Below are 57671 nucleotides of genomic sequence, written 5' to 3' on the forward strand. Positions count from 1 at the left end.
ATCCGGCCATCCCGACAAACAAAAAGTCTTCACGGAAGTGAGGGCTTTTCTTATTTATGCGTGAGCCAAATTTATTTGAGCTCACGCATAAATAAGAAAAGATAGGCACGTTAGTGCCGTAGACTTTTTGTTTGTCACTCCCCACACCGGATCACCGAGCGGAGCGAGGTAATCCGGCTACCCCAACCCCGCTAAACTCTCTTCCAAAATTTGAATCTTCGCTTCTGCATCAGCCTTCTTGTTTTGTTCATTCTGCACGATCTCCGGTTTGGCATTTTGGACGAAACGCTCGTTGGAAAGCTTCTTCTCGACAGATACCAGAAAGCCTTTTAGGTAAGCAATTTCCTTGCTGATACGTTCACGCTCGGCCTCTACGTCAATATTCTCCGCTTCCAGCTTGACATAGCATTCGCTTTTGCCTGCTAAAAAGCTCAAGGCGCCCGTTACTTTCTCCTGAACGAATGAAAATTCGGAGATGTTACCTAATTTAACGATACTATCCTGGTATTTGCTCAAGTCAATATCGATCGTATTGATTGCTAAGGGTAATGCTACTTTAGGGGATATACCTTTTACATTACGCACATTGCGGACTTCCGAGATAATCTGTTGGACAATCTCAAATTCTTTGATAACGTCCTCATCGAAAGCGCTTTTTTCCGGATAACGAGCGACAATGATACAATCCTCTGCTTCGCGCGATCCAAACATCGCATCATGCCAAAGCTCTTCGGTCAGGAACGGCATGAAGGGATGGGCCAATTTTAGTACCTTTTGGAAGAAACCTTTGACTGTTTCGAGTGTTTCCGATTCGATAGGCGTCTGATAAGCGGGCTTGACCAATTCGAGATACCAGGCACAGAAATCATCCCAGATCAACTTATACGTAGTCATTAACGCATCCGACAAACGGTAATGCGCGAAGTGCTCATCAATCTCTGCTACGGCCTGGTTGAAACGGTTTTCGAACCAGCTCGCAGTATTTTTTTGTGCTTCTGTAGCCGGTTTATCCACGGTCTCCCATCCTTTGACCAGACGGAAAGCATTCCATATTTTGTTGGCAAAGTTACGTCCCTGCTCACAGTAGGATACATCAAACATCAAGTCATTGCCGGCAGGCGAGGAGAGAAGCATACCTACGCGTACACCATCGGTACCGTACTGCTCCATCAGCTCGATCGGATCGGGCGAGTTGCCCAAGGACTTCGACATCTTACGTCCCAGCTTATCACGGACAATGCCGGTAAGATAGACATTTTTGAAGGGTGGCTTTTGCGTGTAATCGTGCCCCATGATAATCATGCGGGCTACCCAGAAGAACAGAATCTCCGGTGCTGTCACCAGATCGCTGGTCGGATAGTAATACTTGAAATCGGCATTGTCCGGATGGCGGACACCATCAAATACAGACATGGGCCACAGCGCCGAGGAGAACCAGGTATCTAAAACGTCATCTTCCTGGCGAATGCCGGAAGCGGTTTTTCCATCGTCTTCAAATGCTTGGATGGCCTCTTCTTCCGTCTTCGCAACAACCCACTCGTTTTTTTCATTATACCAAGCGGGTATACGTTGTCCCCACCAAAGCTGACGCGAGATACACCAGTCTTTGACATTTTCCATCCAATGTTTGTAAGATGCGAAGAATTTGTCGGGAATCAGCTTGATGCTTCCGTTTTCTACATATTCCAATGCCGGTTTTGCCAATTCATCCATCTTACAGAACCACTGCATAGACAGCTTGGGTTCGATAGCGGCATCCGTACGTTCTGAAAAGCCTACCTGAGATTTGTAATCTTCGATCTTCTCGATCTGACCAACCTCCTCCAATAATTTAGCGACTTTCTTCCGGGCAATGAAGCGATCTTCACCGATCAATATTTCAGCCTTCTCGTTGAGTGTGCCGTCGTCATTCAGGATATCAATAACAGGCAAGTTGTGCTTTTGTCCTAATTCATAGTCATTCAGATCATGCGCCGGTGTGACTTTCAGACAGCCGGTACCAAATTCCATTTCAACATATTCATCCTGAATGATCGGGATCTCCCGGTTGATAAGGGGCACCAAGACCGTTTTACCTTTTAGGTGCTGATAGCGTTCGTCCTGAGGATTGATACAGATCGCTGTGTCCGCCATGATGGTTTCGGGGCGGGTGGTAGCGATGATGATGTAATCGTTGCTATCTTTAATCGTATAGCGTATATAATACAGTTTTTGATTGACCTCTTTGCGGATGACTTCCTCATCCGATAGCGCGGTTTTACCTTGAGGATCCCAGTTAACCATCCGCACACCCCGGTAGATATAGCCTTCTCTATAGAATTTAATAAACGTATCGATGACCGCTTCGGATAGATCGGCATCCATGGTAAACTTCGTGCGTTGCCAATCGCAGGAAGCACCCAGCTTTTCCAGTTGTTTGAGGATAATGCCACCGTATTTTTCTTTCCACTCCCAAGCGTGTTTTAAAAAATCTTCCCGTGTCAGCGACTTTTTGTCAATTCCTTGTTCTTTGAGCATAGCGACTACCTTGGCTTCGGTGGCGATAGACGCATGATCGGTTCCCGGCACCCAGCAGGCATTCTTGCCTTGCATACGTGCACGACGGATCAACACATCCTGTATCGTATTGTTCAACATATGACCCATATGCAAGACGCCCGTGACATTGGGCGGAGGCATTACAATGGTGTAAGGCTCCCTATCATCCGGTGTAGAATGGAAAAAACCTTTTTCCAACCAGTATGCATACCATTTATCTTCGGCTTCCTTTGGATTATATGTTTTCGCTATATTCATTATTGACTTGATAAAAATAAGAATGCAAATTTAAGGAAATAAAGCCAATTTTATCTAAGTTTGTCGATAAAGAAAAATTCAGATATGTATCCTGAACCCATGACATTTAGGCAGTTGTTTTGGAATTTCCGGTTTGTGCTATTGGCGTTGTTGCTCGTCGAACTTGTTTGCGGCTATATCAGCATTCAATATACACAAGTCGAGCAGTTCCGTATGGTGAATGCGGTATATCACGCGTGGGCTGACGAGTTTTTTCGCTATTACACCAATATTGGTGACGGTCTATTCATTATTATTGTCGGATTATTATTGGTATTTGCGCGCTATAAGTATGCGATACTGACGATAACCAGTTTTTTACTATCCGGATTGGTAGCGCAGATTATTAAGCGTTCCATGAAAATGCCCCGACCGGGATCTGTCTTTAAAGACGATCCATCGTGGTATACTCTGCCGGATTATCATATTCACGGTAATTATAGTTTTCCGTCAGGACATACCACCAGTATATTTGCCTTGATGATGGTGTTGTACTATGTCTTTCCCAGTCAGCGGAAGAATCCACTTTTCTTTATCTTGGCCTGTTTAGCGGGCTATTCGCGGGTTTATTTGTCCCAGCATTGGCCGGGCGATGTATATATAGGCGCATTGGTTGGGACTGTCACGACATTAGTGGTCATCTACGCGTTCGAACAGATGAAGTGGTACCATAGCGGCTGGGCTAATAAACGCCTGTCCGCGCGGAAGGCCAATCAAAAGGAGGTGTTGTAGCGGTATGTATATCATCCTTTATTTTATATTTTGGGTTTTTATCGCATGGGTAGATCGCTTGTTTTTTCTCCTGTTTGCTTCGCCTGAATCGGTTTCATTGGATTTGGGAGATACGGCAAGGATATTTTGGAACGGCCTTCAAATGGACTTATCCGCCGCTTCCTATATCTGTGCTCTTCCCTTTCTGGGTTATTTTATCTGGTCTTTTATTCCGAAGATGCGGCTATCCAGATGGTGGATAGATACCTACAGTTATGTTGTGCTGTTTGTACTGACACTGTTGTCCGGTATCAACGTTAATCTATACCCCGAGTGGACCGATAAAGTTTCTAAGCGGGCGATAGATACGTTCTTTGAATCGCCGAAAGAAGTGCTGTACTCTGCGGGTGCGACCTCGTTATTGAAGCCTTTGGTCGTGTTTATAGGTTTGGGTGTCGGCGGCCTATTCCTCTATCGTTTTGTATTCCGTGGTGCATTTGTAAAGATCCGTATTCCTTTTATCTGGAAGTTTTTAAGCTTTTTTCTCGGTCTATTCTTTTTATTCTCTTGTATACGAGGTGGATACGGGACCTCCCCCTTAAATGAAAGCCACGCTTATTTCTCTACCGTTCAATTTTACAATCACGCCGCCGTCAATACCTATTGGTCACTTATTAACGATTATGTCAATAGTGGGAGCAACCGTAATCCTTATCTTTATTTTGATGATAATAACACGTGCGATGCCTACTTGGAGCCGGTGTTTAAGGAAATACCCGATTCAGCCTATCGTGTTTTGACAACAACAAGGCCCAACATCGTGTTGATCCTGTTGGAAAGTTTTACGGCCGATCTCGTAGAAGGTTTGGGAGGAGAAAAGGGGGTAACGCCGAATCTGGACCGCATAGCGCGCGAAGGTATAACATTTATCAACTTCTATGCGGCTGCCGACCGTTCAGACAAGGGGATAATTGGCCTCTTCTCCGCTTTTCCGGCGCAGGGCGAGGAAAGTATCATTAAATCCGTAAAGAAGCATGAGAAATTGCATAGCATGGGTCAAGATATCAAGTCAGCCGGCTACCATACTTCTTTTTACTATGGTGGGCAAAGTGAGTTTTATAACTTTAAGTCCTATATGATGTCGCATGGCATCGACCGTGTCATCGATATGCATGATTTCCAGGCTTCGGACAATGAATCATCTTGGGGTGTATTTGATGAAAAGGTTTTTAATCGGATGCTGAACGACCTCCGAGCTGAGAAGATACCTTTTTTCTCGACATTATTTACGATTACCAATCACGAACCGTATGACCTGCAAGGAGCCTATAAATTTGGCAAGGCAAGTACAGCGGATATGTTCAAAAGTACAGCTTACTACACCGATTCGGTAATTAACGATTTTTTGGAGAAGGCCAAGAAAACGCCGTGGTATGCGAATACCTTGTTTGTCATCACGGCCGATCATGGCCATCGGCTACCTTTCGAGCGTGAGGTTACAGACCCGGGGCGGTTTCGTATTCCCTTAATTTTATATGGAAATGTCGTTCAGGAGAAATACAGAGGTGCTCAAATAAAACGAACCGGAGGACAGGTCGATATTGCGGCCACCTTATTGAATCAGCTTCAACTTCCGGCTTCACATTATAGCTGGAGCCGCGACCTCTTCAACAGCACAGCGCCGGAATATGCATTTTTCAATACCAAATATTCTTTTGGTGTGGTGACACCGCAGGATACCCTTGTTATGGATACACAGTTGGGCACCGCTATCCGGGAGGCGAGTACGAGTGATAACCTCATGGATGTCTTGAAAGCGTATAATCAAAAAGTGTTTGACGAATATTTACAGTATTAGATGAAGGTTAAAGGATATTTAGGCGTTTTCCTCATGTTGGCACTGCAGTTTGTCGGCCTACTGTTCTTGTATTTCTTACTGCGGCTTGGGTTTTACGCATTGAACAAAGACCTGTTTGCCGAAGTCGATATGCCGCGTTTACTGCCCATGTTGGCTGGTGGAGTGCGCTTTGATATCGTGGCCTTACTTTATCTGAACATCCTCTATATCCTTTGGTGGGTTGTTCCACTTCCTTTCAAATTCAAACCCGGATGCCAACGCTTTGCGAAATACCTGTTTGTTGTCACCAACGCCATCGGTGTCGCGTTGAATTTGATCGATATGGCGTATTATCCCTTCACCTTAAAACGGACAACAGCCACGGTTGTCGAGCAGTTTAAGCATGAGACAAACTATGGGCAATTGTTAGGTGATTTTTTAATCGAATACTGGTTTTTGCTGATCGTGTTTGTGGGGTTGATCTATGCGCTGCTCCGGTTGGTCACGTTCTTTAAAGTCGTGAAGCCGGCACTGGGCTGGAAGTTTTATGCCGCCCATACCGTAGGCATGTTGGCGGTCACCTTCTTGTTCATAGGCGGTGTGCGGGGCGGTTGGGCGCACAGTACCCGCCCGATTACATTAAGTAATGCCGGGGATTATGTGCAATCGCCCGAGGAAATGAGTATTGTGCTGAATACCCCTTTTGCGATAATGAAAACATTGGAGGCGGTATATTTAAGAGAGGTTCATTATTATACACCCCAAGAGCTCCATAGCCGATATCCGGTCATCCATGTACCGCAGGACAGTATCCCTTTTCGGAAGCTAAATGTGGTCTTCCTCATTATGGAGAGTTTTGGGAAGGAGAATATCGGCTTTTACAATAAAGATATTAACGGAGGTACGTATAAGGGGTACACGCCGTTTCTGGATTCGTTGATCGCCGAGGCATATACATTTCGTCGCTCCTACGCCAACGGACGCAAGTCCATTGATGCCCTACCGTCTGTCATCTCGAGTATTCCTTCTATTGGTGAACCTTTTGTCCTGTCGGTATATTCGGGCAATAAAACCACCAGTATTGCTAAATTATTAGGGGATGCGGGGTATGAGACGGCCTTTTTTCACGGCGCGCCGAACGGCAGCATGGGTTTTTCGGCCTATACCCAATTGGCGGGCATACAGCATTATTTTGGAAAGGATGAATACGGGAATGACGATCATTTTGATGGCATATGGGGTATATGGGACGAGCCTTTTATGCAGTTCATGGCCCGTAAGTTAGATACGTTTCAGGAGCCTTTCTTTGCGAGTTTCTTTTCCTTGTCGTCTCACCATCCCTTCAAAGTACCTGAAAAATATAAAGGCAAATTTCCGAAAGGACCATTGCCCTTGCATGAGCCGACGGGCTATTCCGACTACGCTTTGCGACAATTTTTTGACAAGGCTGCAAACAGTCCCTGGTATAAGAATACACTTTTTGTGATCTGTGCGGATCATTCGAGTCAGAGTTACCTGCCGGAATACCAGACCTTACCCAATCAATTTGCTATCCCGATTATCTTTTATTATCCCGGGGGAAATCTTCATGGTTTATCCGACAAGTTGATACAGCAGATTGACATTATGCCAACAGTATTGAATTATCTGGGCTATGATAAGCCTTACTTTTCTTTTGGTTTCGATGCTTTTAATACGGCACAGGAGAATTTTTTGGTCAATAATATCGGTGGTTCGTTCAACTTCTATAGGGGGGATTATTTCATGACCTACGATGGTGAAAAACCGACTTCCTTATTTAACCTTCGGAAGGATAAGGGTGTGAAGGAAAACCTCTTGGATCAGGATAAAGCGATGCAGGATACGTTGGTCAGCTATATGAGGGCTTTTATACAGCAATACAATTACCGAATGATTCACAACGAACTCGTTGCCGAGTAAAGTTGTATTATTTCCCAGTTTTCCCGATGGTATAACGAAGAATGAACTGCTGCTGGTTGTCCATTACCCCTTCAGAGAAATGAAAGCCTGCAGTAAAGCGTCCTTCCAGGTTTTTGCCACGTAGCGGTATCCATCCGATATCCAAACGATTGTACTGTTTGGAGGTGTAGAACACATCCCCATAGGGAACGGAAAGAGATTGTCCCGAATAAAACGTATTCCGTAAGAAAAAGTTAGAATGCTCGGCGTAAAGCTCACCGATAAAACCTTTCGGGAATCGCCAATCGTAAACATTCCGTAGCCTGTCGTAGTTGATAATTCCCCCGACTTTGACCTGCAGGTCATCCAAAATATCGTATTTCTTTAAATCTGCGCCTATATGCAACGAGGCGGCTCCATTGTCCCGGATATGGTCGGTCGGATCCGGCTCATCGACCATAGGTCCCGCATTATGCCATAACGTGGCGTAGTGCGATACAAAGAAATCCGTGTTTAAGTTTACCTTGCCCGATAGTCCGACCATAAACTGCTCACGGTCTACCTGAGTCTGCCTGCTGTTCCAATCAATCCACAGCTGTTGCTGGAAACGTTCATTTTGATATTTAACGAGCATACCTTCGATATTCGGTTGATAATACCCTATGGTATCACTCAGTATGGCTTTCGGATAGTCATCGAGGTACTCATGCCGTGGAAACATACCGATCTTGAAATCAAAGCCCATTTGGGTATAATTGTAGTAGGCTACAGGTCGCACCGGTTTCGTGATATGCTTGGTGCCGAATTCGTGCAGATAGGAGACACCGACACGGATGCGGTGTGTGCTATCCACCAACAATCCGATTTCCGGCGTAATACGGGCGCCAAAAATAGTCTGTGGATAGCGGTCGGATGCACCGTATTCCCGGTTGTCTGCAAAGCCGTGAAAACCCACCACACCTTCCAGTTTTTGCGCCCACAGCTGTTGTGAAAAAACGCTTAGGAAAATACAGACAATGAGTTGTCGTCCAAGACCAAAATTAGAGCCCATAACCTTATTTAGAAGTAACATACACCGGATATTTTTTACTATTTCTTGAGCCACCGAAAGGATCCGTACGTAAGGAAAATTGGAGAAACCTGTCGCCGGTTTCTTCGGGTGCCCTGATATTCAGTTTGATTTGAATGCGTTGCTTGGACGGGATTTTCAGCGCACGATAATCCTCTTGGAACGCGAAGAACGTCCCGGGATCCCAAATATACTGCGTATAGCCATATTCGAAGAATAAAGGCCACTTCTGTCCATCATTCGTAAAAGTAACCGGCTCATCATAAGGGTTGTAGATATTCAGGACAACAGGATATTGTCGTCCAACAACCAAAGTGTCCGGAAGATCATCACAGGTGATCTCCACCTTTTGATACAACCGGATGCTATCTACGGGTATGGCGTACCAATCCCCTTGCAGTTGCGTATGAATGGTGTCCTGAGCGGCAGTGTCGAACGAAGCCGGACGTACCCACAATACGTCTTTATGGCGTATACTGTCTTCTATAGGCCAGTAGTCATATTGTGTTTTTCGGTAAGAGCGCGAGTTATAGGAAAAGGCGGAGGTAGTCCGGGTATAAAAATTATACGAAGAAGCATCCTGAAAGCCATTGTCGAAGACCACGGGCTTCCCCTGACTATAGTTATGCAGTTGGTGAGCCAGATCCTGATGTCCCCAAAACGCTTGTACGCCCGGTAATTGCTGTATGGCCGGAATGGGAACAATCAACAAGAGACGGGCGATAAGAATCAGACCCGCTGTGGTATAGAGTAGGGTATAGAACCAACGCGGAACAGTTTGCCGAGCAAGTGCGATATAGCCAATAATGAATAAGGGAAGGAAAGCCAGCAATACCCATTGGGCCTGCACATAACTTTTTAAAGAAGTCAGCAAGAAAAAGAGGATGAACCCCCAAAAGATAAATTGAAGAATGCGGATAAACCGATCGCCGCCGCGCTTATAGCTGAAAAACCGATAATAGACATACCAACCGGTCAGGGGACCGATGACCAACAGGAGACTGCTGATATAATCGGTAGTGAATGAAACCTGATACGCACGGCTATTGCGCTCGAAGAGGTGGTATTGGAGCGAGGGGTATCCCTGCTGTACCTGCCAAAGGATGTGGGGAAGATACAATACTACACAAGCCAGCACAATGCCCCAAAAGGAGCGACGGGTCAATAGACGCCATTCAGCCAATAGGGTAAAGAAGAGCAATAAAATACCATGGTATTTACTATACAGAAGACCGGTAATCGCAATGGATAACCATACGACAGTCGATATCTGTGTCCGTTCTTCCTGAATATATTTTTTTAAAAAATAGAGATATAACACCGCAAAGAACAGCAACGGACTGTCGGGCGAATTGATGAACCCGAATACATGGAAGATAGCAAAACTAAAGAATAACGTGCTAAAAAGCCATATATTGTCGGCATAGGGTTTTACGATTTTCCAGAGAAAATAAACGGCGCCCACATTGGCGAGGATAGTAACGATACGTACACCGATTTCCGCCTGTGATAACCAACTGCCGATTTTAATCCATACCGCCACCATGGGTGGGTGATCGTAATAACCCCAATCCAGAAAGCGACTATACATCCAATAGTAGGCCTCGTCCACGTGAAGCTCCATGAAAATCCCCTGAATGCAGTTGATCACAAACCAGAAGACCAGGAAATGTTGAATTTGGATCTTGGATATCAACTTTTTCATGAAGGATTAGGAATTGGTAAAGGTATAGAGATAATTAAAAGAGAAATTCCACACCGACACAATACCTATGGCCACCAGTTTGGATACGTAAAAATTCCACTTCAGTTTTTCGTGGAAAAAGTATAGTATGGCGTTGTTGATAGCCAGGCCAATCAAGGCGATAAAGAAAAACTTCGAAAACTCATTGAATTTGGCTTCGGCATCTTGTGTGTAGAATGTCCAATAGCGATTGAGTAGGTAGTTGGTGATGGTTGCCGTAATAAAACCCAAGGAGTTGGCAACGTATTTATGTATTTTTAATCTCTCTTTAAAAAACCAGGTAACACTAAAGTCGACAACAACGCCCGATGCCCCGACGACGGAGAACATCAAAAACTTTGTTATTAGTTGCGGATCTAAGTGCATAGTGAAATTTTTCGTCATTTCGACTGAAAGGAGAAATCTATGGTTAGGCATAAAAATTAATCTTATTTATCCATAGATTTCTCCTCGTTCCTCGTCGAAATGACGTATATCCTTACACTTCCAACAACAGGCGTGCAGGATCTTCCAATAGTTGTTTTACACGTACCAGGAAGCTAACAGACTCCCGGCCGTCTACGATACGGTGATCGTAAGAAAGTGCAATATACATCATCGGACGTATAACGACCTGCCCGTTTTCCGCTACAGGGCGCTGAACAATATTGTGCATGCCCAGAATAGCTGATTGTGGCGCGTTAATGATAGGAGTAGATAGCATCGAGCCGAATACCCCGCCATTCGTAATGGTAAATGTACCGCCGGTCATTTCCTCGATAGTCAACTTGTTGTCACGTGCTTTCCCGGCCAGCTCTACAATCGATTTTTCGATCTGGTGGAGCGACATGGAGTCTGCATTACGGATAACCGGGACTACCAATCCTTTGGGTGCCGATACCGCGATAGACACGTCGGCGAAGTCGGAGTACACGATTTCGTTTTCCTCGATACGGGCGTTTACTGCAGGCCATTCTTTGAGGGCCGTGGTAACCGCCTTTGTGAAGAATGACATGAATCCCAGACCGACACCGTGTTTTTCTTTGAAAGTGTCTTTGTATTTCGCCCGTAGATCCATGATTGGCTGCATATTCACCTCGTTGAATGTAGTGAGCATAGCCGTTTCGTTCTTTACCGTCACCAGACGCTTCGCGATGGTTTTGCGGAGTGAGCTCATTTTCTCTCGACGCTCATTGCGTGCTCCCGCGACGCTAACCGTGCTGGCAGCTGGCGTAGCCGGTGCAGCAGCCTTTGCTTCTGCTTGGGGCGCAGCAGGTTTAGCCTGTGCCTTCTCGGCATCTTCCTTTGTAATGCGGCCGTCTTTGCCTGTTCCTTTTATGGTAGAAGGATCTATTCCTTTTTCTCTTAATATTTTTGCAGCAGCAGGGGAGGCTGTTCCGGCAGCATACGACTCAGGTGCTTCGCTTGCTTCTTCCTTCGCCGAGGGTGCTGGAGCTGCTTCTTCCTTCACCGTTTCTTTTGCGGCTGAACTTCCTGCGTCTGCAGGAGCTTCACCGTCTTCGATCGTACATACAACTGCACCTATTTCCAGCGTATCACCTTCTTGGGCGATAATGCGGAGAATACCCGCTTTTTCTGCTGGCAATTCAAAAGTAGCTTTATCGGATTCCAGTTCGGCGATGTTCTCGTCCATTTCGACATAATCACCATCTTCTTTTAGCCATTGGGCAAGAGTGACCTCTGTGATTGATTCGCCGACGGTAGGGACTTTGATTTCTAAGCTCATAATTTTGATGTTTTTTTATTTGATGGAGAATGTCTAAGACATTCCGCTCTTTTTTATAATTCAAACGCTTTATTGACAATTTCCTCTTGTTGAAGAACATGTTTCTTCATGTAACCTGTTGCTGGACTTCCACTTCCCGCACGTGCTACTACATCGGTAAACTCAATGTTTGTTTTCCGAAGTTTACGACAATAATACGGCCAAGCTCCCATGTTCTCATTCTCTTCCTGCACCCAGATGAAATCTGTAGCCTTTTTGTATTTCTTGCGCAAGGCCTCCAATTGAAGAACAGGTGTGGGGTACAATTGTTCGATACGAACAATCGCCACATCTGTACGTTTTTCTGTCTGTTGTTTCTCCAAGAGGTCGTAATAGACTTTACCAGAGCAGAATAAGACCCGTATTACCGAAGCTGCTTTTACATAGGTATCATCTATCATTTCCTGAAAATTAACTTTCGTAAAGTCAGCCATTGTCGAAACCACTTTCGGATGACGGAGTAAGCTCTTTGGTGTAAATACAACCAAAGGTTTACGGAAGTCCCGGTGTAATTGACGACGTAACAGGTGGAAAAAGTTTGCCGGTGTCGTACAGTTGGCAATGATCATATTCCCATTCGCACACAATTCCAAAAAGCGTTCGATACGGCCTGACGAATGTTCTGGCCCTTGGCCTTCCATCCCATGCGGAAGTAACATCACGAGACCATTAGAGCGTTTCCACTTGGTCTCCGCACTGCTGAGATATTGATCCACAATGATCTGGGCGCCATTATAGAAGTCCCCGAACTGTGCTTCCCATACAGTCAATGATTGGGGGTTGGCCAAAGCATAGCCATATTCAAAGCCTAAAACGCCGTACTCCGATAATAAAGAGTTATAAATATTAAATCGTTCCCCTCCGTTTACCTGATTTAGCGGAACATATTTTTCTTCCGAATCTTCTAAAGTCAACACCGCATGTCGATGGGAGAATGTTCCCCGCTGTACATCCTGACCAGATATACGGACCCGCTTTCCTTCATTCAATAAAGTTGCGTACGCCATCAGCTCACCCATCGCCCAATCATACGAATCTTTTGTAATCATCGCAGCCCGGTCTTCAAAAAGCTTGGAAATCTTACGGAAGAATTTCTTGTCCTTCGGCAAGGTGGTGATTTGTGTTGCCAGATCCTTGAATATACTTGCTGTAACCTTGGTCTCTACCGGACAGAACGTATCTCCTTTCCGCGCTGGATGCAGGCCTGCCCAAGCTCCACCGAACATCGGAATCTCATCTTCGATACTTTCCGTCTCTTTGGATGCGTCAAGCTGTGTTTGCAGATAGTCCTTAAACTCCTTTTCTACCTCTTTTGCATAGGAGGCATCGATAGAGCCTTCGTCAACCAGCTTCTTGGCATATACAATTTTTGGATTAGGGTGCTTTTCGATCGTTTTATAAAGCAAAGGCTGTGTAAACTTCGGTTCGTCTGCCTCGTTATGTCCAAAACGACGGTAACACAGCAGATCGATAAATACATCGGTTTTATATTTTTGGCGATATTCTACGGCCAAGTTAATGGCATACACCACCGCTTCAGCATCGTCTCCGTTGACGTGGAAGACCGGTGAAGAGGTTATTTTGGCCACATCTGTACAGTAGGTGCCTGAACGGGCATCTTTATAGTTTGTGGTAAAGCCGACCTGGTTGTTGATGACGATGTGGATCGTACCGCCAGTCTTATACCCGTCGAGCTTAGACATCTGTGTCACTTCATAGACCACGCCCTGTCCGGCTATCGCAGCATCCCCGTGGATAAGGATAGGCGCAATCTTGGACGAGTCGCCATCGTATTTCATATCAATCTTCGAACGCACTATTCCCTCGACAATCGGGTCTACTGTTTCCAGATGGGAAGGGTTAGGTGCCAAAGAAAGGTGAATGTTTTGACCCGAGTCGGTTGTAATATCCGAAGAATACCCCAAGTGATATTTGACGTCACCTCCGAACTGTAATTCAGGATCTTCTTCCTTGTACATTTTCCCTTCAAACTCCGATAAGATCGTTTTGTAGGGTTTGCCCATGACGTTCGCCAGTACATTGAGTCGTCCACGGTGGGCCATGCCGATCATGAATTCCTGTAAACCAAGTTCAGCTCCTTTTTCCATGATGGAATCCAAGGCTGGTATTAAACTTTCAGCACCTTCCAATGAAAAGCGCTTCTGTCCCAAAAACTTGGTGCCCAAAAAGCTTTCAAAAACAACCGCTCGGTTGATCTTTTGTAAAATGCGTTTCTTTTGTTCAAGCGAATAACTGGGTTTGTTGCGGTCGGCCTCCATACGATCCTGCAACCACTTAATTTTTTCAGGATTACGGATGTATTTGAATTCCGCACCGATAGAACGACAATAAGTGTCTTCGATCAATTGCCGGATATCGCGCAATTTTGCGGGGCCTAAACCGACTTCTATTCCTGCATTGAAGACGGTATCCATATCGGCTTCCGAAAGGCCAAAGGTCTCCAGCTCTTTGCCGGGGTAATATTTGCGGCGCTCGCGAACAGGGTTAGTGTGTGTAAACAAATGACCACGGTCTCTATAGCCGTGGATCATATTTAAAACATTGATTTCTTTAAAAGCGTGGTCAGGAACGTTATCGGTGTCGATGGTTGTTCCGGCACCCTGCCCAAAATCGAAACCTTCAAAGAATTTTTGCCATCCAAAATCTACGGAATTGGGATCGGCTTTGTACGATTGATATAAGCCTTCGATATAACCCGAATCGGCATTACTCAAATATGTCAAGTTGTCCATTTACTAGTATTGTATCCTACAAGAATTTGTCAAAGTTATGAATAAAAATAATCACAAGAATACTTTTCTGGTTTTTTCCCAGTCTTTATACGATTTATTGTTTTTCAAGCTAGTGCCCTGCCCGGCGAGGTGTGCCCAAAAACCGTAATTAGTCGAAGGGGCATAGTCGACCAGTTGTTGCTCAAACCAAGCTGCTCCATATAGCCAATTCTGTTGGTATTCATATATCCAATACAAGGCAAGAATCTCCCTGTCGGAATAGGGAAGGTTTCCCGTCTGATCGAGTGTACGCATAAGGTCGTTTATGGTCTCGTCTTCCGTCTGGCTGTTCGTCCATTTCGTCAACAGTTCCTGGTTTAATGTTACTGCCTGCGGATTGCTGAAAAAGAGATTTGGATGCTTTTTAAGCATAAAACGATAATAATCCCGACGCAACAAACCGTCCAAAATCTGTGCGGCGTTCTTTTTATACTGCGGTGAAGTTTCGGTTGATAAAATATGGTAAGTCAGTATCGGAGAAAGCGCGCCAATAGCCAGGAACGGCGAAAGTCGAACATACAGATCCTGTGCGGTATCCGCGGTCGTTAAGACGGAATGCAGTTCTTCCAAAGCAGCCGCCTCACCAAAGGAATAGGAGGAGCTCATTTCCATAAGTTCGGGAAGCGAGGTCTCCTCCAGATGGGGAGGAATACGGAGCGATGTGATATCGGGCAACGGGTCTCTGACGCGGCTTTCCTTCTCGATTTTCTTGCGAAAAATGTGAAAATCTTCCGGAATATCTTTTATGGGAAAAGGTAAGTCTTCTTTATGATAAAGCGTATGGCCTATAAAATGCTTTAAATTTATTTTTATTTTCCATAAGGCCTCTTCCACAAGCTCTGAGATGTCCGTTTCACGTTTGGCGACCTCCCGGTGATGATAGACCTCGTCGACTTCATATTTCTGTACAAGATGTGGAATAATCTCTTCCGGCAAGCCTTCGTACGTGAGCAGATCTCCGCCCAGAGTTTGTAGTTTTTTCTTTAAAGCCTGTACCGTATGATAGGTATAGTGTTGACGAAGATGTCCTGTATTTAAAAAGCCTCTTTTGTTTTTTTGATAGTACCTGGGGTCGAAAACATAGACAGGTATAATGAAGTCTGCCTTTTCCACAGCACTATACAAGACCTCATTGTCATGTGTTCGAAGATCGTTTCTAAACCATGCCAAAATAACCTTTTTGCTCATTTACCAGCCTTTACCTTAATTTTTTTGATGAATTAAAACTTAGATAAATTCATTTATCGCTCTCTCCTCTGCCTTTGAAGATATATTTTGATAGAGGAAATATGACAAATATACGATAATCACAATGGATTTGGGGCCCAGAGCCTAATATTGACACTATTTAAACAAACGTGTTGCAAACAAAAAGTTAAACATTGCGGTTTAGTTAAATAAGTATTTAAGGCATATAGCAATGGAAGTTTTAGTCTGTGGTCTGAATTCGTATTTGGGGAGAGCCAGCGTAAGTTGCCTTCAGGAAGACGGTTATAATGTTCATGGACTCGTACGGGATGTCCGTCTTTTGTCTCAACATACCTTTCCGGCTACAGCTGATATAGTTGCGGTGGATCTGATCAAGAAAGGTGCAGCCTATACGCACTTTAGTCTAACACAATTGGACTTGAGCTTCTATTTTACGCAAATTCCGGATCTGGACGATAAGATTGCCGTGCAATATGAACTGCTTTCTTTACGCCATTTTATATTGCTTTCCCAACGTAATGGATGCAATAGGGTGATCTATGTCGGGCGCACGTATGATAAAAACTGCCTCACGGAAATTAAGGCACTCTTTTTGGAACTGGGTGTAGCCTATACCATTGTACTGAAAGACATTGCATTGGGTGTCGGGACATCCTTCGATCGATTTATGACACGTATACTTGCACACAAATATGTCTTTCTTTTTAATCCTACAGGTAAAATTAGATTCAGCCCTTTTGTTTTGAAAGATATTTTTCGATGGATAAAGAAAGTTCCATGGCATGAAAACTTTATCCGTGAGGAGATTGAATTCGGAGGAGCAGAGGTGCTGGATCTTAAAGATTTGCTGCGGGAACATGTCAGAAAGCAAGGGCTTCGGGAGATGTGCAAGATCATTTCGCTTCAAAACAAGCGGTTAACACAGTTGCTGAACCGCTCGATGTACGGTATCCGACGAGATACGTACAGCGAGTACATACTGAATGTTACCCGGGGTAGTTTTGCCGATAATTCAAAATGGCAATCTTTATTTTCCTTTGATTTTACACCTATTTATAGCTAATTTGCGGCATGGTGATATAGGGTGTTTTTGAGAATTTTCACCGATTAAATAAGGGCTTTCACCGAATAAAGCGTGTATTACATCTAAATAGCTATGAAGAGCCGGCATATTCGTGTTTATATTTGTGCAATTGACAATCTTACGATAACAACCTTTATATGAAAGGAATTCTTACTTTAGTTATTTTCTTTATTTCTGCTTACGCAGGGATAGCCCAACAAAAAATTTTCGGATCTGTAATTGATGAAGCGGATAAAACAAAATTAGCGCAAGCGACAGTCATGTTGTTGCAGGCAAAAGATTCGATTTTGATCGCTTATGGCCGCGCAGATGAGAAAGGCGTTTTTTCGCTTGAAAGGCCGGCGACGGGGAGCTTTCTGCTGATTGTCTCTTATCCCAAATACAGTGATTTTTATACACCTGTAGAAGGCGGAGATGGACCTGTAAATCTAAAGGAAGTCAGCCTGACAAGTATACAGCACATTTTGGAGGAAGTGCTGGTTACGGGGCGTATCCCCATTGTCATGAAAGGTGATACGACGGAATACGACGCGGCAAGTTTTAAAGTGGAGGAGAATGCTAAGGTGGAAGACCTCTTGAAGGTATTGCCCGGTATTACGGTAGATGCTTCAGGAAGTATTACCGCGCAAGGTAAGGTGGTAAAGAAAGTTCTGGTTGATGGCGAAGAATTTTTCGGTGATGATCCTACGCTGGTGACCCGTAATATCCGCTCGGATATGGTAGACAAGGTGCAGGTCTATGAAAAGATGTCCGATGAAGCGGAACGTACGGGTGTGGATGATGGGCAGCGGGAACAGACTATCAACGTGAAGCTTAGAGAAGATAGCAAAAACGGGATGTTCGGTAAGCTATTAGGAGGGGGAGGCACCGATGAATATTATATGGGACAGATTATGCTGAATAAGTTCAAAGGAAGCCAAAAAATCGCAGCTTATGGCCTATTTGGTAATAATGGTACGACCAGTATGAATTGGGAGGACGCGCAGAAATTTGGCGGCGACTCCGGCGTAAGCTATGGTGATGATGGAAGCATATCTGTAAATGGTGGCTTCTCCGATGATTTTTCGGGACGGGGAGCTGTCGGTATTCCAAAAGCGATCAATTCGGGGATTAATTTCTCGGACAAATGGGACGGTGACCGACATGGTGTAAACATCAATTATAAGTATGGGCAGATACAGAGCGACGGGGAAGAACGTACATTTCGTAGCGGTACGCTCAATGACAATACGACAAAGGGGGTGGAGACGGAAAATGACCAGCACCGGGTCAATCTCCGCTATGACCTTAAGCTGGACTCGCTAAATAGCTTGACCGTTAAGAGTAATCTGTCGCAACGGAATACGTGGCGTTACGAAAGTGTCAAGACCGAAAGTATGGATTTTCAAACCACGAATGAAAGCAAAGAAACGACGGACAATAAGATAAATACCGTGAATGTCGAAGCACTTTACACCCATAAATTTCCCAAGAAAGGTCGGTCATTGACGTTGACCGGCGGATTATCATCGGATCGGACTTCCGGAAATGGCCATCTCTATGCGGTATTAACACAGAAAGATGGAGAGGCAGACGAGACGGATCAACGTAAAGATAGGATGCAGGAATTGAACAGATATCGGGGTTCTATTGTCTATACAGAGCCACTGATGAAGGATTTGAATCTTTCTGTGGGCTATAGTATCACCAACAACCAAAATACGTCGGTGCTCGAATCGTTCAATAAGGCGCCGGATGGTTCCTATACTGAGCTTGATCGAACATATAGTAATAACTACGATTTCCAAAGTCTCGGACAGGCTTATCAGTTGACAATTGGGTTCAAAGAAGAAAAGCTACGGTTTAATCTGACCAATAGCCTGAATGAAGACCGGTTAAATCAGGTCAATAATTATGATAACCGGAGGTTGACACGTACGTTTGTGACCTATAATCCGAGGCTGAATGGGGGCTATAATTTTTCAAAAAATAAAAACCTGTGGTTTAATTATAGTGGTCGAAATCAGCTGCCTTCGCTAAACCAGATCCAACCTTTGTTGAATAATTCAGATCCCCAGAATATCTTTGTAGGAAATGAAGATCTCCGACCAGCATTCCGGCATAGTGCGAATATGGGATATAGCACGTTCAGCATACTTTCGGGAAATTACAAATACATCGGTGGAAATATCGTATTGACGAAAGACCCTATTTCACAGAATATTACGCGAGATATCGATGAAGGTGTGAATTATTTCACATGGGACAATATAGCGGGCAGGACAAACTCGTCTTACAACCTTTGGTCGGGCTATTATTTTAAATTATTTAAAGCGTTGAATGTGGCTAACTCTCCGCAATTGAATGCCTCTTGGAGTAACAGCTACAATTTCTTTGAGGGGGAGGAAAATAAGATACGGACGACAAATTATAATGTACGGTATAACCTACAGCGGCAGACGAATACGGGTTTTAATTTTGATGTCAATTTTATGCCGCAGTACCGGCAGATGACATCCAGTTTACAACCGGATCAGGATAATAATGGCTTTGTTTTCGGAGCACAGGGCAATCTGTCTTATTACCTGACCAAAACATTTAAAATATATACCAATTATAATTACACGTACGAGGCGCCTACGGATGCATTTGCTTCGAGCTTTAATCAATTTTTGATCCATCCGGGTGTCAGTAAAAAGTTTCTGAAGAATGAGTCGCTGATGGTGGATTTTACGGTGAACGATGTGCTGGATCAAAATCGAGGGTTTAGCCGGAATGTAAGCAATTCCGTTTTTGTCCAACGTAGTTTTGAGACCATCAGACGGTATTATATGTTAAAAGTATCCTGGGACTTTAGCAAAATGTTTGTTAAATAATTTAAACTCAATTCATAATAAAAATGAACTCATTATATACGCTTTGTGTTGCTTTGGTTCTTTCCACGCAGGTCAGTTACGGACAGTTTGCTCTATTTGGTAAGAGCGGAGTCGTGCAATACGACAAGACCATGTATATGAAAAACATTGTCTCTAAACAGTTTATCGCCAAAGCAGATGGAAATACAAAAACCTATTTTGAACGGATGTTGTCTACGGTTCCCGAAAACGTGGTGCTCAAGAAAGAATTAAAATTTAACGGGAGCCGGACGCTATTTGCGCCCGTAGAGCAAGACCTTGATGAAAAGACGAAAAGGTTAATCATGATGTTTGCGCTGGATATGGAGGCTGTCACGTTATCGGATCTGAAGACGAGGGATTATAAGCGGTTTAATGATCTGATGGGGGAGAAGGTCGTTATTCAGGATACGGTAAAACGGATGAAATGGAAGATTACGGATGAGTATCGGGAGATAGCCGGGTACAATTGTAGACGGGCAAACGGGCTGACACCCGATTCGGTGTATGTCATCGGCTATTTTGCCAATGAGATCCCGCTTGATGGCGGACCAGAATCGATCAATGGCCTGCCGGGTATGATATTGGGGTTAGTCGTGCCCAGCCAGCATGTCTCATATTTCGCCACCAAAGTAGAGTTTAGGGACGATGTGTCTTTGGAAGCCAAGGTCTTCAATGGCAAGAAAAATAAAGTCATGTCCCGTGAAGAGCTGGAAGCAATGTTTTCGCAATCATTGTCTAACTTTTTGAATAATGAGACAGCGGCTTATATTATGAAATTGACGTTGTTGTAGTAATTGTTTCAACTCTCACGGTGTTCCGCGATAATAGGGTATTTATAAAAAAATCAATACCTTTATCAGGAAACAATACTATGGCAAATTTAAAAACAATCGTTAAGGAACATCCACTGAAGGATATCGTTCTTGAGTTCGATCAGGATATCACACCGCCTTCTTATGAGCAGGAAGCGCTGCAACATTATTATAATGCCCATGACAAGACTTGGGCCATGAAAGAGCGTGCGGAGGCCATGATGAAAAGGCTTGAGGAAGCAAAAAATACGGTGGAAGATCTGAATCTAAGGCGGCTGGGCATGGAGCAGGAGCTCGAGATACTGGAAGATTGGCTCGGTGTTGCGCAGATGGAGGATATCCCCTATTTTGATGAAAGTATTACGATTGATATCAATGGCTTTTTTGAAGTTTCCCTAAAACATAATGATGAGCTTCAGGCGTTGTACGAGGTTGTTAATGACCTAACAACGGCCTATAATAAGGATATCGACAATTTGTATGAAGATGATTACCTGATCGATCCGATGTATTTTGATGTGCTGGATGACGTTTATAAGCACTATGAAGAAGTTTCGGTCCATATTGTATCCTTGGATGATGACCATCAGGCTTTTTTGGGCGAATATGGTACGGTGAGCAAATCGTTTTTTCAGTATCTGGATTTAGGCGAGGAAGTTTTTGAGCGTTATAGGGTGCTGGTTGAAGTAACGCAACGCGTGTATGATAGGGTCGGGATAGTTGACCAAACTTTTCGCAATAAATTAAAAGGGCTGGAATAATGGGGTATGCAAGTTTAGCGGAGTGTATCGATGATTTAGAAAAGCACGGGCACCTCATCCGCATCAAGGAAGAAGTGGATCCCTACCTGGAGATGGCAGCTATCCATATGCGGGTATATGATGCAGAAGGTCCGGCACTACTTTTCGAACGTATCAAGGGTACGGAATTTCCAGCAGTATCCAACCTGTTTGGTACATTGGAACGCTCCAAATTTATGTTTAGAGATACCCTGGATCACGTCAAGAGATTGGTTGATGTCAAGATGGATCCTACATCGGTGTTGAAGCATCCTTTACGTTATCTCGGATCTTCGGCTGTTGCACTTGGTGCCTTGCCGTGGAAGAAGAGAAGCGGTGCGCCTATATTATATGGTAAAACCCAAATCAGTAAGTTGCCGCAGATCGTCAACTGGCCGATGGACGGTGGGCCTTTTGTGACGATGCCACAGGTCTATACAGAAGATATCACGAGTCCGGGCATTATGAAGGCCAATCTGGGGATGTACCGTATTCAGTTGTCGGGGAATGAATATATTTTAGATCAAGAAATAGGCTTGCATTATCAATTGCACCGCGGCATTGGTGTACATCAGATGAAAGCGAATCAGCTGGGCCAACCGCTGAAGGTCAGTATATTTGTCGGCGGACCACCATCACACCCCTTATCGGCTGTCATGCCATTACCCGAAGGATTATCGGAGACGATCTTTGCCGGGGCATTAGGCAACCGGCGTTTTCGTTACTTCTACGATTCGGAAGGTTTCTGTATCTCGGCAGATGCCGATTTTGTCATTACCGGTACAGTCTATCCGAATGAGAATAAACCGGAAGGTCCGTTTGGTGACCATATCGGTTATTATAGTCTTGTGCACCCCTTTCCTTTAATGAAAGTGCATAACGTGTATCATAAGAAAGATCCCATCTGGTCCTTTACCGTCGTGGGGAGACCACCGCAGGAGGATACCAGCTTCGGTGCGCTTATTCATGAGATTACAGGAAGCGCGATTCCAAAGGAGATTAATGGCTTGAAAGCCGTGCATGCCGTAGACCCTGCCGGTGTACATCCGTTGCTGTTTGCGATAGGACGCGAGAGCTATACGCCTTATGAAAAGGTAGACAGGCCCCAGGAACTGTTGACGATTGCCAACCAGATATTGGGTAAGAACCAGTTGAGTCTTGCCAAATATCTTTTTATTGCTTCCGCAGGTGATAACCCGACGTTGGATATACATGATATAACAAGCTTCTTAACGCATATGTTGGAACGTATCGACTGGGCGAGAGATGTGCATTTCCAAACAAATACGACTATAGATACATTGGACTATTCGGGCGATGGCCTAAATGCCGGATCGAAAGTGGTGTTTGCTGCTGTGGGTGATAAGAAGAGGGATCTGGCTCGTGAACTGCCGCACGGGGTAGAACTGGCACGGCCATTTAACCACGCTAAATTAGCCCTTCCAGGTGTTTTGGTTGTTGATGGAGAAGCTTTTACGACATATACGGAAGAAGAAGGTCGGATAAATACATGGTGCCATGCATTAGCGGAGAAAGATCTTCACGGTGTGGCCTTGATTGTCATCGCCGATGACGCCGAATTTGCCGCCGCTCATATCAATAATTTTGTATGGGTGACATTTACGAAATCAAATCCGGCCTACGATATCTATGGTGTCAAATCCTTTACGCAGTATAAGCACTGGGGCTGTGAAGGACCGCTGATCATTGATGCGCGACGTAAACCGCACCATGCCCCGGATTTGATTAAAGACGAGACAGTGGAAAGGAGAGTAGACCGCCTGGGAGCAAAAGGCGGAAGTTTGTATGGGGTAATATAGAAAGAGTTTTCTTTTTACAGGCTATTGTAGTACATAATAACAAAAAAATATGCTATTTTTGAAGAATTAATAAATTATGGCTGTAGACGATTTAACTAAAGACCTTGCTCCAATCACATCAAATACGATGGCAGATATTGTTGAGGTCAGATTAAGAGAATATCTGAAAAGGAAGTCTTTCCTTCCTGGTGATGCACTCCCTAAAGAAATGGAACTGGCTGAAGCCTTGGGTGTAAGCAGAAATGTATTGCGAGAAGCATTGAGTAGATTGCGTATGCTCGGTATGATAGAAACCAAGAAAAAGCGAGGAATGGTATTGGCTAGACCAGATATACTGGGGACTTTTGAGCGGGTACTAGATCCTCTTATTATTGACAAAGAAACTCTTCAGGATATTTTTGAGCTTAGATTGGTATTGGAAATGGGGCTTGCTGATCTGATTTATATTAGGAAAACTGATAAAGATATTATTGAGCTGGAAAATATAGCGAAGAAAGAAGTTAACCACGATAATTCTTTCAGAATTAAAAATGAAATCGCATTTCATGGTAAGCTTTATGAAATGTCGGGGAATGATACTTTAAAAAGGTTTCAGATTATGCTGCTGCCAATCTTTGATTACGTAATTACGGTAGAAAAGACTCCGACGATAGGAAAAGTGAATCATATGGACCTGGTTCAAATATTAAAAACGGGAACAATGGAAGAGTTTAAAAGTGGGATGCAGGCTCATCTGCAACCACATTTAGACAGGCTAAAGAAAATATAATGGCGTGTTGTTTCCATTCCTAAAGCTTGCAGTCTGCAGGCTTTTTTTGTATAGTAGCGCTCCGATCGGGGGGTTAAAAGATCTTGCCCATTAAGATCGTATTTGTAGATACTCTTCTGGTGTCTGCATGTTACAATTTCAATAGTTAAAAAATCATGAAGTGAATAAAAATTTGTATTTCTCATTTATATGATCTACATTTGATATGTAGAACATATATATTTATTATAAACCAATTAAGTATGAAAAGGAGATTAGCTATTTCGCATACTTATCCATTTAATTAATTTTTCAATTATGAGATTTTACAAATTTTTAATTTTAATGTTCATCGGGCTCAGTCTTAGTGCGGTGTCATGTAAAAAGGAAGCGAATCCCGGAGCGGATGATGGGAAGGAAAAAGTAGAGCAATTTGTGGTATTAAATAAGAGTTCTGCGACACTTGTCGTAGGCGAGGAGTTGACTTTAACGCCGAAGTTTGGCATGCTGGCTACACCGCAATTGGTTTATGAATGGGAGACCGATAATCCCGATGTAGTTTCTATTTCTTCTAATGATGACTACTCTGCAAAGATTACTGCTATAGCCGAAGGTACTGCGACAGTAACCATTTCTTCAACGACTGGATCGCTTGCCGTATCTTGTACGATTACTGTTGAAGGAGAGGAAGAGGAGCCCGTGGATGATGGCGTCGTCAGAATATTGGCGATCGGCAACAGTTTTTCTAAGGACGCGGTCGACGATTATTTTTATGAGCTCGCAACTGAAAACGGGACACATGTTGTTGTGGGGAATATGACGATCGGGAGTGCATCATTGGATCTTCATTGGCAAAATGCCAGTGGGGACAAAGCAGATTACGATTATCGTAAGGTTTCTGAGAACGGTACGGTGTCCAATGCTTCAAATAGAAAATTATCAACTGTTTTGACCGAGGAACCATGGGATTACATTAGCTTACAGCAAGTTAGTTCCAATTCTGGTCAATACAACACTTTTGAAACCCCACTTCCTTTATTGTACGACTACGTGAAGAGTAAGGCGACCAATCCAAGTGTAAAAATTATTCTTCACCAAACATGGGCCTATGCTCAAAATTCGACACATGCCGGATTTGCTAATTATGGAAGTGATCAGATGACAATGTACCATGCCATTGTCGATGCGGTTGGACGTGCGGGAAATTTAATTAATGCTGATCTTATTATCCCTGTCGGTACAGCTATTCAGAATGGAAGAACCAGTGTCATTGGTGATAATTTTAACAGAGACGGATATCACCTCGATATGAATATCGGGCGGTATACTGCGGCCTGCACTTGGTTTGAAGCTATTTTTGGTATCAACGTGGTCGGCCACTCATTCAAGCCTAGCGGCCTTTCCGATTATGATGCAGAGATTGCCCAACATGCAGCACATTTCGCTATACAAAACCCAAATGAGGTGACAGAAATGGTGGATTATCAGTACGTTGGAGGCCCAGACATTTTACAGGATCCTATACTGATAGGTTTCGGATATACTACGGCAACACCTGGTTGGGACGGTTTTATCGGAAGAGAAGGCAGCGTAACTGGAAGCACAATTGCAAATTTAAGGGATAGTAAAGATAATCTTACGGGTATTTCTCTGGTCGTAACCGAGGGCTTTCATGGTAATAATGTCAGTGGAGAGAAAGGAACTACGACTGATCTTAATATTCCGGACAATATTTCTTCCTATTCTTATTTTGGTAATTCCACATCTGCCTTTCAAGGAAAGCTCGTTGAAAAGAGTGTTATAACGCTCTCGGGGCTGAATAAGGATGGGAGGTATAATCTCTGTTTTTTTGGTTCCAGAAAAGATGTCGCTGAAGGTGATAACAGAGAAACAAAATACACCGCGAAAGGAAAAAATGAGGTGACTGCCTATATAAATACGTCAAACAATACATCAGAAATAGCTTGTACAAATAATATACAGCCGGATGATGCTGGAGAGGTGACGATTACGATCACTGCTGGAGAAAACAATAATAGTGCAAACGGATTTTACTATTTAAGTGTGTTGCGTATTTCAGCGGCGGAGTAAAAACTAAAGTTATAGACGTATAGATATTTCCGAATAGCATTGAATTTCACGTGCTATTTGGAAATATCTGTTGTGTAATTTAAAAAAGCTGCTCCGTTGATACGACGCTGCTGGGACGCGGTATGAAATAACAAGATAAAAATTATGAAACATTTTTTTGGATTTCTGAATATTAACTTATACATTTGACATGTAGTACATAACTACTTAACTGAGATATAAACCATTTCGTTATTAAATCTATGAACATAAAGCGTCTTATTAAATCAGGGATTCCTCGAGTTGGGCCCATGTATAATATCTTAGGATTAGCTGCAACGGTTTTAACGCAAGTGCATATGTTTGAGGAGAATATTTAATAAATTATAATAAGCCTGTAATGAAACAACCTACAAAATATTTCATATTGTCATATATCGTTGTGATAATGTTGGGTATGTCGTGTTCGAAGAAGTTTGACGAACATTACAACCCCGTCGCTAGAGTCGATAAAAACATTGTAGAAACGTTAGAAGAAGACCCCGAATTGGTAGATTTTGTCAAAGTTATAGACAAACTAGGACTTAGACAAACGCTGGGAGAGGCTGCAATATATACATGTTTGGCACCAACGAATGAACATGTGCAAACCTTTGCCGAATCGAAGGGCTTTCAGACCATAGATGAGGTGCCAGAATCCATACTTCGTCAATACGTGAATGCTCATTTCATCAACGGAATGTATTACAAATATGATATTGAAAAACGGTATAGGAATGCTCCCGAAGGAAGTCTAGCCGCTACGAAAGCAACCTATTATACGACTCGGGCTGAAGGCGTTTTGGTTAAACCTAAATCAATTCGGCTTTTTACACAGCCTTTTTTTGATATGCAGGCCGATGATTATAACATTATCTACCATATGGATGGAAGTGGGTTTATGGTGGAATCTGTAAGAGTCCATGAAACAAAATATGATATCAGTGCAGCTAACGGCGTAATTCATGTCCTTACATCACCATTACCAGAATTACCCATAACCGATGCCGCAGTAGCATCAGTCGATGATATGTCGATATTTAGCAAGTGGTTGGAAGGACACGTTAGTTATATTCTAGGTCCCAAAGATCAGTTTGGTTGGGTGGACACGACGTTAATTAGAGCATATACAAGCATTAGAAATGTCGCTGACGAATCGGTGCTTTCGACGGTATTTGCCCCTACAGATGAGGCGCTTCTTGCGTATTTTACGCCCTATGCAGCGCATTTTGGTGGTACACCGGGGACGCTTGATTCCGTTCCTGAATTTGTACGGACACAGGTGGTCAGAACGACTCTTCTAGCCGAGCCGTGGTTTAAAAGTGATATTGTAAGAGATAATCCAAAGATCAGAATTGGTGGGTTTCCTCAAGAAGTGAGTAAAATTGCGCCTACAATAGTGGGTTCTGTTTTATCAAGTAATAGCGTGATATATAAAGTGAACAAGGTGGTGGAGTCTCCCATTCTACACAGTGTCGAAGGCGGAATTTATATGCGGGAGAAATTTTATACGCAATGGGTAGAAATGCTTAAGAGAACTAATCTGGAAGACGGCTTGACCGACGGATTATATTATCAACATGCGGATAAAACTATCTTGGTCCAATCCGATGAATTTTGGACAGGGCCTGCTGCGGAGGATTTGGCTGCTGAAGACCGCGAAATAAGAAGGAGAGAATGCAGAACAGGTATTTTTAACATTGATGTCAGAAAGGATGGAGGATTTAGAAAGCGATATTATCCAACAGAATTTGGATGGATCTTATTCGATAATAACGAATTCATTGACTATACAGGCAATTCTGTTTCGCTCTTATCTCCAGAACCCGTATGGGAGAAGGGGAACGGGGCGATTTTTGAGGTCGATGGTTTTCTTACACCGATGGATCCAGCAGATTTGGATCGGACCGTTTTTGTGCTGATCACCGGAGATCCTGACTACACACAGTTTGCGAGTGCTATTCAGAAAGCAGGACTTGAGTCGGAGCTGAATTTAACCGGTTTCTTTACGTATACGGTGTTTGCGCCAACCAATACAGCGATGCAAGCTGCAGGAATTGATGTCGTTAATTCGACGCCAGAGCAAATGCGGGCATTTGTAGGGAAGTATATCATTCCTAACCGTTATGTATTTACGGATGGTGTCACCCAAGGGGGACTTATTCCGAATAAGAATGGTGAAATGATGTCTTTTTCTGGTTCGTGGGATACTTTCAGTGTCACCTATGCGCAAAAAACGATAAAACCTACACCGCTTACAGCTGCTAATGTACAAGGAAGCAATGGTGTTGTACATAAAGTTAACGAGACTTTTTAACGCTGAAATATTTAGGAAATGAACAAAATAATACGAGATATTTGCATTCTTGTTGGAGTATTTTTCTACTTCAATCAAAATGTTTTTGCACAAACAAATGTCATAACGGGTGTCGTTTATGACGAAACTACAGGTGTTGTTTTCCCGGGAGCAACGGTCATGCAGGTTAATCGGAATAACTTGGTATTAAATGCTGTGAGAACCGACGCATCTGGAAAGTTCCAGATAAAAAAAGACGCGAATGCCGTAAAAATTAAATTCACTTTCATTGGATATCAACCTCAGGAGTTTACACTAGGAAGCCGAGATAGATTCGAAGTAATTCTCTTAGCATCAAGTAGTGAATTGGAGGAGGTGATTATTACGGGGGTACAGGATGAAGGAGCAGATATGGGTATGCTGTCAATAAATAGAAAAGAACTCAGCAGTGCTATTGCGAGTATCGATCTGACGGATTTGCGAAATGCCCCGGTAACCAATATAGAGCAACTTATTCAGGGGAATGCAGCTGGATTACAAATTACTGCAGCAAGTGGTGATCCCGGAGCTGCGGGAACCGTGCGTATTCGGGGAGTTTCGAGTATCTCGGGTATAAATGATCCGCTATGGGTTGTCGATGGTAGAGAAGTTATTGGCAATGACTTCAATGTCTCGAGTATAGTAGACTTTGGTTTTAGTCCTATAGGTGATATTGATCCATCTGATATCGAACACATCGATATATTGAAAGACGCATCGGCTACGGCTCTATATGGGTCACGGGGATCAAACGGGGTCATTGTAATTAAAACCAAACGAGGAAAGCAAGGTAAGCCGGTTTTTAGTCTTTCATCAAAATTTACAACCACACAAGTGCCGAAAACAATCCCTATGATGTCTGGCGACGACCAGCGTATTTTTTCACTGGAAAGTTATAGATCGGGTGTCGATGATGGGAGTTTTTTGTTGGAATTGCGTGGCGATCTCACTAGGGATGACGCTTGGAAATTTAATAATAATACGGATTGGATGGATGTGATTACCCGTACAGGCTTTAATCAGCAGTACAATGCTAACTTAAGTGGTGGCGGTGAACGGGTGAGATATTATTGGGGATTGGGGTACACCAATCAATATGGTACAACTAAAGGGACAGGGTACGATCGGTTTAATAATGTTTTTAATATTGATTATCGAGTTTCCAATAAACTTAAAATTTCGGCAGATTTATCATACACCAATTCCTTAACGGATAAGCGGGGCCAACGACACCCTATCAATGAGAGCGGAATCATAGAGGCAGGGAACAGCACAAATATCAACGCTGAGATTTCACCGATTACATATGCCCGGGAGATGGCTGCCTATTTCCCCGTTTACTCCCGTAATGGATTGGATTATTTTGTCGAGAGATCTGTGGGTGCGACCTATACATCGCGGTATAATCCACTTGCTATAATTGATTATTCCACCAACCTAACGAAAGCGAACCGTTTTCAAGCGTCTACTTCGATCGACTATAATATTGTTAAAAACCTCGATTTTCGCTCTCAGGTGTCGGTGGATTTTCGTGAGTCTTCTGACGAATATTTTTTGCCAGGATATGCTACCGCTGCATTGCCCGGAGAGGTTTTATATAATGCTGGTCTGCATGGTGAAGGAGGACAGCTTTTGTTAAATAATACCAACAGACTGTCGTGGGCAGCACTAAATAAGACCAATCATCGTTTGATGATGACGGGTATTTTTAAAGTACGGGCAGAAACTTTTAATTCGACGTTATTAAGCTATAATAATGGATCATCCCCCCATTTGCGGTCTTCAGATGCTTCCGCATTAATTACATCGGCAGAAGGCGATTTCGGTGATGAAAGAGAGATCGGATTTATCTTGCATGGCCACTATGGATGGCGTGATAGAGTTTTTCTAACGACGTCGGCTAACCTTGAGGCGAACTCTAGACAGGGTAAGGATAATCCTTACATCATTTATCCAACCTTAGGCTTAGCTTGGGACATGGCTAAGGAAGACTTCCTTTCGCTTCCGACATGGGTTAATCATTTAAAGCCTCGCTTTTCTTTCGGTATTTCGGGTAATTTACCTAGAAGGCTCATCAATTTGACGGATGTCGCTTATTCTACCGGAACAGGTTATCTTGGTGATCCTTATACTTATCCATCCAAAATGGCCTACGATAAGATTAAGCCGGAAACTAGCAAAGAATTTAACTATGGTCTGGACTTTCACTTATTCAAGAATAGAATCGAAGCTTCAGTGGATTATTATAATAAGACTACAGATGATTTGTTGTTGGAAGAAATACTCTCTTCAACACTGGGATATAGCAAACAATGGATAAACTTTGGTTCCGTACGGAATTCTGGAGTGGAATTTGGTATGACTGCTATTATTAAAAAGCGAACAGAAACTGGTCTTGGTTGGCGTACCCAATTCAATATCGCGACTAACCGAAATAGAATTTTGAGCCTTCCTGATAATATAGATGCGGCGTCTTGGCAAAGTACGCGAGATGGCTTTGTCTCGAAGCTGCAAGCCGGTGATGTTATCGGAGCATTTTATGGTTACCGGGCATTAGGTGTCTACCCAAGAGATGAGGACGCTATTTTACGGGATAGCGAGGGAAATGTCATTTATCAGGCAGATGGTATTACACCCAAGCAGATGCGTTTTGGCTCGAACTCTGGACATCAATTTAGAGGAGGAGATATGAAATACGAGGATATTAATAGTGATGGAATTATTAACGAGCTCGATAAAGTTCAAATTGGGAACAGCAGCCCTCTCTTTTTCGGAGGTTGGAATAATACCTTTGATTATCGCAACTTCCAACTATTGGTGCAATTTGAGTACAAGTATGGTCATGATGTGATTAACCTAAGTCGTAAAAACGTAGAGAAGATGCATGATTCCAGAAATCAGGCGCAATCTATTACGGCTCGGTGGAGAACCCAAGGGGACATAAGTCATATGCCTCGTGCGGAAAGGTTGGCCGAGTGGAATCAGGACGCCTCTACAAGATGGGTGGAGGATGCCTCTTATCTCCGCTTAAAATCTGTTTCTCTCTCGTATAACTTTGATAGAAATGCGATTTTAAGGTTTGGTTTGAAAAATGCCAGTGTATTTTTTACAAGCTATAACCTCTATACATGGACAAAATACCTAGGTGTCGACCCAGAAGTTCCTATGAACGGAAATATTACAATGCCTGGAGTAGACAATAATACTACAGCACCACCAAGGCAATTCACATTCGGATTTAGAGCAACACTTTAATTTTAAAATGAAGACAATGAAAACATCGAATAAGTTTAAATACGGGTTGTTAGGGCTGATTCTCTTTCTGTCCGGTTGCGAAAAGTTTTTAGAGGTAGGCCAACCGGATAACTTAATTAAGGACGAATTTTGGCAAAACAGGGATCAGGTTCAATCGTCGTTAAACGGACTGTATACTTCATTAAACAGCTGCTTGAATTTGTTTCAGGCATGGGGAGATATCCGATCCAGTTTATATGCCCCCGGTAGCCAAGCATCATCGACTCATACGCAATTCATCTCGCATGATATATATACGCAAAACTCATTGCTTAACTGGAGTAATATTTATAGGTCAATTGGTTGGATAAATGCGTTTATTAAAAATGCCCCTACTGCACTCCAAAATGATCCCACTTTTAAAGAAGAGGAATTGAATGGTATGTTGGGGGAAGCACATGCATTGCGTGCGCTGTATTACTTCTATCTCGTGCGTGCCTTTAAGGAAGTTCCTATCATAAAGGATCCGTATGAGTCAGATACGCAAAATCTTAGTGTCGCCGCATCATCTGAAAATGAAGTCCTCGATTTCATTGAAGAGGATCTGCGTATTGCTCGAGATGCAGTACCCGAAACTTTTCTGAATAATTTTCACCGATTTGGACGCATTACGAGAAGCGCCGTAGCAGCCATAATGGCGGACGTTAAACTTTGGCGAAATGAATACGATGCTTGTATTGACCTTTGCGAGCTTTTGGATGCGACATACGAATCTAAGCTCGTAGAACCGTCTGCCTGGTACACGATTTTTAGTCCTGGAAACTCTCCTGAATCGATTTTTGAGTTTCAATACACGGAGAGAGGCCCCTCCTCTCCACTGTACAATTGGTTTGTATACCACGACGGCAATTCCAGGGATATTTATTTAGCTAATAAGGCAAATATCGATATTAATGCAGGGGAAATTCTTTACCCTCCTACTGGGGTGCTGGAGCATTTTTCCGCCGATACGATTCGGTTGAAAAATTATAGTGCATTTACGTTTAGCGGTGCTGCGAATGGGTTTAAGCAAGCTTATGAAGTATACAAATTTTTGGGGCAGGCACCTTATCAAAGATCCTATAGAAATCAGAGTGACCGTGTTGCCCATTATATCTTTTACCGCTATCGTGAGATTATGTTTATGAAAGCAGAAGCCTATGCGATGAAGGAAGAATACGAACAGGCAGAAGCTATTATAAATATAATCCGTCAACACTGCGACCTGCCCGACCTCGCACCGGGAGAGGCTGGACAAGGAGTTGATTTTTTTACATGGCTTTTAATGGAAAGGGAGTTTGAATTGGGATTTGAAGGGAAGGAATGGTTTGCAGCAGTACGTATATCCCGGAGACCCGGATATGAGAATGTTCTTATTGAAAAGGCTGCAACAAACCACTCCATGGGGCGAAGCTATCAGGTCATTCGTGCTAGGTTATTGGATAAAGAAAGTTGGTTCTTACCATATTACAGAACGGAAGTAGAACGAAATCCATTGCTTCAGCAAAAGGATTTCTATAAAAATAAATAATTATAGGTTGTATTAGAACGCAATAAGATGAAACAGTATTTGCATTACTTTTTAAGTGGAAAAATAATAGCCGGCTGCATAGTGCCGCTCGCTTTTATTGTTTTATTCGTGATCACGGGTTGTGAAAGGAAATTCTCAGATGCGAGGTATGACGATACCGACGAACTTCAGATAATGGATTTTATTGACCAGGAAGCACAACTCAGCACTTTCAAGGAGCTGATCGATTATGTAAATAGGAGGAGTCTTTTAAAAACCGCCGGAGCTTACACACTATTTGCACCAACAAATGAGGCCTTTGAAAGGTTGTTTGCGAGACTTTCTACCAACGGTGATCAGGTCACCTCTATTACAGATAGATCTCCTGAATTTTGGTTGAACTATTTTTCGTATCACTTATTGGACCGAAAGATAAATACAAATGTATTTATTCCCGGCCCGCTTCCTGCACCCACCGTGTTGAATGATAAATATCTGATTGCTGATATCAGAGGTTCGTATAGTTCTATTAAATTAAACAATTTAGTAACCATTGTCCAATCTAATATTGAACTGACGAATGGTTATGTAAATATAACGGATGAAGTGCTTTCGCCACCTATAGAGAGTATTTATGATGTTCTGCATAAGACGGGAATGTATACGATTATGTTGGATATTTTTGAAGAGACCGGTCTGACTAGCTATCTAAAAGATAGTACGATTACGCTGATTATTGAGCGGGATGAAGTTTTGTTGAAAAATAATTTTGACAAAAACTCCATTCCAAACTTGGAGGATTGGGCGGGGTATCACGTTATTCCAGATTCCGGATATTTCTTAAATCAATTAGCCAATGATGGACGATTCTATCCATTGTATAAAAGAGAATCGTTGAGTTTTAGCGTGGATGATAGGGACAACTATTTCATGAACGAAATATTCCAGTTTGACCAGTCGTTAGAGCATGGTATTGATCGGGTTTGTTTTAACGGTATTTTTCACTCAATAGATACGGTTGTAGATATTGTAGAGGCGTTACCGTCGTTTATTCGGTATAATCTTTACCCTCCTGGGAGTCCTTACGGTGAACAGAATGTATTTACAGAGTCGCCGGCACGAATAGTGATGAATGATGGAACAAAAAGTTATCATCAAAATCAAGAAGGGAGGATCGTCGCGTTTGACGCTCAGCAGGTAGGCGATTCTTTCCACCTCACTATTCCTGAAGTACCGGCGGGGATGTATGACATCCGACTCGTACATCGTAATGGAACTCGTGGAAAGTTTATCACAATTTATGATGGGGAAATAATCAAAGCTGATATCGATCTGGCGGTGAGAGACGGTGTTTGGGAAGTATGGGATTATTATATAGTTAACAATTGCGGACGGATTGATGTTCAAGACCGGTCTGATGTGACGATAACCTTTGCGTTTACCGGGTTTGCTACAGGAAAGCTAGGTAATTATTGTTGCGATATTTTAATGGATGCAATTGAATTAATACCAGTAGTAAACTAAAAGGGTATATGAAAAAAAGATATAGAATCAAAGGTTTGTTCCTTGTTTTGAATAGTATTTGTATGTCGGTATTTGCGCAACAGAGTGAGTACTCTGCTGTAGATTCCGTTGTGAACGTGAATGTTAAAACTGCTGCCACGACGTTTAGCGAGCTCCTCGTTACAGAACCAGCAGTCCAGGTCATACAGTCGGGGACTGTGGGTAATACGTCGCAGTTAATGATTCGTGGTCTGAATACTATTAATATGAACGCATCTCCGTTTGTGTACGTAGATGGTATCCCTGTGAGATATAGCCGTTCGCTACCTTCCTTTTTATCTGTTTTTCAGCCATCGCGCTTTAATTTTATAAACCCTTATGACATCCGGGAAGTAAAAGTGATTAAAGGAGGAAAGGAACTTTCAGAAATTGGTGGAAGAGGGGCGAATGGGGCGATTTATATCGAAACTGATAGGGGTGAACTAGGGGGGACTAAAATTGATTTTTCCGCAAAGTTCGGTGTGGCAAACGGAAATTATGATATCGCACGAATGAACGCTAACCAATTTAAGAATTATATCGCTAGTTATATGCTGGAGACAGGGAGTACACAGGAGGAGGTTTACCATAACCCAATTTTCGATGCAAACTCCCCATTGTATAATCACGAGACAGACTGGTTGGATTTAATTACAAGGAATGCAAGGATATCTGATTATCATTTGAAACTGAAAGGTGGAGATGGTGAAACGCGTTATATGTTTAGTGTAGGTTATAGTGATCGAGAGGGGACTGTCAAAGGATCGGATATGAATCAAGCAAATCTACGTTTCAATATAGATTATAAAGTCTCTCCAACAGTTGAAATAACCAATCATCTTGCCTATACGTATGCAAAGGTAAATTATTTTGAACAAGGGTTTAATTACAGTATACATCCGTTGTTCAATGCTGTTGCCAAAGGTCCATTTATGAGCCCATTTTTATTCTCCGAATCGGGGGAGATATCTAATCGATTGGCCGATGTAGATGTTTTAGGGAAAAGTAACCCGATTTCATTGGTAGACAATATGTATAACAACAATGAGCATAATCGGGTGGATGGAAGTATCGTCGCAAGTTGGTTAATGCAGCCACAAACCTATTTGCGGTCATCGTTTGTGTTTAATTACATGAATCTCACGGAAAAGCAGTATCGTCCGGCATATGGAATAGTTCAGGACTTAAACAGAATTCGGCAAAATAGAAAGCGAAACTCCAGTGAGTCTACCATTTTGTGGAATACGTGGTTGGAGACAAATGGTGCGCTAGGGAAAATAAATCGGTATTCTGGAAAAGTGGGGTTATCTGTTGAATCATACGAAGAGAAAGCTGTGTTTGCGCGCAAGATTAATGCGGGTACGGACGATTATGAGACGTTGGAGCAAGGAACATTGGATTCAGCTTCTAACTCGAGGTATAGATCCCGATTGGCTACATTCTATATGCGTGGAAATCTGGATCTCCTAAATAAAATAAACATTGGTGCGAATCTGAATATCGAAGGTGCGTCGGGCTTTGGTGGGAAAGGAACGTGGGAGATTTACCCAGGAATAAACACTGAAATAGACTTATTCGATCGGAGCAGAGATAATCAATTGGCGCTTTATGCCGACTGGGGTAGGACGGGGAATAATGATCTACGTGGATATTATCACTACAATCTTTATTCTGCCGCTAACTACTACGGCTATGGTGGTGCGTATTTACAAAACATTGCAAATGAATCGATCAGACCTGAGATTACAGATGTTTATGATGCAGGTCTTACACTGGGCTTGTTGGAGAGAAGGCTTGAACTTGGTGCAGGCTATTACTATAAACTAACATCTAATCTTATCACGCAACGGACCTTGCCTATAGAATTGGGGCTCGACCCACAGTTTGAAAATAATGGAAAAGTGTTGTCACAAGGGATTGAGATGAATTTAAATGCGAAGCTGATTAATCGGGAAGCCTTATCTTGGTCGCTTTACGGTAGTTTTTCTACGTTGAAAAATAAAATAACCTCGCTTAGAAATGGTGACATTGTTAGATCCCTAGGGGGAGTAACCACGTTATCTCGCGTGGATGAGCCAGTAGGTGCCTTTTATGGCTATAGGGTGCTTGGTGTATTTGCTTCTGAGGCAGAGGTAAACCTCCAAAAGTCGGATGGGAGTAACTTCAAGGCGGGAGACTATATTATTGAAGATGTAAACAAGGATTCTAAGATTAATGATCTCGATCGTCAGGTACTTGGTTCGCCTCTCCCGGATATGTTTGGAAACTTTGGAACCTTCCTGACCTACAAGAATATATCGTTGAATGCGGCATTTACGTATTCGGTAGGAAACGATATATATAATCGTTTCGATCAGCGTATGCATTTAATGGCTGATTATTCTAACCAATCTCCTGACGTTGCGGGTCGTTATATTTCGGAGGCAAACCCAGGAACTGGCTTAAGTCGAGCGGCATTAGATGATCCTTCATCAAATGGAACAACATCCGACTTATGGATTGAAGATGGCAGCTATCTGCGGCTCAAGAATATATCGGTCAGTTACGATATTCCTCTTCCTTCTAAAATGGCTTTCTTCAGGGGGCTTAATATATATGTAACGGCAGAAAATCTGATGACTTTTACGAAGTATAGTGGTTTAGACCCCGAGGTTGTAACAACACCGAATCCCATGTTTCGTGGAATTGATTTTGGAGCCTCACCACTTTCTCGATCATATATAGTTGGATTGAAGATGTCGTTGTAGTTAAATTTTGAAAAAAATGAAGATGAAATCAGTAAAATTAATAATCGCCACCGTATTGCTGAGCACTTGTATCATGTCGTGCTCGGATTTTTTCGAGATTATTCCAGACAGTTCAATTCAGGAGGATGATTTTTATAAGACGGAGGCAGATTTAAATGCATCGGCAATCGGGATGTACGAATCTCTTGCAAAAGAAGTTCATAAGTTTTTATTGTGGGGGGATGCCCGAGCGGATTTGGTGACAGCGGGCCAGGCCGAACCTGATCCTTATATCAACGAATTTGTCGTTAATAATGTCAGTACCAATAACCCTTATACGAGCTATGCCGGTATATACAGCACTATTGCACGGTGTAACCGTCAGATGGAGAAGGTATATGACGTTCATAAATTGGATAAGAATCTGACGGATAGGGACGCAGGAGCATTTTACGCTGAAGCCTTATTGTTGCGTGCTATTTGCTATTATCAATTGGTGCGGACTTTTGATGAGTTTCCCCTCATTACTTCAGACTATGCGGAGAATATACGTTATGTCAGTGCAGCAGGTGATACAATTTCTAAACCTACATTAAGCTTAACTCCGCAGCAAATTGAAAGTATATTCAGGATGCCGGCAAATAAGCAGGAAGTATGGACGCTTATATTCAAGGATGCGCAGACTGCATTGGGTTTGCTTCCGATCAATTACCGATGGAATGGCGGTTCTTCGCTCAGTGCGAAAGAAAGATATGGAAGAGTGTCTCAAGTCCTCGCTGCTTTGTTTGCTGCAGAAGTTGCTTTATGGTTGGGGGATTACCAAAGCGCATCGTCCTTTTGTGACCTTCCCATAAGAAATACAGGTTACTCGCTGGGGGTGTCCGGTACCTGGATAAATCAATTTACGAGTTCCAGTGCTTCGGATCACTCGATGTTTTTGTTGGGGTACGAGTATGATAGAGGATTTGAAACAAACAGGTTGCAGGAATTTACCTCGTCGGTGCGAGGCGACGGCGGTAAATATTATTTAAAACCGGTCGCACAAATAGTAGATGACTTATATAAAGATGATTATTCGGATGCTGATGCTGATATAAGGGAACAGTTCAGCTATAAAGTACTGGATGGTGATACAGTCATTTGGAAATACATCGGACTGGATAATGTTTCCTCTAGGCGGCCGCCTTATCAAAGCGATGCGAGTTGGCATATCCTGCGCAGTGCAGATGCTTATTTGATAAAAGCGCTGGCAGATTTGAGATTAAATAATTACTCGTCAGCTTTTAACTTTCTTAATCGGGTAAGGGAGGCCCGGGGCTTGGTAGAGTTGGATAATTTAACGTTTCCTTATACTGATAAAGAATTGATGGAGGACATGATTTTTGCAGAACGTGCGCGCGAGTTTGCATTCGAAGGAAGACGTTGGTATGATTTGATGCTGCGATCACAAATGAATGGAAGAAATATGCTTGCAGATGTGGTTGCAAAAAAATACCCCTTGTCGGAAAGAGCGGCTATAAAAGCGCGGTTAGAAAATCAGGACAATTGGTACGTTCCGATTGATCCAAAGTTGTGGCGATAACTTCGACATTGTTTAGAATATACTTATTTAATATTAATATGAAAACGAATAACAATAAACACTGCATCCTTTTTATCGGAATACTGACTTTCCTATTCACGGGTTGTTATCGGGAAGAGCACTTTGACTTTCCGGGGCCTTTTCCGGAAGAGCAGCGCGTTCCTGAAACACTTCCGTTTCCATTTGATGTAAATAAACAAGCGGGTGAATGGCTAATCAAGGACGGGGTGCCTGATGACAGTAAGGTGTTAATTAAGGGATATACCGACTATGTACCCAAAGGTGATACGCTTTCTTGGATGAGGAAGCCCGGTGTATTGGAAGAAATCCCCCATTATAATTTTTATCCTTTATCGAATGCAGACCATTTCAACGGCGATAACACAGCCTATCAGAAGAGCCGGATATTTTCAAAATATTTTATGCCGATGGGGCCGGGTAAAACCTTTTACCTATATACCAAGATCACGTTGGGTACATTAAATGCAACTGCTGCGGGTATTCCTTTAGGCCTACATACGGAAACTGGAAACGAGCTCATTTGGGGGCTTGACGGTGGGAACGCGGGACAACCTACATTTTTTGTCAATTATTACGGTACGGTTGTGAATGTGAACCCCAATGATGGCTGGCCTACAATAAATGAGGTACTGAGTCCCGGAGTTCCGGCCGAATTAGAAGTTGTGATTGCGGAAGGGATATTTTATTTGAAAGTTAATAATATATTGGTATTCCGATTTAACCTTCTGCCAGGCGAACTATATTATTATACACCGCACATTCGCCCCCACCGTAATTTTATTAAAGTATACGATTTATACATCGAAAGCAACGATATGTATAAGCTAAATTATGCCATGCATGAGTATGAACAGGGGTATGCGAAGATTCAGGCGCCTGCGTTGGCAAAAGCTCAAAACGGAGACTTGTTGCTTTTTGCTGAAGGACGAAAAGATCCTATATCTGCATACGAGCGAGTTGCTCAAAACCTTCAACCTGTTGGCAATACCGATATCGTTATGAAGCGCTCATCGGATGGAGGCACTACCTGGAGTGACCAGCTACTCGTATTGGCGGGAGATAATAGTAGTTCAACCTATTGCTTTCCTCAGGTGGTAAGTCTAAGAAGCGGCAAGATTATATTGCATTACACTAAAATTGATGGTGCATTTGACGCTACAAACACCTATGTTTATAATGGAGAATCCCAACAGGTGTTTCAGATCGAGTCAACAGACAACGGCCAAACCTGGAGTGCTCCTGTAGATATCTCTACCCAGCTGAAAACGGCTGGTACATATATACAAGATGGCTCGGGTTCGGGAATAGAGTTAAAGTCGACAACGTATAATAACCGACTAATCATGCCACTTTCATATGCCAACAATACAATGAAGGTAGCTTATTCCGATGACGGCGGCCAAACTTGGAATCTTAGCAGCCAAGTGGGGACCACAAACCTGAGGTATCCTACTGTTGTTGAGCTGACAGACGGGCGGTTAATGCTGATCGCAGGTCACTTAAATGCTACTCCTAGAAATAGAAGAGCTTATTACAGTACTACCGGCGGCCAAACTTGGGGTGGTATAACCAATCTTACTACCACAGCTCAATCAGGACAATTTGGACATCAATATGCTGGAATTGCAGTGAACGGTAACGATGGAGAAATCTTGTTGGTAACGCCAACAGACAGAGAGACAGATCCTGATACGAAGAATACTGTTCCTTATCCAACTAATCCGGTTATTTACAAAAGCACGGATAATGGTGCTACTTTCACTTCCTTAGGACTATTGCATACTAAAACGACTTACTTTGGTTATCAATTGCCGTACGGCTTTATGGATGCGGTGGTATTAGACGATGGTACTGTAGTTATTGCGGGAGAAGGGGGCGCAGAAAGTCCAACGGAAGGAATAGTGATTTATAAGAAATAAAAGAGCATTCGTTAAAATAATATGATAAATAAGATTGTAGTGCTCTTAATGCTTTTGGCGAGTATTGGCTTGGCTTTTACGAGTGATTCACATCCAGAACGAATCTCCGAAAGCTGGTTCGAGGAGATGTTTCATGTCAACAGCAGGACAGATAGTGTGAGTTGGGTGAGATCTAAGCGTGCAGAGGCATGGTATGCACTGCGTGATCGTTATAATGATGCCGAATCTTTAATGGAAATGAGCTGGGAAGAGCGGGATAAGATATGGCATATAGCATTGCGGGAAACTTCGGACAAATACAGTGTTTTAGCGAGGAGATACTGGCAGGCATACTTAGTTTCTTGCAATGAACGGGGAATTAAGCCACTAAAGTTTGATACAGTTTTAACTAGCCTAAAAGAAGTGCAGGAAGTAAGACAGATTTATTTGGCCTCTCGGAGAGCTGAATATGTCATCCTGACCCCTAAACCGCCGAAAGAGCCTGAAATAAATAGTGTGGGTGTATACGGGGTGCGGCCTGGAAGTGAAATCATATACAGAGTTGCCGCTACAGGAGAGCGGCCTATGAAATATATTGTGTCGGATCTGCCGGACGGTTGTACATTTGATGCGAAGCTGGGGGTGATAAGAGGTGCTATCGATAAGGAAGGGGAGTATGACCTCGTTTTAACTGCCCAGAACAAATACGGAAGATCTGAGAAGCGCGTAACCATAAGGGTGGGGCCGGATATTGCGCTTACACCACCAATGGGTTGGAACAGCTGGAATTCTTTCGCTTGTAATGTGACGGCTGCCGATATAAAAAATACTGCAGATCAATTTATAAAAACAGGACTTGCGGACTACGGCTGGACTTACATTAATATAGACGATTGTTGGATGAAGGTGCCAGACGTGGAGAATATGGGGCCACAGGAGAGGACTTTATTAGAACCGTATTATAAAGCAAATATAGATTTCCGGATTCGAACGAAGAAAGTTCGATTTAATGAACATGAACTTATCGGAGAAACCCGGGACGTCGATGGAAGTATTTTGTCAAATAAGGATTTCCCGGATATGAAATCGCTAACGGACTACCTGCATAAATATGGATTCAAGGCTGGATTATATACTTCTCCTGGTCCGCTGACTTGCCAGCGTTACCAAGGTAGCTATAAGCACGAGATTGCAGACGCAAAACAATTTGCAAAATGGGGTTTCGACTATCTGAAGTATGACTGGTGTGGATATCGTTCAATTGTTTCTAAGCCTAATCTAGAAGAAGTGCAATATCCATACCGATTAATGGGGCAGGCATTAAACGATATTGGTAGGGACATTGTTTATAGTCTTTGTCAATATGGAATGAAGGACGTGTGGAAATGGGGAGCTTCCGTTGGAGGGAACGTATGGCGTACTACGGGCGATATCCGTGACAATTGGGAGAATATGTCACGAATAGGCTTTAACCAAGCCGGTTTAGAATCTTATGCGGGACCTGGACGTTGGAATGATCCGGATATGTTGGTAGTGGGTTATGTGGGATGGAGTAAAAATTTGCGGCCTACGTATCTTTCACCCAACGAACAATATACACATATCTCCTTATGGAGTTTGTTGGCAGCTCCCTTATTAATAGGCTGCGATCTGACGCGGTTGGACGATTTTACATACGGATTGCTTTCTAATCCTGAAGTTATTGCAGTAAATCAAGATATTCTTGGTAAACAAGCTTCGAGAATAATTAATAAAAAAAATATTCAGGTATGGGCTAAACCGTTATCAGACGGTTCTATAGCGGTTGGTGTGTTCAATCTGGGAGAAAACCCTATGGACTATGAGCTGTCACTATCTTCATTACAACTGTCGGGAAAACACACATTGCGTGACCTCTGGAAGCAAGAAGATGTGGGAAATATCGAGACATCGTTTTCTGTAAGGATAAACAGGCATGGGGTGAAATTATTCAAAATAAAATAATACAATATGTTAATACTAAAAAAATATCTGCTTTTATTACTTGTAAATCTGATTATCTCTAATGCATTCGCTAAGATATCACTGCCGTCCATATTCAGTGACAATATGGTGTTGCAACAGAATTCAACTGTTTCAATATGGGGTAAAGCGAAAGTGAATGTTAAGGTTACTGTACGCACTTCCTGGAATAACCAGAACTATACAACAATGTCTGATTCTAATGGATCATGGAAGTTATCTGTCGTATCGACAAAGGCTGGAGGGCCTTATCAAGTTAAAATTAGTGATGGAGAAGAAATTACGTTGAATAATGTGCTGTTAGGCGAGGTATGGGTATGTTCCGGGCAGTCTAATATGGAGATGCCGGTTAAAGGATTTCGTAACCAACCAACACTTAACGCTGCGGACATTTTGTTAGATGCGGATAATTCTCACATACGTCTCATAAAATATGACAAAGAACTTTCAAGAACCCTACGATATGATGGAAAGTCAACTTCATGGCAAGTTTCTGACGCGCAAAGCGCAAGAGAATTCAGTGCTGTAGGTTACCAGTTTGCACAAGAACTTCAGCGTAAGTTAAAAGTTCCAATAGGAATGATTATGTCGACTTGGGGTGGTACAAAAGTTGAAGCATGGATGCCGGAAAATGCGCTTAGATCGTTCTCTGGAGTTAAAGTCTCGAACCCTGCCGACACAGCAAAAATTACTAAAAATGATCCATCTGTCCTATACAATGCTATGATAAATCCATTTCTTGGTTATGGAATTCAGGGAGTTCTCTGGTATCAGGGAGAGGCAAATCGTTCCAATTATGAACAGTATGACGAGTTGATGGAGACGATGGTTAAAAGTTGGCGGAAAGCGTGGAACATCGGGGAATGGCCTTTTTATTATGTTCAAATTGCTCCATTTAAATACGATGGCACCCATGAATCAGCATTTCTAAGAGAAGCCCAATCAAATGCAAGTACCCAAATTTCGAATGCAGGGATGGTCGTGAGTATGGATGTTGGCGCCAAGAATTATATTCATCCGCCCGATAAGACCGTGATAAGTAAGCGGCTGCTGTATTGGGCGTTGGCGAATGTATATGGGATGAAAGGCTTGGCGTTTGCAAGTCCGGCATACAAATCTCATAAAATAGACAACGATCGTGTAACCATTTTTTTCTCTCATGCTGAGAACGGACTCACCTCTTTCGGAAAGAGCCTGAAAGCATTTGAAATTGCAGGAGAGGACAAAGTATTCCACCCGGCGGAAGCCAAAATCACCGCGAAAGGGGTTGTTGTCCATAGCAAAGATGTGAAAAATCCCATCGCGGTACGCTATGCATTCAAAGACTGGGTTGTAGGAGATTTGTTTAATACTGAGGGATTACCTGCTTCTTCATTTAGGACAGACCATTGGTCGTTTAAGGGACGGGATTAGATATTGGAAATGAAGATATCAAGAAGAAATTTTGTCAGAATAGGAGCCTTAACTCCCTTGGTATACAGTCTTCCGATTTCAACAAAGAGACTGAATGCCGCTGAAAATTCAATATCTGTTCTATATAGAAAATTTCAGAATCCGCCTGCCGAAGCAAGACCTTTTGTCCGCTGGTGGTGGAATGGCGGAAGAGTTGTGAAAAAGGAATTGATACGCGAATTGGATGTCCTTAAAACAATGGGTATTTCCGGGGTCGAAATCAATACTATAGCATTTCCGAAATGGAATAATCCGACGGATTATCCGGCGCTTCATTGGCTGACAGAAGAGTGGATGGGGGCGCTAAAGACCACGCTGAACGCAGCTAAAGACCGGGAAATAGCCTGTGATGTTATAGTAGGGTCAGGCTGGCCTTTCGGCGGTGAATTCTTAGAAAAGGATGAGCAATTACAGCTAGTAGCTGTCGGAACGAAGAAATTGGAAGGACCACAACAGGTTATCATAGCAAAAGAAGAGCTATTGGCCGAAACCGCTTTTCTATTAAAGCGAAAGAGTGGCACGATGGAACTTTTCGAGTTAAGGCTTTCTGCAGCACATCTCGATACTTTTAGCCCTGGAGTCGATCTCAACGCACAAATAAAAAGCGAAGCGATCATTATTGATGTACCGGCAGGTGATCATATATTATACACAGTTGTAAAACTAACGGGCTATTCATCTGTACAATACGGTGCCCCCGGAGCTTCTGGGCCCGTTTTAAATCATTATAATAAAGCCGCTGTCCAGCGCTATCTGGATAGAATGTCTGATGCAATTACAACCAGTATTGGCCCTATGGGCGATCACTTCAGATCGATATTTGTGGATAGTATGGAGTTACGTGGCTCGAACTGGTGTGATGATATGGCTGAACAGTTCTTGCAGCGAAGAGGGTATTCACTCGAGCCCTACCTACCTTTTATCCTTTTCAAATTAAGTCAAAGGAATACGCATACAGGCACCCAATCCCTGGAAAGTGCTCTTGCTTTATCGCCTCAGGCGCAAGAGGAAATAAACCGTGTTCGGTATGATTTCGAAACGACGCGCCTGGAGCTTTTCCATGAACGTTTTTTTCTGACCTTTCTGGAATGGTGTAAACAGCATAACGTGAAGTCCCGTGTGCAAGCGTACGGACGGGAATATTACCCGTTAGAATCGGCTATGCTTGTCGATATACCTGATTGCGAAACCTGGATTCGTCGTGATGTGGGGGCTGACCTGCCAGAAGGTACTTTTAAAACTGGCAGAGCATATCGGCCCGTAAATAAGTTTGTTTCTTCCGCAGCAAGGCTGACCGGAAAACGTGTCGTAAGTTGTGAAGAGGTTACCAATACGGACCTTGTTTTCAATGAAACGCTGGAAAAAATAAAAATCGTTGGGGATCAAAGTATTCTCTCGGGGGTGACCCATTCCATTTTACACGGATTTAATTATAGTCCACCCGAAGTTTCCTTTCCGGGTTGGATACGTTATGGAACGTACTTTAGTGAAAGGAATACTTGGTGGCCATATCTGAAAAACTGGATAGATTATAAAGCAAGATTATCCGCCGTTTTTCAAGCATCCGATATGCAATCGGATATAGCCATTATGTTCCCATTTGCAGACATGTGGTCGGACGTTGGTCTCCAATACCAACAGGTCCCCCAGATAGTATATCCTGCATACGCGAACAATATATGGGAGGCTATTCATCAAAATGGGAACGGATGTGATTATATCAGCGAAAATATTCTAAAAAAATGTAGCTTTTCGGCTGGAAGACTTCATTACAATGGAAGAGATTATAAAACGCTTCTGATGGCGGAGTTGGAATCGATCGATCCCGAAACGCCAGAGCTACTGAGAAAATTTGCGGCTGTAGGTGGCCAGGTGATTTTTATCGGAAAAGAACCTTCGAAGACGTTCGGACGAGCGGGTGCCCAAGCAAATGATCAAAAGGTGTACAGGGAAATTCGAACTTTAAAGAATGACTTCCCACATAATGTAACCTATTACGCAGCACCACAAGGGAAGATTATCGACTGGTACGCGCAACTCCAATCTACCTATAAACTTACGCCATTCGTTCGCTTTGACCGTCCTGTAGGTCACGTCAGTCAAGTATATTATAAAACCGATCAGGCCGACATTTTCTTTATCTGTAACTATCACCAGGAAAAAGGGCATCAATTTACCGCGACCTTTAATGTCGGCAACAAAACAGCATGGCTTTGGAATCCGGAGACGGGTGAAAAATACCGTTATCCGTACAGCGACGAAAAGAATATCCTCGAAATCAGTCTGGGGCCGGCGCAATCTATTTTAATTGTTTTTTGCCCAGATGCAGAGGGCGAAGAGTATCCTATCCAGAGAAAAACGGGGAACCGTCCATATGAAATCGATGGACCTTGGCGCGTAACGCTGACAAATGTGAATCAGGATTCCAAGGAAACAACGTTCAGACAGCTAGTCGATTTAAAGGAAGATCCGGACCTGCGGTCGTTCGGGGGAATTATTTTTTATGAGAAGCAAATCCAGATAGATAGCCCGGGAAAGTATGCAATGCTCGACCTAGGAAAAGTATATGGTATATCTGAGGTGGAAATGAACGGACGTCCGATCGGATTCAGGTGGTATGGTAGGCACCAATACGATATCAGAAAGGCCTTGAAATATGGCGAAAATACGATGAAAATAAAGGTTACAACAACTTTGGGGAACTATGTTAAATCCTTGACAGCTAATGCTGCAGCCCAACAATGGACGCACACTAAGGCACAATCATGGCATTCTTCTGGACTTGTGGGGCCAGTGACTTTGATGTGAGCCTAACTATGAATTACAATAACGTAAACAAAAACAATCATATGCTAAAACTAATTATAAATGTTATGCGCAAAAACTTAGATTATTTTCGTGTTATACTGGCTTTTGTAGCGGTATCTCTTGTAATAAGCTCTTGTGATAGCGGGAGTGTCGACGATTCGGATGTTTTACCGCCGCCGGCAACTGTTGTAGCTCCGGCCATAACATCGCTATCCCCCGATTCCGGATCTGACGGTACTGAGATCATTATTACGGGAAAAAATTTCGGTAGCAGCAAAGAAGATGTCAAGGTTATCTTTGGCTTAAGGGACGCTGAAATATTGGAGTGGTCAGAAGCTGAACTCAAAGTAGAGGCACCCGCCGGCTTTAACGACGTCGCACTGAATGTGGTTGTGTCTGTCAATGGGACACGTTCCAATATAAAAACATTTACTTATAATGATACGGCACCACCGGTGATAACCTCATTGACTAATACTTGTTTTTCCGGTTCGACAGTTGTCATCAAGGGTACGGATTTTAGTCGGAATATCGAAGATAATATAGTAAGGTTTGGAACGGCCGAGGCTACAGTGCAGGAGGCTACCAAGACATCGTTAACGGTTATCGCTCCAACTCTAGGGGATATAACTTCAGCAGAGGTTACGGTATCAAAATATGGTATTGTCTCAAATGCCAAGACGACTACTGTAGATGTTGACCAAAATAAAATCGCAACATTCGATTGGACTACCCATACGGTAAAGCCAGGTGTGATATACAAAACCGCGGAACTCAACGTGTTCGGCGCGACCTTGCGAAGGATATATATATTGGACATCACTCTTAATGAGTCCAATACGTTAGGGATAGGTTTCTCACCAACCGAGATCAATACGGTGACGATGTGTAATACCTACAACGCGTTCGCTGGTGTGAATGCCGGTTATTTCCCATATGGCAGTTCCACCAACAAAGACCCTTATATTAGGATTAATGGTACTACGGTTCAAAGCGGACACTTGGACGTCAGCCAACTCTATACAAATTCAGCACTTCTCATACATAACAATGTGGCTACGGTTAGGAAATTTACAGAAAGTGGTAGAAACCTGAATTTGGTAGCCGCTGCAATTCCAGTTAACAATGCACAAAATATCATTGTGTGTGGCCCCATGTTAATTACGTCCGGTGTGATAGAGACTTTGGATATGTCGACAAGTCATAACAGCTCGACAACTGCACGGACCGGATTGGGGGTGTCCGCAGATGGTAAACGTGTTTTTATGGTCGTGGTCGATACAGGCGGTGGCGTGACAGGTGTGAGTACCCCCCAGTTGGCCAAGATTTTGCAGGCTTTAGGTGCCGTTGACGCGATGAACTTCGACGGCGGTGGTTCATCAACCATGTTTGTCAAGAATCAGGGAGATAACGGTCGTGTTAACTATCCTACTGGAGGTACCTGGCAGAGACCTGTCAGGAGCGTGATTTACGTGAAGTAATTCATCTATATACAATTTTTAAGAAAACCGCCCGATAATGAGGAAGCACATCAGTAGGAGGTGACTAAATTAAATGAAATTTAATTTGTATTAATTAAAATAACTAAGCATATTTGTTATGTAGTACATAACTACTAATGAAAGCTTTCTAAAACATTTCTAAAAAGAGGATTCATCTGATTAATATTTATATAACAGCTTTGTATGAGAAGTCACAAATATATTGAACTCAAATCTGCTGCGAATAAGCGCATTGCCTCAGTAGTTTCTATAATATTATTAACCCTCGGCAGTTGTACGGTAATGGAGTTGCATAGTCAGATGCGACCCAACGTGCTCTTTATCGCGGTCGACGATTTGAGACCACAATTGGGATGCTATGGGGATAAAGTTGTTCAAAGTCCAAATATTGATAGATTGGCAAAATTAGGTGTTTTATTTAACCGGGCTTATTGTCAACAAGCGGTATGTTCTCCTTCACGGACTTCTCTAATGACTGGGAGGAGACCGAATACAACAAAAGTTTGGGACTTAAAGACACATTTTCGCACCACGATTCCAGATGTCATTACCTTACCACAATATTTTAAAAATAATGGCTATCATACACAAAGTATAGGTAAAATATATCACGATCCGCGATCAGCTCAGGATTCCCTCTCATGGTCGGCTCCAGAAATACTGGTAGTTACCGCAAAGAAAGGTAAATACGTGCTCCCCGATAATCTGCTGACAAAATCGAGTAAAGCAGCGTCCTCCGAGATTGCTGACGTACCCGATAATGCCTATATTGATGGGAAGGTAGCAGATCAGGCAGTAGCAACTCTAGGAAAGATTAAGGATAAGCCGTTCTTTTTGGCCGTAGGATTTCGTCGCCCGCATTTACCATTTAGTGCGCCAAAAAAATACTGGGACATATACGATCGTGATAAGATCACTTTACCTGCTGAACGAGAGTTCCCAACAAACGTACCGTCTTATGCTGGACATAACAGTCAGGAACTTCGTGGTTATACTGATATAGGCAAAAATGTAATCACAGACGAAAAGGTGAAGGAATTATTACATGGTTATTATGCTGCAATTAGTTATACCGATGCACAAATCGGCAAAGTGCTGGACGAGCTGGATCGATTAAATTTAACAGGAAACACCATTGTTGTGTTGTGGAGTGATCATGGCTTTCATCTTGGAGAAAAGGGGTTATGGGCAAAATCAACCAATTATGAGCTCGACACGAGAGTGCCTCTAATCGTTGCTGCCCCCGGGAAAAAGCAAGGTATAATGTCTAACGCACTGGTCGAACTGGTGGATTTATATCCTACGTTAGCGGATTTAGCGGGTTTCCAAATTCCAGATAACTTGGAAGGCGTTAGTTTCATGCCGCTGCTCACTCAACCCGATATGCCATGGAAAAGTGCTGCATTTAGCCAGTTTCCTAGACCTTGGATGTATAAAGGAAATCCGAATTTAATGGGCTATGCGATGAGAACCGAACGTTATCGTTACGTAGAGTGGCGTGATTTTAAGACTGCTGAGGTGAGAGCAGTAGAGTTATATGACCATCGGCTTGACCCATTGGAGTTGAATAACGTAGCGGAGTTGCCTGCAAACGCAGTAAAGATTAAAGAACTAAAACAGAAACTCCACGAAGGGTGGATTAAAGCAAAGCCAATAGCAAATGTTCCTAAACGCTTATAAGGTTTAGAATATACAGGATAACGCTTATTTTTATTTATGCCATAATCTATTTAAAATTTCGATGAAAAAGTCAAGATTATTAATTGTTTTCCTTTTTTTGTCAATGTGGACATTCATAAGTACTGCACAAATCAACGTGACGCTAAAAAATTACGCTCTTCCTGTATTAGCTGACCAAGAAGTCAATGTAGTAAAAAGATTTCAAATTGAGAGTGACGCTTCCGCCCTATCGAAGGGCGAGATTGTGCTGCGATTGGACGGACGGGCTGCCGAGGTTGTTGAAGAGATAGGTCTGTGGTATATCGAAGGCGACTCGACGTTGCTTAAGCAAAAAAATGTACGGAAATATACCCCGATAAAAAAAGTAAAGGCCCAATCGGGCAGAAATAAGATTTCTTTTCAGACTAAACTCGGAAAAGGTTCAAATTTTTTATGGTTGACTGTTAAAGTAAGGCCTGTCAAAAATATTGAGGTTCCTTTTTCAATAAACTGGGACGAGTTTTCAATCGGGGGGCAAAAAGCGACGAATGGGTTAATTGGAGCTATGTCTACACATAGACTGGCGGTAGCTTTACGTAGACATAAGCAAGGAAATGTACATACCAGCCGTATTCCGGGAATTATAACCGCGAAAGACGGATCACTGATATCGGTATATGATGCCCGCTACGAATCGGGTAGGGATCTACAAGGACATATGGACATTGGGGTCTCGCGAAGCCTGGATAAAGGACTTACGTGGTTGCCGATAGAAGTTGCTGTTGATATGGGTAAATATGGTGGATTATCGCAGAAATTTAATGGAGTTTCCGACCCTAATATTTTGTTGGACGAAAGGACGGGTAATATTTATATCGCTGGATTATGGATGCACGGCGTGATAGATGAGAAGGGTGTTTGGTATCCGGGGGTAAAAAATGGGAAAGAAATATGGAACCACCAATGGAGAAATAGGGGCTCTCAGCCGGGCTTTGGTATCAAACAAACATCTCAATTCCTGATGGTCAAAAGCACGGATAATGGAAAGACATGGTCTGAACCGGTCAACTTGACGGAAATATGCAAAAAAGAAGAGTGGTGGCTGTGGGCACCTGCTCCGGGGGCTGGCCTGACATTACGGGATGGAACATTGGTGATGCCTACACAAGGAAGAGATAAAAATGGAAAAGCATTTTCTAATATCACATACAGTAAAGATGGTGGCGAAACTTGGGTGACGTCCAACCCAGCATTACCATTGTCGACAACCGAGTGTATGGCGGTAGAACTGGAAGAGGGGCGTATTATGTTGAATATGAGATCTAATCATAATAAAGCACATAAAGGGGAGGATAACGGAAGGGCTATTGCGATTACGACAGATTTAGGACAAACATGGGAAGAACATCCTACTTCACGTAGCGCATTGATCGAGCCTACTTGCATGGCGAGTATACATAAACATCATTACCACGAAAATGGTAACGAGAAATCTATCATCGTATTTTGCAATCCAGATTCCAAATATGAGCGTGTCAACATCACCCTAAAGGTCAGTAAGGATAATGCGGAGACTTGGGAACGCAAAGTGCTTTTGGATGAGGCCAAAGGTAGAGGATACTCTTGTATGACATCAATAGATGATGATACGATAGGCGTGTTGTATGAAAGTAGCCAGGCAGATCTGGTGTTTCAACGTATTGCATTAAAAGATTTGTTATAAGACTATAAATATAAAGATGAGTAAAATTAAAGGTTTGATAGCAGCTACATTTGCTGCTTACAAGGAGGATGGAAGTATTGACCTGGATATAATCCCTTCGTATGTGGAGTATTTAATCGAACAGGGGGTAAAGGGTGTATTTGTATGTGGTACTAACGGGGAAGGCCCCAGTCTTTCGTTAGCGGAAAGGATGGCCATTACTGAAAAATATATCTCGGTTGTCAATAAACGTATATTAGTATTTGTACACGTCGGACATAGTTCCATAACGGAGGCGAAGCGCTTGGCCGCACACGCCCAAGAACACGGTGCAGATTACATCTCTTCTGTATCCGCATTTTATTTTAAACCGACCTCTGTGGCTAACCTCGTGGCATGTATGGCGGAGATTGCTTCGGCGGCTCCTGAATTGCCTTTTTTCTACTATCATATTCCGGCTCTGACGGGTATCCAGATCGACATGATTGAATTTCTAAAATTGGCCGAACAGCAGATACCTACATTAGCAGGGATTAAGTATACCGCGGCGACGATACATGAATATCAAGCATGTAAGCATTATAAAAATGGTAAATATGATATCTTGTTTGGATATGATGAATTATTATTGCCTGCGCTTGCAGTTGGAGCTATTGGGGCAATAGGAAGTACGTACAATTACGGTGCGCGATTGTACAATCAAGTTATCAAGTATTTTGAAGAAGGAAAATTGGAAGAAGCAGAAAAATTACATTATCATGCTGTCAAAATGATTCAGCTGTTGGTGAAATACGGTCCTATTCCTACACAAAGGGCTATTATGAAAAAAGCTGGGTTTGATCTGGGAACTCCGCGACTTCCATTGACGCCCTTGTCTTTTGACAAAGAAGAAAGCTTATACGCCGATTTGGATAGGTCCGGCTTCCTTGAGCTGGCAGCTTCCGGTGAATTAACTTTGTCTTGATGAATTTCCAACAGATCATATTTATATTGATGATGATAAGTCCTATGACGTTGCTTTCCCAGGAAGAGCAGGTAAAAATGAAGTGGATAAAATTAGCAAATATACCTGATCCAATCGGGTTTGCCGGTGCTTATGTGGGTATAGCAAGTGACTGTCTGGTTGTAATGGGAGGTGCTAATTTTCCAGATGGAAAGGCGCCATGGGATGGCGGTAAAAAAGTTTGGACAGATAAGATATTCATCCTTAAGGAAAAAGACGGCGATTGGATGGAAACCGGAATCTTGCCGGATAGCATGGGATATGGGGCAGTCGCTTCCTATAACGGTGCGGTTTTTATTGCGGGCGGAAGCAATGAGCACGGACATCTTGCCAATGCTTATAAATTGACGTTTCAAGAAGGGAGTTTACAAATCCATAACTTGCCGGATTTGCCGCATCAGATAGCAAACTGTTCTGGTGTACATATAGGAAACTATTGGTATATTTTGGGGGGAATAGAATATCCGGATTCTAAAACGGCATTATCGATTTGTTGGCGATTGGATCTGGATCAGGCTGAAAAAGGATGGGAACAGTGTCCGGCGATACCGGGAGAAGGACGTATGTTGTCTGTCGTCGGGGATTTGGACGGAAAACTGATGTTGGCATCAGGTGTCAGTTTACACGACGGTAAACGGACATACTTGAAAGATGCTTATATGTTTGACTATAACGACGGTTGGACAAAAATAGCAGACCTTCCCGAAGCTGTAGCTGCGGCACCTAATCCGGCATGGTTCGATAAAGATTCTGACCGCCTCTTGATTTTTGGGGGCGATAATGGTGAGTTGGCATCGAAAGATTTAAAAGAAAGGCATCCGGGTTTTTCCAATAATGTATTCTATTATGACCGAAAAGAGAATACTTGGAATTACGCAACTCACTCGATCCAAGTCGGTGTGCGAAAGGATCAAAGTAAAACCTGGTCTCCTGTTACAACCAGTACAGTTTTTTGGAAAGGAGGGGTAGTGTTACCTACAGGAGAGATACGACCAGGAATTCGTACACCACAGGTGCTTTTTGGTACAATAACTCAAGACTAATTAATTTATCCTCTACAAAATCGACTCTCACGCGCTATTACCAATTAAACACAAATATGCTCATGAAAAATTCAAAATATTACCCTTGGGTCGTCGTAGGTCTTTTATGGATTGTTGCCCTACTCAATTATATGGATAGGCAGATGCTGGCTACGATGCGACCCAGTATGGAAGCTGATATTGTTGAATTACAATCTGCCACAAATTTCGGCCATTTAATGGCTATTTTCCTGTGGATTTATGGCTTTATGAGCCCTATAGCCGGTGGTATTGCCGATAAATTCAATCGTAAACGTCTTATCGTAGGCAGTTTATTCGTTTGGTCCGGTGTAACCTTTGCCATGGGATATGCAGATACTTACCAACAGCTTTATTGGTTGAGGGCTATTATGGGCGTCAGCGAGGCGCTGTATATTCCCGCCGGACTGTCCCTTATAGCTGATTTTCATCAGGAAAAAACGAGATCACTTGCTATTGGCATTCACATGACAGGTTTATATATGGGACAAGCGCTCGGAGGCTTTGGTGCGACAGTAGCAGAGGCATTTACCTGGCATACTGCATTCCGTGCTTTTGGTCTCATAGGAATAGTGTATGCTATTATCTTGATATTCTTCTTACGAGAAGCAAAATCTGCTGGTGCCATTCTGAAAACCGCACAAGAAAAGTTGGTGAAACAACGTCCTTTCGCTTTTAAGGCATTGGGCATATTGTTTACCAATATCTCTTTTTGGGTTATACTTTTTTATTTTGCCGTGCCAAGCTTACCGGGATGGGCTACAAAAAACTGGCTGCCGACATTATTTGCCCAAAATCTGGATATCCCTATGTCTACAGCCGGACCGTTATCGACAATAACCATAGCAGTTTCCTCCTTTCTCGGGGTGATTTTCGGTGGAATTCTTTCCGATAGATGGGTACAGCGTAATATAAAGGGCCGGGTTTATACCAGTGCGATTGGTATAGCTTTAACGATTCCCTCTTTATTATTACTCGGGTTCGGCCATTCTCTTTTCCACGTGGTGACTGCAGCACTTTGCTTTGGCCTCGGCTTTGGTATGTTCGATGCGAATAATATGCCTATTCTATGCCAGTTTGTATCTTCAAAATACAGGGCGACAGCCTATGGTTTAATGAATATGGTCGGCGTCTTCTCCGGTGCATATATTACAGATTTTCTTGGAAGATCTTCAGATGCAGGGAACTTAGGAAAGGATTTTGCCATGTTAGCAGGAATTGTTTTGTTAGCCCTATTTATTCAACTCTATTTTCTCCGCCCTAAAGTGAATAATTTTGTTGATCAGGGTGCTTAATTGTTAAAACGCCTTTATGCACTTCTCAAATTCCTCTCACCCAATATCCAACGTGCTCTCGGGCCGTCTTTAGCACCGATGGTATAGGCGTGAAAGAAGTTTTTGATATAGGTTACCGCCTCATCTGCATTGTCGGTGAAGAATACAAGCTCCTTATCTCCCGGGGAAATGGTACCCTCTTCGATCATTTTATCCAAATGTTGCAGGATATTGAGATAGTACGGCTTGTCGAGTACGACGATAGGATACCGGACCAATTTTCCGGTTTGTACCAATGTATAGGTTTCAAAAAACTCGTCCAACGTCCCGATACCACCCGGCATGATAACAAAAGCAACCGAATACTTGCGTAATAATTCCTTGCGGACGAAAAACGACTCGATATTGACAAACTTGTCCATATAAGGGTTGTGCATCTGCTCATGCGGGAGGACAATATTGCATCCCACCGACTTGCCGTTGACGTCTTTTGCACCACGATTGGCTGCTTCCATAATGCCTGGCCCACCTCCCGTCATAATGGTAAGCCCCAGCTTCGCAATTTCGGCAGAAATGTGACGCGCTTGCTGATAGAAATGGTGATCTTCCTTAAACCGAGCCGAGCCGTATACCGTCACACAGGGTCCGACAAAATGTAAAGTACGTAAGCCCTTCATAAATTGCTTGACTACGCCGAAGACATATAGAAGCTCCTGCCAGCGGTTCTGTACGTTATTCAAAAATCCTATTTCCTTTTTGACGAATTGACTGCCCATGTTTATTTTCTGATTTTACACTTTACTTCCTGCGATAAATATCCCAAAAAATGTGTTATTATCCTAATTTTGATGTTGCTGAATGCGAGGGGAAGTAAGAAAGCCGCCCCAAAATCTGGAACGGCTTTTACGTGACATTTTAATATATTTTAATTGTCCGAAGTTTGGATGCTTGTTGTATTGAGGCTTCGGATGCTATAATTACGTGTCATAGCAGATCCACCATTTAACACATCGTTCATATGGATAATTTTTACATTGTTGGCGTCTTTGAGAGATCTCGTAAGGTACCATGCTCCATTGGGATTTCCAAGTCCTGCCCAGCTCGTGTTTCCGTTTCTATAACTTCCGTTAGGCGCTGCAAAACCAGTAATGTTGTCATCGGTACGTCCAGCAACTGGATAGATTTGTTGCCCGGTGGAGTAGTCAATGAATTTACGGAGTCTTGCCATAGTTCCGATATAGGCTTTCAAGGACAGCGCTTCTTCAACCGATGGTACAATCCAGCCTTGAGGCGATATGTTGTCCGCGATGACGTCATTCTCCGCAGAGACACCTGCTTGTGCGTTATCGGCAAATCCACCGATTGTTAGATATGAGTAGTACAAACCATAACGTTCTCTATAGAGCAATGCGTTAGGATCTGTAGATGCACCATTGACGAAGGTATATACAGAATAGTTTGGAACTTGTGTATTGCTCATGATATTCGTCGGTATCGCAGCAAAACTCTTATTGCTGTTGTAATAAACCGTATTCAAGTTCTTGCCCATCCAATATTGCGCACCAATTTTGACAATCGGGTATTCATTCCGCTCTGTACCGCGAACATCAACAATAAGGTGCGGCTCTACTGTTGTAGTCTTACTACCGGGCACTTCTTCTGGACCCATGCCAACATCACCCGGCATATATACCTTGGCTACTGGATTGGCCTCTGTACCGGCTACATATCCTGAAATCTTATTGTTGGCTATATCAAATGATACAGTACCGCCATGTATTGCCGTGATAGGAGTTTGGTATGTAAATGTCGCATCCGTCAGATCTTTGTTTTCGAGTATGATTTGTGCGACGTAACCTTTATTCAAAGCTACAATATCGTTTTCTACCGGATAGATGACGATAGCCTGTGCATTGACTAATCCGACGGATCTTAGAAATTCTTTCGTGATCTGTGCAACTTGTTTAGTGCCGTCCATCACTTTATATACATTTGAAGTACTGAAATCAGGGATATCGATGACATACGGTGTCATGCCGCCACGTCCTTGGTAAAGATTGATGAACGAAGTGACGGTCTCACCAGAAATCTTTCTTTTGGCAGTAACCGTAATCAAAGCTTCTCTGGCACTAGTCAAATCATTGATTTTTACATTCAGGTTAATCTTGTCGTTTTCGGTCAAAATAGATAGCCAGTCTTGGGTGCCTTCCTC

Annotated in this window: 35 protein-coding genes (1 of these 35 running past the window's edge); 26 read left to right on the top strand and 9 right to left on the bottom strand. The window is 42.9% G+C overall.

Going from position 1 to position 57671, the window contains the following annotated elements:
• Nucleotides 1–177 precede the first annotated feature (177 nt).
• Nucleotides 178–2796: a valine--tRNA ligase gene (locus G5B30_RS04585; protein ID WP_165318808.1), complete on the bottom strand. Its 2619-nt coding sequence runs from the start codon at nt 2794–2796 to the stop codon at nt 178–180.
• Between the two features lie 84 nt (nt 2797–2880).
• Here G5B30_RS04585 and G5B30_RS04590 point away from each other — a divergent pair, with 84 nt between their 5' ends.
• Genes G5B30_RS04590 through G5B30_RS04600 form a run of 3 tightly spaced genes read left to right on the top strand, consistent with a single transcriptional unit; the run spans nt 2881 to nt 7324 of the window.
• Entirely contained in the window at nt 2881–3567 is a 687-nt protein-coding gene (locus G5B30_RS04590) for a phosphatase PAP2 family protein (protein ID WP_165318809.1), read from the top strand.
• Between the two features lie 4 nt (nt 3568–3571).
• Nucleotides 3572–5404 (top strand): LTA synthase family protein, encoded by a 1833-nt coding sequence (locus G5B30_RS04595; RefSeq protein ID WP_165318810.1) that lies wholly within the window; start codon nt 3572–3574, stop codon nt 5402–5404.
• Nucleotides 5405–7324 (top strand): LTA synthase family protein, encoded by a 1920-nt coding sequence (locus G5B30_RS04600; protein WP_165318811.1) that lies wholly within the window; start codon nt 5405–5407, stop codon nt 7322–7324.
• 7 nt (nt 7325–7331) lie between these two features.
• On the opposite strand, the gene G5B30_RS04605 is transcribed toward G5B30_RS04600, so the two are convergent.
• From G5B30_RS04605 to G5B30_RS04630, 6 genes are all read right to left on the bottom strand, one after another.
• Entirely contained in the window at nt 7332–8375 is a 1044-nt protein-coding gene (locus G5B30_RS04605) for a hypothetical protein (protein WP_240903099.1), read from the bottom strand.
• Nucleotides 8359–10077 (bottom strand): ArnT family glycosyltransferase, encoded by a 1719-nt coding sequence (locus G5B30_RS04610; protein WP_165318812.1) that lies wholly within the window; start codon nt 10075–10077, stop codon nt 8359–8361. Before G5B30_RS04610 ends, G5B30_RS04605 begins: the two co-directional genes overlap by 17 nt.
• A gap of 6 nt (nt 10078–10083) precedes the next feature.
• Nucleotides 10084–10482, bottom strand: coding sequence for a GtrA family protein (locus tag G5B30_RS04615; protein WP_165319148.1), 399 nt, complete (start codon nt 10480–10482; stop codon nt 10084–10086).
• A 112-nt stretch (nt 10483–10594) separates the two neighbouring features.
• The gene (gene odhB / locus G5B30_RS04620) at nt 10595–11842 is read right to left on the bottom strand and encodes a 2-oxoglutarate dehydrogenase complex dihydrolipoyllysine-residue succinyltransferase (protein WP_165318813.1); all 1248 of its coding nucleotides are present in this window, start codon (nt 11840–11842) and stop codon (nt 10595–10597) included.
• Nucleotides 11843–11895: 53 nt separating this feature from the next.
• Nucleotides 11896–14634, bottom strand: a complete 2739-nt coding sequence (locus tag G5B30_RS04625) for a 2-oxoglutarate dehydrogenase E1 component (RefSeq protein ID WP_165318814.1) — start codon at nt 14632–14634, stop codon at nt 11896–11898.
• A 51-nt stretch (nt 14635–14685) separates the two neighbouring features.
• Entirely contained in the window at nt 14686–15861 is a 1176-nt protein-coding gene (locus G5B30_RS04630; protein ID WP_165318815.1) for a deoxyribodipyrimidine photo-lyase, read from the bottom strand.
• A gap of 232 nt (nt 15862–16093) precedes the next feature.
• Here G5B30_RS04630 and G5B30_RS04635 point away from each other — a divergent pair, with 232 nt between their 5' ends.
• The 23 genes from G5B30_RS04635 (at nt 16094) to G5B30_RS04745 (ending at nt 55480) form a co-directional block, all read left to right on the top strand.
• Nucleotides 16094–16945 (top strand): SDR family oxidoreductase, encoded by an 852-nt coding sequence (locus tag G5B30_RS04635; protein ID WP_165318816.1) that lies wholly within the window; start codon nt 16094–16096, stop codon nt 16943–16945.
• Between the two features lie 158 nt (nt 16946–17103).
• Nucleotides 17104–19821, top strand: a complete 2718-nt coding sequence (locus tag G5B30_RS04640; protein WP_165318817.1) for an outer membrane beta-barrel family protein — start codon at nt 17104–17106, stop codon at nt 19819–19821.
• A 23-nt stretch (nt 19822–19844) separates the two neighbouring features.
• The gene (locus G5B30_RS04645) at nt 19845–20633 is read left to right on the top strand and encodes a GLPGLI family protein (protein WP_165318818.1); all 789 of its coding nucleotides are present in this window, start codon (nt 19845–19847) and stop codon (nt 20631–20633) included.
• A gap of 80 nt (nt 20634–20713) precedes the next feature.
• Nucleotides 20714–21415, top strand: coding sequence for a hypothetical protein (locus tag G5B30_RS04650; RefSeq protein WP_165318819.1), 702 nt, complete (start codon nt 20714–20716; stop codon nt 21413–21415).
• Nucleotides 21415–23253: a UbiD family decarboxylase gene (locus G5B30_RS04655; protein WP_165318820.1), complete on the top strand. Its 1839-nt coding sequence runs from the start codon at nt 21415–21417 to the stop codon at nt 23251–23253. Before G5B30_RS04650 ends, G5B30_RS04655 begins: the two co-directional genes overlap by 1 nt.
• A gap of 76 nt (nt 23254–23329) precedes the next feature.
• A complete protein-coding gene (locus G5B30_RS04660; protein ID WP_165318821.1) occupies nt 23330–24022 on the top strand; it encodes a FadR/GntR family transcriptional regulator in 693 nt (230 codons plus the stop codon).
• A 297-nt stretch (nt 24023–24319) separates the two neighbouring features.
• Nucleotides 24320–26092 (top strand): DUF4886 domain-containing protein, encoded by a 1773-nt coding sequence (locus tag G5B30_RS04665; RefSeq protein WP_165318822.1) that lies wholly within the window; start codon nt 24320–24322, stop codon nt 26090–26092.
• A 379-nt stretch (nt 26093–26471) separates the two neighbouring features.
• Complete coding sequence (locus G5B30_RS04670) at nt 26472–28427, top strand: fasciclin domain-containing protein (RefSeq protein ID WP_165318823.1); 1956 nt, start codon at nt 26472–26474, stop codon at nt 28425–28427.
• An 18-nt stretch (nt 28428–28445) separates the two neighbouring features.
• A complete protein-coding gene (locus G5B30_RS04675; RefSeq protein WP_165318824.1) occupies nt 28446–31700 on the top strand; it encodes a SusC/RagA family TonB-linked outer membrane protein in 3255 nt (1084 codons plus the stop codon).
• A gap of 16 nt (nt 31701–31716) precedes the next feature.
• The gene (locus tag G5B30_RS04680; RefSeq protein ID WP_165318825.1) at nt 31717–33249 is read left to right on the top strand and encodes a RagB/SusD family nutrient uptake outer membrane protein; all 1533 of its coding nucleotides are present in this window, start codon (nt 31717–31719) and stop codon (nt 33247–33249) included.
• A 27-nt stretch (nt 33250–33276) separates the two neighbouring features.
• Nucleotides 33277–34752 carry a fasciclin domain-containing protein gene (locus G5B30_RS04685; protein ID WP_165318826.1) on the top strand — a complete coding sequence of 492 codons (1476 nt, stop codon included), beginning with the start codon at nt 33277–33279 and terminating at the stop codon, nt 34750–34752.
• 8 nt (nt 34753–34760) lie between these two features.
• A complete protein-coding gene (locus G5B30_RS04690) occupies nt 34761–37517 on the top strand; it encodes a SusC/RagA family TonB-linked outer membrane protein (protein WP_165318827.1) in 2757 nt (918 codons plus the stop codon).
• 16 nt (nt 37518–37533) lie between these two features.
• Entirely contained in the window at nt 37534–39078 is a 1545-nt protein-coding gene (locus G5B30_RS04695) for a RagB/SusD family nutrient uptake outer membrane protein (protein ID WP_165318828.1), read from the top strand.
• Between the two features lie 38 nt (nt 39079–39116).
• Nucleotides 39117–41018 (top strand): sialidase family protein, encoded by a 1902-nt coding sequence (locus G5B30_RS04700; protein WP_165318829.1) that lies wholly within the window; start codon nt 39117–39119, stop codon nt 41016–41018.
• A gap of 21 nt (nt 41019–41039) precedes the next feature.
• Entirely contained in the window at nt 41040–42980 is a 1941-nt protein-coding gene (locus G5B30_RS04705; RefSeq protein WP_165318830.1) for a glycoside hydrolase family 27 protein, read from the top strand.
• 6 nt (nt 42981–42986) lie between these two features.
• Nucleotides 42987–44411: a sialate O-acetylesterase gene (locus G5B30_RS04710; protein WP_165318831.1), complete on the top strand. Its 1425-nt coding sequence runs from the start codon at nt 42987–42989 to the stop codon at nt 44409–44411.
• A gap of 9 nt (nt 44412–44420) precedes the next feature.
• Nucleotides 44421–47258 (top strand): glycosyl hydrolase, encoded by a 2838-nt coding sequence (locus tag G5B30_RS04715; RefSeq protein WP_165318832.1) that lies wholly within the window; start codon nt 44421–44423, stop codon nt 47256–47258.
• Nucleotides 47259–47323: 65 nt separating this feature from the next.
• On the top strand, nt 47324–48739 hold the full coding sequence (locus tag G5B30_RS04720) for a phosphodiester glycosidase family protein (RefSeq protein WP_165318833.1): 1416 nt from the start codon (nt 47324–47326) through the stop codon (nt 48737–48739).
• Nucleotides 48740–48943: 204 nt separating this feature from the next.
• Entirely contained in the window at nt 48944–50440 is a 1497-nt protein-coding gene (locus G5B30_RS04725; RefSeq protein WP_240903100.1) for a sulfatase, read from the top strand.
• 103 nt (nt 50441–50543) lie between these two features.
• Complete coding sequence (locus G5B30_RS04730) at nt 50544–52142, top strand: sialidase family protein (RefSeq protein WP_165318834.1); 1599 nt, start codon at nt 50544–50546, stop codon at nt 52140–52142.
• Between the two features lie 16 nt (nt 52143–52158).
• On the top strand, nt 52159–53085 hold the full coding sequence (locus G5B30_RS04735) for a dihydrodipicolinate synthase family protein (protein WP_165318835.1): 927 nt from the start codon (nt 52159–52161) through the stop codon (nt 53083–53085).
• Complete coding sequence (locus G5B30_RS04740; RefSeq protein ID WP_165318836.1) at nt 53085–54167, top strand: galactose oxidase; 1083 nt, start codon at nt 53085–53087, stop codon at nt 54165–54167. Before G5B30_RS04735 ends, G5B30_RS04740 begins: the two co-directional genes overlap by 1 nt.
• Nucleotides 54168–54229: 62 nt before the next feature.
• Nucleotides 54230–55480 (top strand): MFS transporter, encoded by a 1251-nt coding sequence (locus tag G5B30_RS04745; RefSeq protein WP_165318837.1) that lies wholly within the window; start codon nt 54230–54232, stop codon nt 55478–55480.
• A gap of 14 nt (nt 55481–55494) precedes the next feature.
• Here G5B30_RS04745 and G5B30_RS04750 read toward each other — a convergent pair whose 3' ends face one another.
• Nucleotides 55495–56235 carry a TIGR00730 family Rossman fold protein gene (locus tag G5B30_RS04750; RefSeq protein WP_165318838.1) on the bottom strand — a complete coding sequence of 247 codons (741 nt, stop codon included), beginning with the start codon at nt 56233–56235 and terminating at the stop codon, nt 55495–55497.
• Nucleotides 56236–56384: 149 nt separating this feature from the next.
• On the bottom strand, nt 56385–57671 hold the 3' portion of the coding sequence (locus tag G5B30_RS04755) for an FISUMP domain-containing protein (protein ID WP_165318839.1). Its footprint extends 465 nt past the window's final position; only the last 1287 of its 1752 coding nucleotides appear in the window; the start codon falls outside the window, past its right edge; the stop codon is at nt 56385–56387.

The sequence above is a fragment of the Sphingobacterium sp. SGG-5 genome, assembly GCF_011043525.1.
Lineage (GTDB): Bacteria > Bacteroidota > Bacteroidia > Sphingobacteriales > Sphingobacteriaceae > Sphingobacterium.

Bases quoted from the DNA above. Each gene is read 5' to 3' on its own strand.
- G5B30_RS04680 (WP_165318825.1), top strand. From the start codon at position 31,717: ATGAAAACATCGAATAAGTTTAAATACGGGTTGTTAGGGCTGATTCTC.
- G5B30_RS04685 (WP_165318826.1), top strand. From the start codon at position 33,277: ATGAAACAGTATTTGCATTACTTTTTAAGTGGAAAAATAATAGCCGGC.
- G5B30_RS04605 (WP_240903099.1), bottom strand. From the start codon at position 8,375: ATGTTACTTCTAAATAAGGTTATGGGCTCTAATTTTGGTCTTGGACGA.
- G5B30_RS04610 (WP_165318812.1), bottom strand. From the start codon at position 10,077: ATGAAAAAGTTGATATCCAAGATCCAAATTCAACATTTCCTGGTCTTC.
- G5B30_RS04640 (WP_165318817.1), top strand. From the start codon at position 17,104: ATGAAAGGAATTCTTACTTTAGTTATTTTCTTTATTTCTGCTTACGCA.
- G5B30_RS04645 (WP_165318818.1), top strand. From the start codon at position 19,845: ATGAACTCATTATATACGCTTTGTGTTGCTTTGGTTCTTTCCACGCAG.
- G5B30_RS04625 (WP_165318814.1), bottom strand. From the start codon at position 14,634: ATGGACAACTTGACATATTTGAGTAATGCCGATTCGGGTTATATCGAA.
- G5B30_RS04635 (WP_165318816.1), top strand. From the start codon at position 16,094: ATGGAAGTTTTAGTCTGTGGTCTGAATTCGTATTTGGGGAGAGCCAGC.
- G5B30_RS04705 (WP_165318830.1), top strand. From the start codon at position 41,040: ATGATAAATAAGATTGTAGTGCTCTTAATGCTTTTGGCGAGTATTGGC.
- G5B30_RS04675 (WP_165318824.1), top strand. From the start codon at position 28,446: ATGAACAAAATAATACGAGATATTTGCATTCTTGTTGGAGTATTTTTC.
- G5B30_RS04735 (WP_165318835.1), top strand. From the start codon at position 52,159: ATGAGTAAAATTAAAGGTTTGATAGCAGCTACATTTGCTGCTTACAAG.
- G5B30_RS04750 (WP_165318838.1), bottom strand. From the start codon at position 56,235: ATGGGCAGTCAATTCGTCAAAAAGGAAATAGGATTTTTGAATAACGTA.
- G5B30_RS04615 (WP_165319148.1), bottom strand. From the start codon at position 10,482: ATGCACTTAGATCCGCAACTAATAACAAAGTTTTTGATGTTCTCCGTC.
- G5B30_RS04670 (WP_165318823.1), top strand. From the start codon at position 26,472: ATGAAACAACCTACAAAATATTTCATATTGTCATATATCGTTGTGATA.
- G5B30_RS04715 (WP_165318832.1), top strand. From the start codon at position 44,421: ATGAAGATATCAAGAAGAAATTTTGTCAGAATAGGAGCCTTAACTCCC.
- G5B30_RS04630 (WP_165318815.1), bottom strand. From the start codon at position 15,861: ATGAGCAAAAAGGTTATTTTGGCATGGTTTAGAAACGATCTTCGAACA.
- G5B30_RS04600 (WP_165318811.1), top strand. From the start codon at position 5,405: ATGAAGGTTAAAGGATATTTAGGCGTTTTCCTCATGTTGGCACTGCAG.
- G5B30_RS04660 (WP_165318821.1), top strand. From the start codon at position 23,330: ATGGCTGTAGACGATTTAACTAAAGACCTTGCTCCAATCACATCAAAT.
- G5B30_RS04590 (WP_165318809.1), top strand. From the start codon at position 2,881: ATGTATCCTGAACCCATGACATTTAGGCAGTTGTTTTGGAATTTCCGG.
- G5B30_RS04585 (WP_165318808.1), bottom strand. From the start codon at position 2,796: ATGAATATAGCGAAAACATATAATCCAAAGGAAGCCGAAGATAAATGG.
- G5B30_RS04665 (WP_165318822.1), top strand. From the start codon at position 24,320: ATGAGATTTTACAAATTTTTAATTTTAATGTTCATCGGGCTCAGTCTT.
- G5B30_RS04725 (WP_240903100.1), top strand. From the start codon at position 48,944: ATGAGAAGTCACAAATATATTGAACTCAAATCTGCTGCGAATAAGCGC.
- G5B30_RS04700 (WP_165318829.1), top strand. From the start codon at position 39,117: ATGAAAACGAATAACAATAAACACTGCATCCTTTTTATCGGAATACTG.
- odhB (WP_165318813.1), bottom strand. From the start codon at position 11,842: ATGAGCTTAGAAATCAAAGTCCCTACCGTCGGCGAATCAATCACAGAG.
- G5B30_RS04720 (WP_165318833.1), top strand. From the start codon at position 47,324: ATGCGCAAAAACTTAGATTATTTTCGTGTTATACTGGCTTTTGTAGCG.
- G5B30_RS04745 (WP_165318837.1), top strand. From the start codon at position 54,230: ATGAAAAATTCAAAATATTACCCTTGGGTCGTCGTAGGTCTTTTATGG.
- G5B30_RS04690 (WP_165318827.1), top strand. From the start codon at position 34,761: ATGAAAAAAAGATATAGAATCAAAGGTTTGTTCCTTGTTTTGAATAGT.
- G5B30_RS04650 (WP_165318819.1), top strand. From the start codon at position 20,714: ATGGCAAATTTAAAAACAATCGTTAAGGAACATCCACTGAAGGATATC.
- G5B30_RS04710 (WP_165318831.1), top strand. From the start codon at position 42,987: ATGTTAATACTAAAAAAATATCTGCTTTTATTACTTGTAAATCTGATT.
- G5B30_RS04730 (WP_165318834.1), top strand. From the start codon at position 50,544: ATGTGGACATTCATAAGTACTGCACAAATCAACGTGACGCTAAAAAAT.
- G5B30_RS04695 (WP_165318828.1), top strand. From the start codon at position 37,534: ATGAAGATGAAATCAGTAAAATTAATAATCGCCACCGTATTGCTGAGC.
- G5B30_RS04655 (WP_165318820.1), top strand. From the start codon at position 21,415: ATGGGGTATGCAAGTTTAGCGGAGTGTATCGATGATTTAGAAAAGCAC.
- G5B30_RS04740 (WP_165318836.1), top strand. From the start codon at position 53,085: ATGAATTTCCAACAGATCATATTTATATTGATGATGATAAGTCCTATG.
- G5B30_RS04595 (WP_165318810.1), top strand. From the start codon at position 3,572: ATGTATATCATCCTTTATTTTATATTTTGGGTTTTTATCGCATGGGTA.